Source organism: Streptomyces sp. NPDC104309 (assembly GCF_055584025.1).
This window is the reverse complement of record NZ_JBVJMV010000011.1, coordinates 1-57173: the sequence shown is the minus strand read 5'-3', so window position 1 is coordinate 57173 and position 57173 is coordinate 1. Positions and strand designations below refer to the sequence as shown.

Genomic DNA, 57173 nt, shown 5'->3' with positions numbered 1-57173 from the left:
CCTTCCCGGGAAGCGACGGGAGGGTCCGGGGCCTGCGGGGAACACCCCGGTACAGGCGCCGAAGGATGGACAACGGCCTGCCGGTCGGACACCGTGCAGGTGAGGACGCGACGCAGGACCCGCCGGGCCCGAGCAGCCGGGCCCACTCAAGACACGCAGGAGCACGTGGTGATCGAAGAAACCCTCCTTGAGGCCGAGGAGAAGATGGAGAAGGCCGTCGTCGTCGCGAAAGAGGACTTCGCCGCGATCCGTACCGGCCGTGCGCACCCGGCGATGTTCAACAAGATCGTCGCCGACTACTACGGCGCGCTGACCCCGATCAACCAGCTCGCCTCGTTCTCGGTGCCCGAGCCGCGCATGGCCGTCGTGACGCCGTTCGACAAGAGCGCGCTGCGCAACATCGAGCAGGCCATCCGCGACTCGGACCTGGGCGTCAACCCGAGCAACGACGGCAATATCATCCGGGTGACCTTCCCGGACCTCACCGAGGAGCGTCGGCGCGACTACATCAAGGTCGCGAAGACGAAGGCCGAGGACTCGAAGATCTCCATCCGGGCCGTGCGCCGCAAGGCCAAGGAGACGCTCGACAAGCTGGTCAAGGACAAGGAGTCCGGCGAGGACGAGGTGCGTCGCGCGGAGAAGGAGCTCGACGACACCACCGCGAAGTACGTCGCACAGGTCGACGAGCTGCTCAAGCACAAGGAAGCCGAGCTGCTCGAAGTCTGATGAACGACTCTTCCCGGGGCGCCCCACAGGGAGCCGGTCGCTGGGGTGCGCCCGAGATGCAGGCTGCTCCGGCGGGTCCTGCATACGATGTGCATGACGCCCAGCAGACTCGGCCCATGCCCATGGTGCCGGACGTTCCCGACGCAGGTAGAGACGCTGACGACCGTGATGACCGGGACCAAGGGGCCGCACGCCTGAGCGGCGGCCCCCTGTTCCGTGACGAGAAGCCGCAGGAGCCCATGTCCACCGCGCCACCGCCCCCGCAGAAGAAACGTGCGGGCCGTGATCTGCGAGCCGCCATAGGGGTCGGTGTGGGGCTCGGCGCCGTCATCGTCGCCTCGCTGTTCATCGTGAAGGCCGTCTTCGTCGGTGTGATCGCCGCGGCCGTCGTCGTGGGGCTCTGGGAGCTCACCTCGCGGCTGGAGGAGCGCAAGGGCATCAGGGCGCCGCTCGTTCCGCTCGCGGTCGGTGGCGCGGCGATGGTGGTGGCCGGATACGTCCGGGGCGCCGAGGGCGCCTGGGTGGCGATGGCACTGACCGCGCTCGCGGTGCTCGTCTGGCGGATGACGGAGCCGCCGGAGGGATACCTCAAGGACGTCACGGCCGGTGTGTTCGCCGCGTTCTACGTGCCGTTCCTGGCGACCTTCGTCGCGATGCTCCTGACCGCGGACGACGGGCCGCAGCGGGTGCTCACCTTCCTGCTGCTGACCGTGGTCAGCGACACAGGTGCGTACGCCGTCGGCTGGCGCTTCGGGAAGCACAAGCTCGCACCGCGCATCAGCCCCGGAAAGACCCGCGAGGGGCTGTTCGGGGCCATCGCCTTCGCGATGGTCGCCGGTGCGCTGTGCATGCAGTTCCTGATCGACGGCGGTTCCTGGTGGCAGGGGCTGCTGCTGGGGCTCGCGGTCGCGGTCAGCGCCACCCTCGGCGACCTGGGCGAGTCGATGATCAAGCGGGACCTCGGCATCAAGGACATGGGCACGTTGCTGCCGGGGCATGGCGGCATCATGGACCGGCTGGACTCGCTGCTGCCGACCGCCCCGGTGGTCTGGCTGCTGCTGGTGCTGTTCGTGGGTTCCGGCTGATCCGCGATTTCCACGTCCTGACCTGGGCATTCACGAGTGAGGGTCCGTCGTCCACAGGGCGGCGGGCCCTCATCGTTCTGTCTGCGACACTGGATGGACCATGCCTAAGCCAGGAGAACTCACTTTCGTCGCGCCCCGCGGAGCCAAGAAGCCGCCGCGGCATCTCGCCGACCTCACGCCCGCCGAGCGCAAGGAAGCGGTCGCCGCGATCGGCGAGAAGCCGTTCCGTGCCCAGCAGCTCTCGCAGCACTACTTCGCGCGGTACGCGCACGACCCGGCCGAGTGGACCAACATCCCGGCCGGCTCGCGGGACAAGCTCGCCGAGGCGATGTTCCCCGACCTGATGTCCGTGGTCCGCCATATCAGCTGTGACGACGACACCACCCGTAAGACGCTGTGGAAGCTGCACGACGGGACGCTCGTCGAGTCCGTCCTGATGCGCTACCCGGAGCGGGTGACGATGTGCATCTCGTCCCAGGCGGGATGCGGGATGAACTGCCCGTTCTGCGCGACGGGACAGGCCGGTCTCGACCGCAATCTGTCGACCGCCGAGATCGTCCACCAGATCGTGGACGGCATGCGGGCCCTGCGCGACGGGGAGGTCCCCGGAGGCCCGGCCCGGCTCTCCAACATCGTCTTCATGGGCATGGGCGAGCCGCTCGCCAACTACAACCGGGTGGTCGGCGCGATCCGTCGGCTGACCGACCCGGAGCCGGACGGCCTCGGGCTCTCGCAGCGCGGGATCACCGTCTCCACCGTGGGCCTGGTGCCCGCGATGCTGCGCTTCGCCGACGAGGGTTTCAAGTGCCGCCTCGCCGTGTCCCTGCACGCGCCGGACGACGAACTGCGCGACACGCTCGTCCCCGTGAACACGCGGTGGAAGGTGCGCGAGGTGCTGGACGCGGCGTGGGAGTACGCGGAGAAGTCCGGCCGCCGCGTTTCCATCGAGTACGCGCTGATCCGGGACATCAACGACCAGGCCTGGCGCGGTGACCTGCTCGGCCGGCTCCTCAAGGGCAAGCGGGTGCACGTCAATCTGATCCCGTTGAACCCGACGCCCGGTTCCCAGTGGACCGCCTCGCGGCCCGAGGACGAGAAGGCCTTCGTCGAGGCGATCGCGGCCCATGGGGTGCCGGTGACGGTGCGGGACACCCGCGGTCAGGAGATCGACGGAGCCTGCGGACAGCTGGCGGCAGCCGAGCGCTGAGGCCGGGACGGCCCGTGTAACCTGGGCCTGAAATCAACTTCATATTCCGACAGGGGAGCGCCACAGCGCTGAGAGTGCGGCACCGAGGACAGGTCGGCCGCAGACCCTCTGAACCTCGCCCGGGTCATTCCGGGTAGGAAGTTCGGTCATCAACTCATGCTGTTGCGCCCTGCCCGCATTGCGCGGGCGGGGCCGCGTCTCTTCCTGGCCAAAACCCAGGAGGAATCAACAATGCGCATCACGCGCAGAACCAAGCAGCTCGCGGCGACCGCTGCCGCCGCCGCGTTCGGCGTCACGGCACTGGCCGGATGCGGGAGTTCCGACAAGTCGGCCTCCGGTTCCGGGGGCACGAAGGGCTCCGGCTCGAAGACCGTGACCCTCGTCAGCCATGACTCCTTCAACGCCTCTCCGGACGTGCTCAAGGAGTTCACCGAGAAGACCGGCTACACCGTCAAGGTGCTGAAGAGCGGCGACGCGGGTGTCGCGCTCAACCAGGAGATCCTGACCAAGGGTTCCCCGCGCGGCGACGTGTTCTTCGGCGTCGACAACACCCTGCTCTCCCGTGCCCTGGACAGCGGGCTCTTCACGCCGTACGAGGCGAAGGGCATCGACCAGGTGGCGGCCGACACCCAGCTGGACGGCGCCAAGCACCGGGTCACCCCGATCGACACCGGCGACATCTGCGTCAACTACGACAAGAAGTACTTCGCCGACAAGAAGCTGGCGCCGCCGCGGTCCTTCGACGACCTGGCGAAGCCCGCGTACAAGAACCTCCTCGTCACCGAGAACGCCGCGACCTCCTCGCCCGGCCTCGGCTTCCTCCTCGGCACCGTCGCCACCTACGGCGACAAGGGGTACCAGGACTACTGGAAGAAGCTGAAGAACAACGGAGTCAAGGTCGTCGACGGCTGGGAGCAGGCCTACAACGAGGAGTTCTCCGGCTCGGCGGGCGGCCGGAAGGCCAAGGCCGACCGGCCGCTGGTCGTCTCGTACGCCTCCAGCCCGCCCGTCGAGGTGCTCTACGCGAAGCCGCAGCCGGCCGAGGCCCCCACCGGCGTCGCCACCGGAACCTGTTTCCGCCAGATCGAGTTCGCCGGTCTGCTGAACGGTGCGAAGAACGAGGCGGGCGGCAAGGCCCTGCTGGACTTCCTGATCAGCAAGAGGTTCCAGGAGGACATGCCGCTCAACATGTTCGTGAACCCGGTCACCAAGGGCGCGAAACTGCCGGAGCTCTTCACGAAGTTCGGCGCGACGGTCGACAGGCCGACGACGGTCGCCCCCGATCGGATCTCCAAGAACCGTGATCAGTGGGTCCAGTCGTGGTCCTCGCTCGTAGTGAAGTAGCGAAGACTCCCGTACGCGGATCGGACGCGGGCGGGAAGGGCGTGCCCGAGGGGGAGGTTCGGCGGCCGCGAGGCGAGGAGCCGCGCGGCTCCTCGGGGCGCGTGGACTCGGTGCGCGCGACGGCGTGGCGCGGGAGCGCGGTGCGGCTCGGCCTGATGGCCGTGCCCGTCGCGTTCTTCGCGTTGTTCTTCGCCTACCCCGTCACCGCCATCGTCGGCCGCGGGCTGAAGGTGGACGGCGTCTGGCAGTTCGGCCGGATCGGCGAGGTGCTGACCCGGCCGGACATCCGTGACGTTCTCTGGTTCACCACCTGGCAGGCGCTCGCCTCGACCGCGCTGACACTGCTGATCGCGCTGCCCGGCGCCTATGTCTTCGCCCGTTTCGACTTCCCCGGCAAACAACTGCTGCGGGCGGTCGTCACCGTTCCGTTCGTCCTGCCCACCGTCGTCGTCGGGACGGCCTTCCTGGCGCTGCTGGGACGCGGCGGGTTCCTCGACCAGCTCTGGGGCGTACGGCTCGACACCACCGTCTGGGCGATTCTGCTCGCCCATGTCTTCTTCAACTACGCGGTGGTCGTACGGACCGTGGGCGGGCTGTGGTCACAGCTCGACCCGCGGCAGGAGGAGGCTGCCCGGGTACTGGGCGCCGGACGGTTCGCCGCCTGGCGGCGGGTCACCCTGCCCGCCCTGGCACCCGCCGTGGCAGCCGCCGCGCTGATGGTCTTCCTCTTCACCTTCACCTCCTTCGGGGTCGTGCAGATCCTCGGCGGTCCGGGGTACGCCACGCTGGAGGTGGAGATCTACCGGCAGACAGCCCAGTTGCTGGCCCTGCCGACGGCCGCCGTACTGACGCTGGTGCAGTTCGCCGCCGTCGGCGCGATCCTCGCCGTGCACGCGTGGACCGTACGGCGCAGGGAGACCGCGCTGAAGCTGGTCGACCCGGTACAGACCGCCCGCAGGCCGAGCGGCGCCGGGCAGTGGGCGCTCCTCGGCGGGGTGCTGCTGACCGTGCTGCTGCTGGTACTGCTGCCGCTCGGGGTACTCGTGGAACGCTCGCTGGACACTCCCGGGGGTCATGGCCTGGACTACTACCGTGCCCTGCGGTCCGCGGACGCGGGCGGCGGTACGTTCCTGGTCGCACCGCTGGAAGCGATCGGGAACTCACTGCAGTACGCACTGGTCGCGACGGTCATCGCGCTGGTCGTCGGCGGGCTCGCCGCCGCGGCGCTGACCCGGCGGGCCGGGCGGCTCGTCCGCGGCTTCGACGCGTTGCTGATGCTGCCGCTCGGGGTCTCCGCGGTCACCGTGGGCTTCGGCTTTCTGATCACGCTGGACAAGCCGCCGCTGGATCTGCGGACTTCATGGATCCTGGTGCCGCTGGCCCAGGCACTGGTCGGTGTGCCCTTCGTCGTACGGACGATGCTGCCGGTCCTGCGAGCGGTGGACGGCCGGCTGCGGGAGGCGGCGGCGGTGCTCGGGGCGTCCCCGCTGCGGGTCTGGCGGGAGATCGATCTGCCGTTGGTGCGGCGGGCGTTGCTGGTCGCGGCCGGCTTCGCGTTCGCCGTGTCGCTCGGTGAGTTCGGCGCGACGGTGTTCATCGCGCGGCCCGACCGCCCGACGCTGCCGGTCGCGGTGGCCCGGCTGCTGGGGCGCGCCGGGGAGCTCAACTACGGCCAGGCGATGGCCCTGAGCACCATTCTGATGGTGGTCTGTGCCGCCTCGCTGCTGCTGCTCGAACGTATTCGTACCGACCGATCCGGGGAGTTCTAGGGATGCTGACACTGGAATCGGCCACGGTTCGCTTCGGTGAGCGGGCGGCACTCGACAGGGTGGACCTCGATGTCGCCGAGCACGAGATCGTGTGCGTGCTGGGGCCGAGCGGCAGCGGCAAGTCGACCCTGCTGCGGGTGGTCGCCGGACTGTGTCCGCCGGACGGCGGCCGGGTGCTGCTGGACGGCGCGGACCAGGCCGGGGTGCCGGTGCACCGCCGCGGTCTCGGCCTGATGTTCCAGGACCACCAGCTGTTCCCGCACCGGGATGTCGGTGCCAATGTCGCCTTCGGGCTGCGGATGCGCGGGGCCTCGCGGCGGGACCAGGAGCTCAGGGTCGGCGAACTCCTCGGTCTGGTGGGCCTGCCCGGCGCGGAACGCCGGGCCGTCGCCGCGCTGTCCGGCGGTGAGCAGCAGCGAGTGGCCCTCGCGCGGGCCCTCGCCCCGCGACCGAAACTGCTGATGCTGGACGAGCCGCTCGGCCAACTCGACCGCGGCCTGCGCGAACGGCTCGTCGTCGAACTGCGCACGCTTTTCGGGCGGTTGGGCACGACGGTGCTCGCCGTCACCCATGACCAGGGCGAGGCGTTCGCCCTGGCCGACCGGGTGGTGGTGATGCGCGAAGGGCGGATCGCGCAGGTGGGTACCCCGCTGGAGGTCTGGCAGCGGCCGGCGTCCGCCTTCGTCGCCCGGTTCCTCGGTTTCGACAACGTGGTGGAGGCTACGGTGTCCGGTACGACCGCCGACACGGTGTGGGGGAGGGTCCCGGTGACCGAGGGCTCGCCGCAGGGGGCCTGCGACCTGCTGGTGCGCCCCGCCGGGGTCCGGATCGGCGCCCCGGACGAAGGGCTGCGCTGCACGGTCGGGACGCGTACGTTCCGGGGCAACCACGTCGCCGTGCGGCTGACGCCGCCCGGGGGTCCGGTCCTGGAGGCGGAGTGCGCGCTGAGGGACGCACCCGAGGAGGGCGCGACGGTGGGGGTCGGCTTCGACGCGGCGGAGACCGTCGTCCTGCCCGCCGTACTCTGACCGGTCGCGCGACCGAGTCGGGCCGTGGCCGCGTTCACTGGACCGGCCGAGCCGCATCCGGCGGTCCGGCCCGTCCTTTCCCGGCGTCCGGAACTGCCGGAGCGCGCCGGAGGGACGGCGCGTGCCGGGTCGGCACAGTGGTGTGCGTGCAAGCCTGGGGGAGGACACGCGCAAGGTCCGGAAGGACTCCGGGGAGGACTCCGGGAAGGACGGGAACAATGACTGAGTCAGCACGCGAGGGCATCGACATCACCCGCGTCCTCGACGCCCCGCGGGAACTGGTCTTCGAGGCATGGACGACGCCCGAGCACTTCGCCGCCTGGTACGGCGGGGACGCCGAGGTCCCGCTCGACCGGGTGTCGATGGACGTCCGGCCGGGCGGGACGTGGAGCCTGGTCATCGTGGTGCCGGGTACCGAGATGCCCTTCCACGGGTTCTACCGGGAGGTGGTCGCCCCCGAGCGGCTGGTTTTCACGCTGAAGGACGCCACCGCGCGCGCCGATGTCGAGGGCGAGACCGTCACCGTCACCTTCACCGACCGCGGCGACAAGTCCACCGAAATGGTCTTCACGCAGCGCGGCGGCAATCTCACGGCCGAGCAGTACGCGGCGGCCGAGGACGGCTGGGACGCCTTCTTCGACGCGCTCGTGACCCGGCTGGCCTCTCTCTGAACCGCCCCCGGTCGCCGGTCACCGAGTGGCCGAAGGGCCTGGCGGACGCCGCCCACTCGGTGACCGGCGGGGGTCCGAGGGACTGACGGCCCGGCCTTCCGCCGGACGACGGCGGTTCGACGACGCGGCCTCGCCGAACGCGGCGAGCGACTCGGTCCCCGGGCAGGGCAGGGGGGTGTCGCCGTCCACGGTCTCCCGGCCGGCGTGCCGGGAGACGGGTGGCCTCAGGCCGTCAGCGGCAGTGCCGCCAGCTCGGCGATCAGCCAGGTCAGCGGGGCGAAGACGACCAACAGGGCGACGGCGCGCAGCACCGTCGCGAACCGCAGGGCCGAGACCGGGGCGCCGAGCCGCAGCACCGCCTGTGTCGTCCGGGTGCGGTCCTGCCTCGCCTCCAGCGCCGAGGTCAGCAGCGTCGCCGTCGTACAGCCGAGGACGAGCACCGCGCCGAGCGCGGTGAGCGGGCCGATGGGGCGCGGCCCCGCTCCGTACAGCGCGTAGGCGGCGATCACCGCGGAGAGAACCGCGCAGACCACCCCGAGCGGCCCACCGATCCGGCGCGCCTCGTCCATCAGCACCCGCCCGGCCAGCAGGCGCACGGCGCCCGGGCGCATGGCCTGCAGCAGCCGCCCGCAGTGATACGCCAGGCCGGGGCCGGCCATGGCCAGACCGATCGCCGTCAGCGTCCACCCCGCCAGCACTCCGGCCGGGGTGGCGTCCAGCCTGCCGGGGAGCGGGAGCAGGCTCCGTCCCGCGCCGCCGCTCATGTACGCCTCGACGGCGAGACCGACCGCGGTCAGCGCCACCCCCCACGGCAGCCCGGTCGGGGGCGCCGCCGGGGCGGCCGGCTCGGCCTGGGGCGGGGTCTGTGCGGAGGCGTCCTCGTCCCCGGCCGCCGTCGCGACCGGCCGGGTGCGCAGCGCCAGCCCGCTGGCAGTCGCCGCGGCCACCGGGAGCAGGGCCAGCAGTACGAGCACGGCCGCGAGCGGCAGCGGGGCGTCCGCGTCGAGCATCCCGGCCGCCGCGCCGTCGAACGGCAGCCCGGACAGATCACCGCGCAGATGCAGGAAGAGCAGCAGCGCCACCATGGACCCGAGAGTGCAGGAGACGGCGGTGGAGACCGCGGCGAGCACGGTGAGCCGCACCGGTCCGAGGCCCACGGCGGACAGTCCGGTGCGCGGCCGGGTACTCGGGTCCGTACGGGCCACCACGACCGCGAACTGCACGGAGGCGGCCAGCGGGACGAAGCACCACAGCAGCCGCAGCACGGCCCCGGTGGAGTGCGCGGGATGCGCCGACGCGTAGGCCAGGGCGCACAGCAGCAGGAAGCCGACTCCGGCGGAGGCGGCCGCGACCAGCAGCCGCCGCATCAGGACCAGTGGGTGGGAACCCCGGGCTAGACGGAGAGCGAGCACGCCGCGCGGCCCTCCGCATCGGATACGGAGGGCAGGGCGACGGTGGCGACGCGGCGGCCGTCCAGCAGCGGGACCGTGCGGTCGGCGAGGGCGGCGACCTCCGCGTCATGGGTGGCGAGCACGATGGTGATGCCGTGCGAACGGGCCGCGCTGGTGAGGGTGCGCAGCACATGGGTCCGGTCGGTGCGGTGCAGCGTCGCGGTCGGCTCGTCGGCGAAGATCACCGCGGGTGAGGTGGCCAGCGCGCGGGCCACGGCGATCCGCTGGCGTTGTCCCTGGGGCAGTGTGTGCGGTCGCTTCTTGGCGCACCCGCCGATGTCCAGCCGCTCCAGCCACTCCAGGCCCGTCCGCTTCGCCTCCCGGTGCGAGGCGCCGCGCAGCAGCAGCGGAAGAGCCACGTTCTCCCAGGTGTTCAGCTCCGGTACCAGCTGGGGCTCGGGGGCGATCCAGCCGAACTTGTCGCGGCGCAGTCGCTCGCGCAGCCGGGGGCCCATGGTGTGGACGGGGACGCTGTTGAACCACACCTCGCCCTGCTGGGGCACCAGTTGACCGGAGAGGCAGTGCAGCAGGGTGGTCTTGCCGCTGCCCCGAGGGCCGGTCACGGCGAGGATCTCGCCGTCCCGGACACCCACGGAGACTCCGCCGAGCGCGGGTGAGCCGTTGTGGGAGTGCTGCAGGGAACGTGCCCAGATCACGTCGTTGTCCGGCGGGGCCACCATGGCGTACACCTCGGTTCAGATCGTAATTCCCGTCCCCCGTACGGGGGAACGAAGAGGGGGCCGATCGGTCACTCGGCACCGTAGGGATTCGAACCGCGGTGTGGGCACAGCACACGGCCCGGATGCGCCCCTTCCCACTCGAATGGGCTCATCCGGGCCGTGTGGACCGTATGAAACGACCGGCGGAGGCCGGTCATGTGGTGGTCAAGCGAGGGTCAAGCCCCGGGGGCCGTCCGATCGATCACGGCCGGACGGCCCCCGGTCCGCCGACAGGCGGCCGGGCCGTCGACCGGATACCCGATCCGTGGTCGGACAGCCGGTCGAAGCGTCGGTCAGAGCTTGGTCCACGCCTCGGTGAGGACGGTCCGCAGAATGCCCTCGATCTCGTCGAACGTCGACTGGTCCGAGACCAGCGGCGGCGCGAGCTGGACGACCGGGTCGCCGCGGTCGTCGGCCCGGCAGTACAGGCCGTTGTCGTAGAGCGCCTTGGAGAGGAAGCCGTACAGGACGCGCTCGGTCTCCTCGTCGGTGAAGGTCTCCTTGGTGACCTTGTCCTTCACCAGCTCGATGCCGTAGAAGAAGCCGTTGCCGCGGACGTCGCCGACGATGGGCAGGTCGAGCAGCTTCTGCAGCGTCGTGAAGAAGGCGTTCTCGTTGTCCAGGACGTGCTGGTTGAGGCCCTCGCGCTCGAAGATGTCGAGGTTGGCGAGGCCCACCGCCGCGGAGACCGGGTGGCCACCGAAGGTGTAGCCGTGCAGGAAGGTGTTGTCACCCTCGTAGAACGGCGCGGCGATGCGGTCCGAGACGATGCAGGCACCGATCGGGGAGTAGCCCGAGGTCATGCCCTTGGCGCAGGTGATCATGTCCGGCACGTAGCCGAACTTGTCACAGGCGAACATCGTGCCCAGACGGCCGAAGGCGCAGATGACCTCGTCGGAGACGAGCAGCACGTCGTACTTGTCGCAGATCTCGCGCACGCGCTGGAAGTATCCGGGCGGCGGCGGGAAGCAGCCACCGGCGTTCTGCACCGGCTCCAGGAAGACCGCGGCGACGGTTTCCGGGCCCTCGAAGAGGATCTCCTGCTCGATCTGGTCGGCGGCCCAGCGGCCGAAGGCCTCGGGGTCGTCGCCGTGGATCGGGGCGCGGTAGATGTTGGTGTTCGGCACCTTGTGCGCGCCGGGGACCAGCGGCTCGAAGGGGGCCTTCAGGGCCGGCAGGCCGGTGATCGACAGGGCGCCCTGCGGGGTGCCGTGGTAGGCGACCGCACGCGAGATGACCTTGTACTTGGTGGGCTTGCCCTGGAGCTTGAAGTACTGCTTGGCCAGCTTCCAGGCGGTCTCCACGGCCTCGCCGCCACCGGTGGTGAAGAAGACCTTGTTGAGGTCGCCCGGCGCATAGTCGGCGAGGCGCTCGGCCAGCTCGACGGCCTTCGGGTGGGCGTAGGACCAGACCGGGAAGAAGCCCAGCTCCTGGCCCTGCTTGTACGCCGCCTCGGCGAGCTCGTGACGGCCGTGACCGGCGTTGACCACGAACAGGCCCGACAGGCCGTCGAGGTAGCGCTTGCCTGCGTCGTCGTAGATGTAGGTGCCCTCGCCACGCACGATGGTGGGAACGGGCGCGTTCTCGTAGTCCGACATGCGGGTGAAATGCATCCACAGGTGGTCGTACGCGGTTCGGCTGAGGTCCTTGCTCACGGCTATCGGGTTCCCCACATATAGGTCTGCTTCTTGAGCTTCAGGTACACGAAGCTCTCGGTGGAGCGCACGCCGGGGATGGCCCGGATGCGTTTGTTGATCGTTTCCAGCAGGTGGTCGTCGTCCTCGCAGACGATCTCCACCATCAGGTCGAAGGAGCCCGCGGTCATCACCACGTACTCGCATTCGGCCATGGCCGACAGCGCCTCGGCGACGGGATCGAGGTCGCCTTCGACATTGATGCCCACCATCGCCTGCCGCCGGAATCCCACGGTGAGCGGGTCCGTGACGGCGACGATCTGCATCACGCCCTGGTCGAGCAGCTTCTGAACGCGCTGCCGCACGGCCGCCTCGGAGAGGCCGACGGCCTTGCCGATCGCGGCGTACGGACGGCGCCCGTCCTCCTGGAGCTGCTCGATGATTGCGAGGGACACGGCATCGACCGTTGGGGACGATCCGTTCCCTGTCCTGGAGTCTGCGCTGCGACTGGCCACGCATCCACTCTGCACTGGGACTCGTCTGTCTGGCAACCCTAAATCGATGAAATTCGTTGTCTGGGGGTCTTGATCTCACTGAATCCGAAGTTCTCGGCGGGTGGGCATGTCGAAAGCGACACCTGAGCGACTACGCTGGTCATCTCATCCACTGGACGTGTCGACAGGAGGGGTGGTTGTGACCACCGAGGTGCGCCGTCTGCGCAACTACATCAACGGAGAATTCCGGGACGCCGCTGACGGGCGGACCATCGACGTGGTCAACCCGGTGACGGAGGAGGTCTACGCGACCTCGCCGCTCTCCGGCCAGGCCGATGTCGATGCCGCGATGGACGCCGCCGCGGCCGCTTTCCCCGCCTGGCGGGACGCCACGCCCGCCGAGCGCCAGAAGGCCCTGCTGAAGATCGCGGACGCGTTCGAGGAGCGCGCCGAGGACCTCATCGCCGCAGAGTCGGAGAACACGGGCAAGCCGATCGAGCTGACCCGTACCGAAGAGGTCCCGCCGATGGTGGACCAGATCCGCTTCTTCGCGGGCGCCGCGCGAATGCTCGAAGGCCGTTCGGCCGGCGAGTACATGGAGGGCCTCACCTCCATCATCCGCCGCGAGCCGGTCGGCGTCTGCGCGCAGGTCGCGCCGTGGAACTACCCGATGATGATGGCCGTCTGGAAGTTTGCCCCGGCGCTCGCCGCGGGCAACACCGTCGTCATCAAGCCGTCCGACACCACCCCGGCGTCGACCGTGCTGATCGCCGAGATCATCGGCCAGATCCTCCCCAAGGGCGTCTTCAACGTCATCTGCGGCGACCGCGACACCGGCCGCGCGATGGTCGAGCACCCGACCCCGGCGATGGCCTCCATCACCGGTTCGGTACGGGCCGGCATGCAGGTCGCCGAGTCCGCCGCCAAGGACGTCAAGCGGGTCCACCTGGAGCTCGGCGGCAAGGCCCCGGTCGTCGTCTTCGAGGACACCGACATCGCCAAGGCCGTCGAGGGCATCTCCGTCGCGGGCTTCTTCAACGCGGGCCAGGACTGCACGGCCGCGACCCGGGTCATGGTCCACGAGTCCATCCACGACGAGTTCGTCACCGCCCTCGCCAAGGCCGCCGCCGACACGAAGACGGGGCAGCCGGACGACGAGGACGTGCTGTACGGCCCCCTCAACAACGCCAACCAGCTGAAGCAGGTCAGCGGCTTCATCGAGCGGCTGCCCGCCCACGCCAAGGTCGAGGCGGGCGGCCACCGGGTCGGCGAGAAGGGCTACTTCTACGCCCCGACGGTCGTGTCCGGTCTCCAGCAGGACGACGAGATCATCCAGAACGAGGTCTTCGGCCCGGTCATCACCGTCCAGAAGTTCACGGACGAGGCCCAGGCGCTGGAGTACGCCAACGGCGTCGAGTACGCCCTGGCCTCCTCGGTGTGGACCAAGGACCACGCACGGGCGATGCGGATGTCCAAGAACCTCGACTTCGGCTGCGTGTGGATCAACACCCACATTCCGCTCGTCGCCGAGATGCCGCACGGCGGATTCAAGAAGTCCGGCTACGGCAAGGACCTCTCCGCGTACGGCTTCGAGGACTACACCCGCGTCAAGCACGTCATGACCTCGATCGAGGACTGACCCTCGGTCCGCTGTCGCGTACGGCCCCGGGCGCGTTCCCGGGGCCGTTCCCGTACCCGGGAACCGGCGCCGGCATCGACAGGGTGTGCGGACGGAGCGGCTGCCGCTGGACGGTTGGTCCATTGCCCGCACCGCCGTCCGACAGGCATCCTGCGCAGGTGCGAGCAACCCCGAAGAACCCCATGTCCCGCCGGTCCCTGCTGCGCGCCTTCGGGGCCACGGCAGGCGGTGTCACGCTGGCCGGCTGCGGAGTGCCCGCCGCCTATGTGGCGCCCGGTGACCGCGCCGGACGCGACACCTCCGCGAGCGACCACTCCCTGCACTTCGCGAACTGGCCCCTCTACATCGACACCGATGACAAGAACGGGTCGAAGCGGCCCACCCTCGACGCCTTCAGCAAACGCACCGGGATCTCCGTCACCTATACCGAGGAGATCAATGACAACGACGAGTTCTTCGGGAAGATCAGCCCGGCGCTGATGAACCACCAGGAGACCGGCCGGGACCTGATCGTCATCAGCGACTGGATGGCCGCCCGGTTCGTGCGGCTCGGCTGGGTGCAGGAGATGGACCGGGCCAAGCAGCCCAACGTCGCCAAATACCTGGATCCGCAGCTGCGTTCTCCCGCCTTCGACAAGGGCCGCACGCACAGCGTGCCCTGGCAGTCCGGGATCACCGGCATCGCGTACAACCGCAAGAAGCTCGGTCGCGAGATCAAGCACCTGAGCGACCTGTGGGCGAACGACCTGCGCGGCAAGGTGACGCTGCTGTCCGGGCTCGACGAGTCCTTCGCCCTCCTGATGCAGGGCAACGGCGTCGACATCACCCGCTGGAAGCGGGACGACTTCTACCAGATATGCGACCAGGTGGAGAAGCTGGTGAAGACCAAGCACATCCGCCGCTTCACCGGCAACGACTACATCAAGGACCTGTCGACCGGCGATGTGCTCGCCTGCCAGGCCTACTCCGGCGACGTCATCCAGCTCCAGGCCGACAATCCGGAGATCGAGTTCGTGGTGCCCGAGGAGGGCGCCGAGCTCTGGGCGGAATCGCTCATGATCCCCAACCTCGCCCGCCACAAGCGCAATGCCGAGAAGCTCGTCGACTACTACTACGAGCCGGAGGTGGCCGCGAAGCTGGCGACCTGGGTCAACTACGTCTGCCCCGTCCCGGCCGCCCGCGAGGTGCTGGCCTCCTCCAAGGACGAGGAGACCGCCGCGCTCGCCGAGGACCCGCTGATCTTCCCCGACGACGCGATGCGCCGACGGCTGGCGATCGCCCGCGACATCACGTCCGACGAGCGCACCGAGTTCGCCAAGAAATGGAACGCCGTCGTCGGACTGTGAGCCGGACCAGGGGTGGCGTAAAGAGCCGGTAAACACGGGCGTACGCTGCGGACATGAGCGAGCGAAGAGCCCTGCTGAGCCGCATACGCGTGTGGCTGGCCGTCTTTGTCGTGTGTCTGGTGCTGAGCGGGCTGACCGCCTTCCCGCTCGTCCATGAACTCCACTGGGCCGAGGACCTGTTGAGGTCCTCGGCCTCTCCGCTTCCCGAGCACTTCCCGGCCTTGATGGAGTGGATCACCCGGGTCCGCGCCGGTCTCGACGAGGCCGACGCGACGTACCCCTTCGTGCTGTACGGCACCGACTGGCTGGCCTTCGCGCACCTCGTCATCGCGGTCGCCTTCTACGGCCCCTACCGTGACCCGGTCCGCAACATCTGGGTCATCGAGTTCGGCATGATCGCCTGCGCCGGGATCATCCCGCTCGCCCTGATCTGCGGGCCGATTCGCGGCATCCCCTTCTGGTGGTCCGTCATCGACATGTCGTTCGGGTTCTTCGGGGTGATCCCGCTGCTCCTCGTGCGCCGCATGATCAAGCGGCTGGAGGCGCTGCCACAGGAACAGCCGCCGCGACCGGTGCCCGACGCGGCGGCCGTCTGAGCCGCGCCCCGGGCGCCCGCTACGGCTTCCGCGCCACCGCGCCGAACTGGGCGACCTCCGCCGCGCCGGGCTCCGCGCGCCAGCGCGCGCAGGACACGATGCCCGGCTCCACGAGTTCGAGCCCGGTCAGGAACGAGGCGAACTCCGACCGGCTGCGCGCGGTGATCGGCGGGGTGGCGTTCTCGTTCCAGAACCGCATCGCCGCCTCGTTGCCCTCGCCGCCCAGTTCCAGCGTGGGATGGGTCAGCACCAGATGGCTGCCGGACGGCATCGCGTCCATCAGCGTCCGCACGATGTCCCGCGCCTCGCCGGTGTCGAGGACGAAGTTGAGGATGCCGAGCAGCATGACCGCGACCGGCTTCTTCAGGTCCAGCGTCGGCTCGACGGCCCGCAGGATCTCCTCCGGGTGGTGGGCGTCCGCGTCGATGTACTCGGTCGCGCCCTCGGGCGAGCTGGTGAGCAGCGCGCGGGCGTGCGCCAGCACGATCGGGTCGTTGTCGACGTAGACGACACGGGAGTCGGGCGCGGTGTGCTGGGCGACCTCGTGCGTGTTGTCGGCGGTCGGCAGGCCGGTGCCGATGTCCAGGAACTGGCCGATCCCGGCCTCCCCCGCCAGATAGCGGACGGCCCGCCCCAGGAACGCCCGGTCGGCGCACGCCACTTCGCCGATGCTCGGATACATGCCGGTGACCTGGTCGCCGACCGCACGGTCCACGGGGTAGTTGTCCTTGCCGCCGAGCCAGTGGTTCCAGACCCGCGCGTTGTGGGCGATGTCGGAACGGATGCGGTCGGGGACGGGGGTGGTGTGCTCTTCGGTCACGTCTCTGCTCCTCTGGCTCCGGGCGCCTGGCATCACGGAGGATGCGGCGCGGTCCATGATGCCGGACCGATCAAGCGGGGCCGGTGGCCGAGGAGTTGCCGAGGACGGCGCGCAGGGCGTCGATCCGGTTGGTGGTGATCGAGTCGACCCCCTGGCGGACGAGGCGGCGCATGGTGCGCCTGGTGTCGACGGTCCAGACCGAGACCAGCAGCCCGTCCGCGTGGAGACGGTCCGTCAGCTCTTGGTCCACCAGGCCGAACCGGTAGTTCAGCCACCGGGGCCTCACCGCGTCGAGCAGCGCGGCGCGCGGCGGCGCGAGCGTTGTCCAGGTCAGGGCGATCTCGGCGGAAGGATCGGCGGCCCGCACCCGCAGCATGGCATCGGCGCCCGCGCAGTAGTACGCCCGCTCGCCGGCCCCGCACTCGCGCACCACACCGACGGCCTTGCGCACGGAGTCGTCGGTGGAGCCGGGCAGATCGACCATGACGCGGTGCGCCCCGGCGGTAAGCAACGCCTCGCGCAGAGTGGGCACACCGCCCCCGGTGAGCTCGTCGAGCTCGTGGTGGGTCAGCCCGTCGAGCCGCAGGTCGTGGCCCCACAGCCGCTTCAGCGTGGCGTCGTGCAACAGCACCGGCACGCCGTCGCGGGTGACCCGCACATCGACCTCGACCGCGTCCGCCCCCCGTTCGAGGGCGGAGCGGATCGAGAGGAGCGTGTTCTCGCGGACACGGTAGGGATCCCCGCGATGGGCTACGGCGGTGACAGTGGTGGCCATGGGGCCATTGTCACCACCGGGGTCAGCGGCCCGCGCGTTCCAGCCAGTTCGCCGTGTACGTGTCGATCTCGGCGGCCAGCGTCCGCTTGCCGGCCGGGTCGAGGTACGACGCCTCGACCGCGTTCTTCGCCAGCGCCGCGAGACCCCGCTCGTCCAGACCGAGGAGGCGGGCGGCCACGCCGTACTCGTTGTTGAGGTCCGTGCCGAACATCGGCGGGTCGTCGCTGTTGATGGTGACCAGGACCCCGGCTTCCACCATCTCCTTGACGGGGTGCCGCTCGATGTCGGCCACCGCGCGGGTCGCGATGTTCGAGGTCGGGCAGACCTCCAGCGGGATGCGGTGCTCGGCGAGGTGGGCCAACAGCTTCGGGTCCTGGACGGAGTTGGTGCCGTGGCCGATGCGCTCGGCGCGCAGATGGGTCAGCGCGTCCCAGACGGTCTGCGGTCCGGTCGTCTCCCCGGCGTGCGGCACGGAGTGCAGGCCCTCGGCGATGGCCCGGTCGAAGTAGGGCTTGAACTGAGGGCGCTCCACGCCGACCTCCGGACCACCGAGCCCGAACGAGACGAGCCCCTCGGGCCGCAGGTTCACGGCGAGCCGGGTGGTCTCCTCGGCCGCTTCGAGCCCGGCCTCGCCGGGAATGTCGAAGCACCAGCGCAGGACGACCCCGAGCTCGGCCTCGGCGGCCTTGCGGGCGTCCTCTATCGCCTCCATGAACCCCTGCTCCGGGATGCCGCGCCGCGTCGAGCTGAACGGGGTGACGGTCAGCTCCGCGTAACGGATGTTCTGCCGCGCCATGTCACGGGCGACCTCGAAGGTCAGCAGCCGGACGTCCTCCGGGGTGCGGATCAGGTCCACGACGGAGAGGTACACGTCGATGAAGTGACCGAAGTCGGTGAAGGTGAAGTAGTCGGCCAGCGCCTCGGGGTCGGTGGGCACCTTGGAGTCGGGGTGGTGCGCGGCCAGCTCGGCGACGATACGGGGCGAGGCCGAGCCGACGTGGTGGACGTGCAGTTCGGCCTTGGGCAGCCCCGCGATGAAGGGGTGCAGATCGGGCATCGGATTCTCCGGGGCGTGGGCGGTGCGGGTGCCGGCACCATCGGCCGGGCAGGGGACGGGGATCATCGTAGGCCGGGGCCTGCGGTGCGCGGACGGGCCGTAGCATGACGGGACCACGATGGGGGAGGCACATGTCAGACAACACAGAGCAGCCCGCGGGCGGGGCCGCGCCGCGCGATCCGTGGGCTCCGCCGGACAGCAGGGTGCCACTGGAGAAGCCGGCCGGCGATCCCCGGCCGCCCGCTGTGCACGATCAGCGGACGGTGACGTCGATGCCGGGCGTCGGGGACGGCCCCGCGCCGGCCGCGGCACCAGGATTCGGCGCACCGGAGCAGACCGGGCCGGTGCCCGGACCGGGCCCCGCGTTCGGCCCCGGGGAGGTACCGCCACCGCCCGTCGCACCGAACGGGCCGGGCCAGTCGGTCCCGCCGGCCGCGGGGCAGTACGGCTACCCGGCCGCACCGGCCCCGCAGTACGGCGGCTACCCGGGATACCCCGGCTACGGCCAGATGCCATGGGCCGGCCCGGCGCCCGCGAACGGCCTCGGTATCGCCGCGATGGTGCTCGGCATCATCGCTGTCGCGGGGTTCTGCATGTGGGGCCTGGGGGTCGTTCTCGGTGTCCTCGCGCTGATCTTCGGCATCATCGGCCGCGGCCGGGTCAGGCGGAACGAGGCGACCAACGGCGGCATGGCGCTCGCCGGAATCATCCTCGGATCGATCGGCATCGTCATCAGCGGGGCGTTCCTCGCACTCATGATCTGGGGCATAGCCAGCGGCGACTTCGAGGAGGGCGGTACGACCGTGTACGAGGAGCCCTACGCGTCGTAGCCCGTCGGTGCCCCGTGCCGAACCTTCGTAGCGACGACAGCAGTCTCCACCCGATGGCCGGGCGGTCCGCACTCCGGACCGCCCGGCCATCGGGCGTCCGGGCCGCCTCAGGCGGCGCGCAGCTCCGCCCGCGCGTCCATCAGCGCGAAGCCCAGCAGATTCAGACCCCGCCAGGTCGCCGGATTCTCCGCACGCGGGTCGTCCGCCGCCAGCCCTATGCCCCAGATCCGGTCCATGGGGCTCGCCTCGACCAGGACCCGGTCCCCGGTGTTCAGCAGGAACTCCCGCAGCTCCGGGCGGTGGCCGAACTTGTGGACGCTGCCGGCCACCACCAGGGCGTACCGCTCGCGCACCCACACCGCCTCGTCGAAACCCCGGACCAGCCGCCCCACCTTCTTCGCCTGGGCCGGGCTCTTCGCCGACACCGCCCGCTCCAGAGACTCCGCGTCGCCGAAGAGCCGTGCCTTGGCGGCCATCATCCAGTGCTCGGCCGAGGCGTACGTCACGCCGTCGACCGTGAAGGCAGCCGGCCACCACTGACTGAGGCAGCTCGCACCGATGCGGCCGTCGGGCCGCGGACGGTGCCCCCAGAAGCGCAGATACTTCACCTTCTCGCCGCGCCCGGTCCGCGCCCGGAGATCGTCCATGTGTTCCATGACACGCGAGTCTGGCATCCGCCACGGACACTCCGTACGGGGAATTCCGCGCCGACGCGACACATGGTCGAAGGATTCCGTCGCGTAACCAAAAGGCAACAACGGAATCACTTGTTGGGGTCGATCCCCTCTGTCAGGATCGGCACTCAAATCGAGCAAAGACTACGCCGCCCCGCACTCCGGGGAATGCGGCGGAGGAGAACGTCATGGGCAACGGCATCCAGGTGCGGGACCGCTTCGCGGACGGCGCACAGTACATCGGCGGAAAGCTGCGGTCCGGTACATCGGGACGCCACCACGACGTGGTGAACCCGGCAACGGGCGAGACCGTCTACACCTACGAACTGGCGGGCACCGCCGACGTCGACGCGGCCGTCGCCGCCGCACGCGAGGCGTTCCCCGGCTGGTCGGGCGCGACTCCGGCCGAGCGGGCCGAGGCGATGCACCGCTTCGCCGCCGTCCTCGCCGAGCAGGCCGACGACTTCGCGTACGTCGAGTCCCTCCAGTGCGGCAAGCCGATCAAGCTCTCCACCGAGTTCGACGTGCCCGGCACCGTCGACAACACCTCCTTCTTCGCGGGCGCCGCCCGCCATCTGGAGGGCAAGTCGGCCGCCGAGTACGACGGCGACCACACCTCGTACGTACGCCGTGAGGCGATCGGCGTCATCGGCTCCATCGCGCCCTGGAACTACCCGCTCCAGATGGCCGCCTGGAAGGTCCTCCCGGCCATCGCCGCGGGCAACACGATCGTGCTGAAGCCCGCCGAGATCACCCCGCTCACCTCGCTGATGTTCGCCCAGGCGGCCACCGCGGCAGGCATCCCGGACGGTGTGATCAACATCGTCACCGGCGCGGGCAAGGACGCCGGCGAGCACCTCGTCGGCCACCCGGATGTCGTCATGACCTCGTTCACCGGCTCCACCGCCGTCGGCAAGCGGGTCGCGGAGATCGCCACCTCCACCGTCAAGCGCCTCCACCTCGAACTGGGTGGCAAGGCCCCCTTCGTGGTCTTCGACGACGCCGACCTCGAAGCCGCCGTCAACGGCGCGGTCGCCGGAGCGCTCATCAACACCGGCCAGGACTGCACCGCAGCCACCCGCGCCTACGTCCAGCGCCCGCTGTACGACGCCTTCGTGCAGGGCGTCGCCGCGCTGATGGAGACCGTCCGGCTCGGCGACCCCTTCGACCCGTCGACCGACCTCGGCCCGCTGATCAGCCACGCCCAGCGGGACCGGGTCGCAGGATTCGTCGAGCGCGCCCGCGCGTACGCCACCGTCGTGACCGGCGGGGAGGCCCCCGGCGGCGCGCTGGCGGACGGTGCCTACTACCGGCCGACCTTGGTCGCGGGAGCCGCCCAGGACAGCGAGATCGTCCAGTCGGAGATCTTCGGCCCGGTCCTGGTCGTGCTGCCCTTCGACTCGGACGACGAGGGCATCCGCCTCGCCAACGACACTCCCTACGGACTCGCCGCGTCCGCCTGGAGCCGCGATCTGTACCGGGCGAACCGCGCCACGCGCGAGATCAAGGCCGGCTGCGTCTGGGTCAACGACCACATTCCGATCATCAGCGAGATGCCGCACGGCGGATACAAGGCCAGCGGCTTCGGCAAGGACATGTCGTCGTACTCCTTCGAGGAGTACACGCAGATCAAGCACGTCATGTACGACAACACCGCGGTCGCCCGCAAGGACTGGCACCGCACGATCTTCGGGGACCGATAACCCGGCCGACCCTCGGCCACACCCACCCGAAAGGGCAACGCGCATGGAGCAGTACGAGCCCGAGCGCCTCTCCGCGGCCCAGCTGGCCGCGATGCGGCGCAGCCTGACCAGTGGCCGGGGCGCCCTGACCCGCCGATCGCTGCTTCGCGCCTCCGGCCTGGGGGCGCTCGCGATCGGCGGGCTGGGCACGCTGAGCGCCTGCGGCATCCCGCCCGCGAAGCGGGAGGGGGATGCCGCGGCGGCCTCGGACGACCACTCGGCCCAGGAGAAGCAGATCAACTTCTCCAACTGGACCGAGTACATGGACGTCACCGACGACGGCAAGCACCGGCCCACCCTGGAGGCGTTCACCGAGCGCACCGGGATCGAGGTCAAGTACACCGAGGACATCAACGACAACGTCGAGTTCTTCGGCAAGATCAAGCCGCAGCTCGCGGCCGGCCAGGACACCGGCCGCGACCTCATCTGCGTCACCGACTGGCTGGCCGCCCGCATCGTCCGCCTCGGCTGGGCGCAGAAGCTCGACCCCTCGAACCTGCCGCACGCCTACGCCAACCTCTCGGGCCAGTTCCGCTCCCCGGACTGGGACCCCGGCCGCGCCCACTCGTACCCCTGGGCGGGCATCCCCACCGTCATCGCCTACAACTCCAAGGCGACCGGGGGCCGCAAGGTCGACTCCGTCAGCCAGCTGCTCGACGACCCGAAGCTCAAGGGGCGGGTCAGCTTCCTCTCGGAGATGCGCGACTCCATCGGGATGACCCTGCTCGACATGGGCAAGGACCCCGGCAGTTTCACCGACGCCGACTACGACGCCGCGATCGGCCGGCTCCAGAAGGGCGTCGACAAGAACCAGATCCGGCGCTTCACCGGCAACGACTACACGGCCGACCTCGACAAGGGCGACATCGCCGCCTGTGTCGCCTGGGCGGGCGACATCATCCAGCTCCAGGCCGGCAACCCGGACATCAAGTACGCCATCCCGGCCGCCGGTTACGTCATATCCAGCGACAACCTGCTCGTCCCGGTGAAGGCCCGGCACAAGACCAACGCCGAGAAGCTCATCGACTACTACTACGAACCGCCGGTCGCCGCCAAGCTCGCCGCGTACATCAACTTCGTCTGTCCGGTCGACGGGGTCCGCGATGAACTGGCCAGGATCGACCAGGCGATGGCCGACAACGTCCTGATCCTTCCGGACAAGAAGATGGCGGCCAAGTCGCGAGCCTTCCGGTCCCTGACCGCCGAGGAGGAGACGGCGTACGAAGAGAAGTTCGCCAAGCTCATCGGCGCCTGACCACCTCGCCCTTCCTCCACGACCTCCCCTGACACCACTGGAACTGCGACCCATGACACAGCAGCAGACAGGCGGCGACGTCCGCCTCACCGGGATCAGCAAGACGTACGGCTCCTTCGCCGCCGTCCAGCCGCTCGATCTGACCGTTCCGCAGGGCTCCTTCTTCGCGCTGCTCGGCGCGTCGGGCTGCGGCAAGACCACCACCCTGCGGATGATCGCGGGCCTGGAGGAGGCGACCACCGGCACCGTCTCGCTCGGCGGCCAGGACATCACCGACCTGCCCCCGTACAAGCGGCCCGTCAACACGGTCTTCCAGAGTTATGCGCTCTTCCCGCACCTCGACATCACCGAGAACGTCGCCTTCGGCCTGCGCCGACGCGGCATCAAGTCGGTGAAGAAGCAGGTCGACGACATGCTGGAGCTCGTCCAGCTCGGTGACTTCGCCAAGCGCAAACCGCACCAGCTCTCCGGCGGCCAGCAGCAGCGCGTCGCCGTCGCCCGCGCCCTGATCAACCACCCGCAGGTGCTCCTGCTCGACGAGCCGCTCGGTGCCCTCGACCTCAAGCTGCGCCGCCAGATGCAGTTGGAGCTCAAGCGCATCCAGACCGAGGTCGGCATCACGTTCATCCATGTCACCCACGACCAGGAGGAGGCCATGACCATGGCCGACACCGTCGCGGTGATGAACGGGGGCCGGGTCGAGCAGCTGGGCGCCCCCGCCGATCTGTACGAGAACCCGAGGACGACCTTCGTCGCCAACTTCCTCGGCACGTCGAACCTGATCGAGGGCGAGATCGTCTCCGCGGACACGGATGTCGTCGTGGCGGCCGGTGAGGGAAAGCTGCGGCTGCCCGCCGAGCGATGTACGGCCCCCACCGCGAACGGCGGCAGGCTGCTGCTCGGCGTACGCCCCGAGAAGATCTCGCTCGCGCACGCCGACGACGCGGAGTCCATAGCCGACGGCCGCAACCGGGTCACCGGCCGGATCGTGGATTCCAGCTTCATCGGAGTGTCCACGCAGTACGTGGTGGAGAGCCCGGCCGGCAAGGCGCTCCAGGTCTATGAGCAGAACATCGAGCGGGATGCCCGGCTCGCCCCCGGTGCCGAGGTCGTCCTGCACTGGAACCCGGCGCACACGTTCGGCCTGGACGCCGCTCAGGACATCGACGCCGGTGTGGAGACGGTGGAGGACGCGGCGTGACCGTCACCGAGGCGCCCCCCGCCGCGCCCCCCGCCGAGCCGAAGGTACGCAAAGCCTCCACCCGTAAGCGCCTCGTTCCTTACTGGCTGCTGCTCCCCGGCATTCTGTGGCTCGTCGTCTTCTTCGCGCTGCCGCTGGTCTACCAGGCGTCGACCTCCGTGCAGACCGGATCCCTGGAGAAGGGGTTCGAGGTCACCTGGCACTTCCAGACGTACTGGGACGCGCTGAAGGACTACTACCCGCAGTTCATCCGGTCCCTGCTGTACGCGGGCACCGCCACGATCCTGTGCCTGCTGCTGGGTTACCCGCTCGCGTACCTCATCGCCTTCAAGGCAGGCCGCTGGCGCAATGTCGTCCTCGTGCTGGTCATCGCGCCGTTCTTCACCAGCTTCCTGATCCGTACGCTCGCCTGGAAGACGATCCTCGCGGACGGCGGCGCGGTCGTCGACGTCCTGAACACCCTGCACATCCTGGACGTCACCAGTTGGCTCGGCTGGACCGAGTCGCACCGGGTCCTGGCCACGCCGATGGCAGTGGTCTGCGGTCTCACGTACAACTTCCTGCCGTTCATGATCCTGCCGCTCTACACCTCGCTGGAGCGGATCGACGGCAGACTGCACGAGGCGGCCGGCGATCTGTACGCCACGCCCGCCACCACCTTCCGCAAGGTGACCTTCCCGCTCTCCATGCCGGGCGTCGTCTCCGGAACGCTGCTGACGTTCATCCCAGCCAGCGGCGACTACGTCAACGCGGAACTGCTGGGCTCGACCGACACCAAGATGGTCGGCAGCGTCATCCAGACCCAGTTCCTTCGCGTCCTCGACTATCCGACGGCGGCCGCGCTCTCCTTCATCCTCATGGCGGCCGTCCTGATCATGGTCACCGTCTACATCCGCCGCTCCGGGACGGAGGACCTGGTCTGATGCCCGTACTGCGCTGGATCCGTCGGAATCTGATCGTCATCGCGGGTCTGCTGACCCTCGCCTACATGATCCTTCCGAACGTCGTCGTGATGGTGTTCTCGTTCAACAAGCCGAAGGGGCGCTTCAACTACGCCTGGCAGCACTTCTCGCTGGACGCCTGGAAGGACCCCTGCGGCGTCGCCGACATGTGCGGCTCGCTCTCCCTGTCCCTGCAGATCGCCACCTGGGCCACCATCGGCGCGACCGTCCTCGGCACGATGATCTCCTTCGCGCTGGTCCGCTACCGCTTCCGGGCGCGCGGCGCGATCAACTCGCTGATCTTCCTGCCGATGGCGATGCCCGAGGTCGTCATGGCGGCCTCGCTGCTCACGCTCTTCCTCAACATGGGCGCGCAGCTGGGCTTCTGGACGATCCTGATCGCGCACATCATGTTCTGCCTGAGCTTCGTAGTGACGGCCGTCAAGGCACGCGTGATGTCGATGGACCCGCGCCTGGAGGAGGCCGCCCGCGATCTGTACGCGGGCCCCGTGCAGACCTTCCTGCGGGTGACGCTGCCGATCGCCGCCCCCGGAATCGCGGCGGGAGCGCTGCTGGCCTTCGCGCTCTCCTTCGACGATTTCATCATCACCAATTTCAACGCGGGCTCCACCGTGACCTTCCCCATGTTCGTCTGGGGATCGGCACAGCGCGGCACGCCCGTGCAGATCAACGTCATCGGTACGGCGATGTTCATCATTGCGGTACTGGTGGTTGTCGTCGGTCAGCTCATCGCGAACCGGCGGAAGAACACCGCACGATAGAAAGCCCTGAAGGAGTTGGAAACCATGGCCCCAGCTGCCATGCGTACTGCTGCACAATCACTCTCCGACGCCAAGCCGGTCTCGTTCTGGCTGGACGACCCCGACAAGCCCGACGCCCTCCCTGCGCTCACCGGCGACGAGCACTGCGATCTGCTCGTCATCGGCGGCGGCTACAGCGGGCTGTGGACCGCGCTGATCGCCAAGGAACGCGACCCGGAGCGGGACGTCGTACTGATCGAGGGGCACGAGGTGGGCTGGGCAGCCTCGGGCCGCAACGGCGGATTCTGTGCCGCTTCCCTCACCCACGGCCTGCCCAACGGTCTGGAGCGCTGGCCGGACGAGATCGCGAAGCTGGAGGAGCTGGGCGAGCGGAACCTCGACGCCATCGAGGCCGCCGTCGCCCGCTATGCCATCGACTGCGAATTCGAGCGGACCGGCGAAATCGATGTCGCCACCGAACCGCATCAGCTCGAAGAGCTTCAGGAATGGCATCAGGAGGCCGAAAAGCTGGGCTTCACCGGGGTGGAATTCCTGGACCGGGACGCGCTGCGTGCCGAGGTCGACTCGCCCACCTTCCTGGGTGGTCTCTGGGACCGGCGCGGGGTCGCCATGCTGCATCCCGCCAAGCTGGCCTGGGGCCTCAAGCGCGCCTGCCTCGACCTCGGTGTGCGGATGTATGAGCACACCCGGGGGCTCGAACTGGCCAGGTCCACCACGGGAATGGCGGTCCGCACGCCGTACGGGAGGATCTTCGCGCGCCGCGTCGCCCTCGGTACGAACATCTTTCCGTCCCTGGTCAAGCGGGTACGCCCGTACACGGTGCCGGTCTACGACTACGCGCTGATGACCGAACCGCTCACCGCCGACCAGCTCGCCTCGATCGGCTGGAAGAACCGGCAGGGGCTGGGTGACAGCGCCAATCAGTTCCACTACTTCCGCTTGTCGGCCGACAACCGGATCCTGTGGGGCGGCTATGACGCGATCTATCCGTACGGGGGCCGGCTGAGCGCCGATCTCGATCAGCGTCCGGAGACCTTCCTCAAGCTCGCGGGCCAGTTCTTCGACTGTTTCCCGCAGCTCGCCGGGGTCCGTTTCAGTCACGCCTGGGGCGGGGCGATCGACACCTGTTCCCGCTTCTCCGCATTCTTCGGTACGGCCCATCAGGGCCGGGTCGCCTATGCCGCCGGATACACCGGGCTCGGCGTCGGAGCCACCCGTTTCGGGGCCGATGTGATGCTCGATCTGCTGGCGGGCGAGCAGAATGAGCGGACCACTCTGGAAATGGTCCGCAGCAAGCCGATGCCCTTCCCGCCGGAGCCCTTCGCCTGGGCCGGGATCGAACTCACCAAGAGGTCCCTGGCCAGGGCGGACGACAACGGCGGGCACCGCAACCTGTGGCTGCGGACGATGGACCGGCTGGGGCTCGGCTTCGACAGCTGAGCACGGACCGGCGCGACGTGACCCGGGTCACTGCCAACTGGTGGCCCGAAGTCGCGTAATGGATCAACGCCACCCCTCTCTCCCGTGTGAACGCACCGGCAACGCATGTCCGGTGCACACGGGAATGGAGGCCGGTCATGGCTGGCGCGGGGGCCAAAGCAGCAGTCGAGTGGCTCGCATCGGTGGCACCGGATCCGGACGTCTGCCGGTGGGAGTGGGAGCGCGATCCCCAGGGGATCGCGCTCCTTCCCGCCGGCCGGCGCTGGGACGTACTGATTCTCCCGGGGGAGCTGGGCCATCCCACGCTCGATGTACTCACCCGGCTCGTCGACCGGCCCGGACCGGTCCTCTCCGATCCGGGCGAAGCCCGCATGGGCTTCTTCGTGCCCCCGGGCACCGCCGCCCTTTGGGTCGGTACCGGTGTACGGGGAGCGGGGCAGGGGACCTGGATCGTGGTGCCGCACCCAGGGCGGGAGGCCGCCGGCGCGGTGCGCTGGCTGATCCCGCCGGACGGCTCGGGCACGCTCAACGACGCGGCGCTTCTGGAGCTCGCGATGCACGAGGCGGCGGCCGCACGGGCCGGGATCCGCGAGGACTGACGGGGACGGGCGGGGCCCGGGAACGAGGGACACCGAGGGCGAGGGCGGCCGGGGCCGGCGGTCGGCGTCCGTCGACGGCCGGACCCACCGCGGCCGGGGAGCGGCGGCGCAGACGGGGACCCCGGTGCGGCCGGGCCACTGACAGAGGTCTTGACAACCTGATTGGTCTGGACCATGTTATGGCCGCCGCGCTCAATTCCCCCATGCACGGAGGCCGTTGTGGAACGCACGGGACCCCCCGCCCGATTTATCGGAATTCTGGCCGCCTTCTCGGCCACCCTGCTCGCCGCCGGCGGGCTCGCCGCCACCGCGCCGTCCGCCGCCGCCGCGGACTCCGATCTGGCGCGCAACGGCGGCTTCGAGGCGGGCCTGGACGGCTGGAGCTGTACCGGCGGCAGCGGAGCCGTCGTCAGCACGCCCGCCCACAGCGGCACTTCGGCGCTGAAAGCGACCCCCGCCGGCAGTGACAACGCCAAGTGCTCCCAGTCCGTGACGGTCAAGCCGGACTCCACGTACACGCTGAGCGCCTGGGTGCAGGGCAGTTACGTCTACCTCGGTGCCGACGGCACCGGCACGACCGACGTGTCCACCTGGACGCAGTCGGCGTCCGACTGGAAGCAACTGACCACCACGTTCAGGACCGGGCCGGCCACCACCTCCGTGACCGTCTACACCCACGGCTGGTACGGCACCTCCGCCTACTACGCCGACGACCTCACCCTGGTCGGACCGGGCAGCGACCCGGTCGCGCTCCCGGCCGTCCCCGCCGGGCTCAAGGCCGGCACGGCCACCGCCTCCTCGGTCGACCTCTCATGGACCGGTTCCTCGGGGGCCACCGGCTACAACGTCTACCGGGGCGGCACGAAGGTCCTCTCGGTCACCGGCACCTCCGCGACCGTCACGGGGCTGGCCGCCTCGACCGCGTACAGCTTCCAGGTCGCCGCGACCAACTCCGCCGGTGAGTCCGCCAGGTCCGCCGCCGTCTCCGCCACCACCACGGCGGGCGGGGGCGGTGGCACCGGCGGCGGCCTGCCCGCGCACGCACTCGTCGGCTACCTGCACTCCAGCTTCGCCAACGGCTCCGGCTACACGCGTATGGCGGACGTGCCCGATTCCTGGGACGTCATCGACCTCGCCTTCGGCGAACCGACCTCGGTCACCTCGGGCGACATCCGCTTCTCGCTCTGCCCGGTCACGGAGTGCCCGAACGTCGAGTCCGTGGCCGAGTTCAAGGCGGCCATCAAGGCCAAGCAGGCCGCGGGCAAGAAGGTGCTGATCTCCATCGGCGGCCAGAACGGCCAGGTGCAGCTCTCCACGACCGCCGCCCGCGACACCTTCGTCTCCTCGGTCAGCAAGATCATCGACGAGTACGGTCTCGACGGCCTCGACATCGACTTCGAGGGTCACTCGCTCTCGCTGAACACCGGCGACACCGACTTCCGGAACCCCACCACCCCGGTCATCGTCAACCTGATCTCCGCGGTGAAGACCCTCAAGGCCAAGTACGGCGACACGTTCGTCCTCACCATGGCCCCCGAGACCTTCTTCGTACAACTCGGCCACCAGTACTACGGGTCGGGCCCCTGGGGCGGGCAGGACCCCCGCGCCGGCGCCTACCTCCCGGTCATCCACGCGCTGCGCGACGACCTGACCCTGCTGCACGTCCAGGACTACAACTCGGGCTCCATCATGGGTCTGGACGACCAGTACCACTCGATGGGCGGCGCGGACTTCCACATCGCCATGACCGACATGCTGCTCGCCGGATTCCCGGTGGCCGGGGACCAGGCCAGGATCTTCCCGGGGCTCCGTCCCGACCAGGTCTCCATCGGCCTGCCGGCCTCCACCCAGGCGGGCAACGGCTACACCACGCCCGCCGAGGTGACCAAGGCGCTGAACTGCCTGACGAAGAAGACCGACTGCGGTTCGTACGCCACCCACGGGACATGGCCGGGGCTGCGGGGACTCATGACGTGGTCGATCAACTGGGACCGCTTCAACAACGGGGAGTTCTCGAAGAACTTCGACGCCTACTTCGGCGGCTGAGGACCCACGGCAGAAGCAGCGGGCCGCACAGGAACCAGCTGCCCAGCACGTCCAGCGGCCAGTGGTAGCCGCGCAGCACCAGACCGATGCCCGTCGCCGCCGTCAGCGAGACGGCGGCGACGGGCATCATCCACGACCGGCGCACATACGGCGCGACCAGCAGCGCCGCCGCCCCGTACGCCACCGCGGCCGTCGCCGCGTGGCCGGACGGGTAGTAGCCGGTGGCATCGGTCAGCGGTCCCGGACGGGCGACCCAGTCCTTCAGCGGGACGACCAGCACAGGCACCGCCGCCATGGCGGACACCGCGTACAGGGGCGCACGGCGCGCGCCGCGCGCCAGGGCCCAGACGAGGGCGCAGCCCAGTACCGGGAGTGCGACCTGCATGTTGCCGAGATCGGCCAGGAACTCGGCCACCCGGGCGGGGCCGTGGCCGACGGCGGCCCGGCCGGTCCGCTCGTCCAGACCGCGCAGCGGACCGCCGGCCGTGACCTGCCAGGTGGTGAGCGCGAAGAGTGCGAGAAAGGACGACACCAGAGAAACGAGAAGAGCCGGCCGCCCGGGAACAGGGGGGGTGGTTCCGGGGCGGCCGGTCGGATCGGTTTGCCGCGCGCCCCGGGGGGTTTGGGGCGAGCGGCCATCCGATCGGTGAGGAGTTCCGGAGCCGGAGGCCCCAGTGGTGTGCGCGAAGGCACGGCCAGGAAGGTGCTGGGGAAGCTCCGACCCGGCGTCGCCGGCAGTCCCCTGCGGGCGGGGTGTTTCTCTCATCTGCGGAAACCGTACGTCAGCCGAGGGGGGACCGACAGACGGAAACGGATCCCGCCATCGGCCCCCCACACCTTCTTCACAGGCCCACACGCGGCCCCCTGCATCCCCGCCGGGAACGGCCTCCGTCACCGCCGGGGGTTCGTACAGATCAGAGCTGGCCGAAAGCCTGCTCGATGACGTCGAGGGCCTCGATCAGCAGGTCCTCGCCGATCACCAGCGGCGGGAGGAAGCGCAGGACGTTGCCGTACGTGCCGCAGGTGAGGACCAGCACGCCCTCCGCGTGGCAGGCCTTGGCGAGCTTGGCGGCGGCCTCCGGGTTCGGGTCCTTCGTGCCGGACTTCACCAGCTCGATCGCGATCATCGCGCCGCGGCCGCGGATGTCACCGATGACAGCGCCGTTCGGCAGCTTCGCCTGCATCTCGACGAGGCGGCCCTTCATGACCTCCTCGATGCGCTTCGCCTTCCCGTTCAGGTCCAGCTCGCGCATCGTCTCGATGGCACCGAGCGCGCCCGCGCAGGCCACCGGGTTGCCGCCGTAGGTGCCACCGAGGCCACCGGAGTGCGCGGCGTCCATGATCTCGGCGCGGCCGGTCACGGCGGAGAGCGGGAGACCGCCCGCGATGCCCTTGGCGGTGGTGATCAGGTCCGGGACGATGCCCTCGTCCTCACAGGCGAACCACTGGCCGGTACGGCAGAAGCCGGACTGGATCTCGTCGGCGACGAAGACGATGCCGTTGTCCTTGGCGAACTGGGCGATCGCCGGGAGGAAGCCCTTGGCCGGCTCGATGAAACCGCCCTCGCCGAGCACCGGCTCGATGATGATCGCGGCGACGTTGTCCGCGCCGATCTGCTTGGTGATCTGGTCGATGGCCTGGGCGGACGCCTCCGCGCCGGCGTTCTCGGCACCGGTCGGCCAGCGGTAGCCGTACGCCACCGGCACCCGGTAGACCTCGGGCGCGAACGGCCCGAAGCCCTGCTTGTACGGCATGTTCTTGGCGGTCAGCGCCATCGTGAGGTTGGTGCGGCCGTGGTAGCCGTGGTCGAAGACGACGACCGCGGTGCGCTTGGTGTAGATGCGGGCGATCTTCACCGCGTTCTCGACGGCCTCGGCGCCCGAGTTGAACAGCGCGGACTTCTTGGCGTGGTCGCCCGGCGTCAGCTCGGCGAGCTGCTCACAGACCTCGACGTACCCCTCGTACGGCGTGACCATGAAACAGGTGTGGGTGAAGTCGGCGAGCTGAGCGGACGCGCGGCGCACGACGGCCTCGGCGGAGGCGCCGACCGAGGTCACGGCGATGCCGGAACCGAGGTCGATCAGACGGTTGCCGTCCACGTCCTCGATGATCCCGCCACCGGCGCGGGCGGTGAACACCGGCAGGGTGGAGCCCACACCTGCGGCAACCGTCGAGAGGCGGCGGGCCTGCAGCTCCACCGACTTCGGGCCGGGAATGGCAGTGACGACGCGGCGCTCCTGCGGAATTGCGGTCATGAGGGGCTCCTGTGGGGTGTTTCGGACGCTTCTCTGTCTGCAGGCTATGGGCGGGGCCCGGGGTCCGGCATGTTCCGTTCGGGAGTGGTGGCCGGACGCGGTTGTCCGTCACGGACATAGCGAGGGGGTACGGGGCCGGGCCGCGGCGGTGCGCGGACGGGACGACGACTCCCCGGGCACGGCCGAAGACATCCCGCCGGACCGCGTCCGACGGGGTGGTACGGGGCACTAGATTGATGACTTCGGGCGCATGCGCCCGGAGTTACCGGTCGGCGCTGGTCAGGGGACGAGGGACAGCACATGGACACCGAGGGCACGTACGACTCGCGCGGCACGCGCTCCGGTCCACCGGTGCCGCGCCCGGCCGGCCCGCCACCGCCGGAACTGCCCCCGAGGCCGGGATACGCCCCCGCCTCCGGCCCCTCCCTGGGGGACTGGCTCCGCACCCCGAGGCCCGTCTCGGAACCCGGTGTCTGGCGGCTCGGTCACGCCCCCCGGCCCGCCGAGGAGAAGGAGCGCCCACCGGACCGCGCGCTGGTGAGCGGAGCGGTGATCTCGCTGCTGGCCTGCATCCTCGTCTGGTCGCTCTTCCGCAACAACTACATCCCGTACTGGCGGGTTCCGCTGAAGCTCTTCACCCCCGGCGACTGGTGGGGGCCGTTCGACGGCCGGCCGCAGACCCGTGGAGCGGTCCGCGCGCTCGACCTCTACCGTCTGCTGATCATCGGGGGCCTCGTCTACGGATTCGGCCGCCTGGGCAACTGGCCGACCGCCTTCGAGCGGTGCGTGGCGGCCAGAGGAGCCGCGGCGCGGGCGGGCGGCGCGGCGATCGGCGCGCTGCTGGTCTGGGCCCTCGTCTGGAACGGGACCGTGCCGGGGATGGGACTGGTCTTCGGCCTGGTGCCGGACGGCTGGCTGGGTCACGACCGCACGCAGTCCACACTGATCAGCTACGGGCTGTACGCCCTGCTCACCCTGGTGATCGTGTGGCCCTTCGCCAGGCTCGGGCGCTGGGCCGAGGCATGGCGCGCCCGCAGGCCCGCGCGGCCGGCCCCGGGCCGGGAACAGCGTGACCCGTCGAAGCCGACCGCGCCGGGTGGTGCGGACGTCATCGAGGAGGGCGGCGAGAACGATCCGGCCGAATGGCCCGACCTGCGCGCCGCCGGACAGCAGCGGGTCGCCGCCGAGCTCGCCAAGGAGACCCGGTCCGGGCGGATGAACGACGTCGACTACGTCCGCATCCGCCGCGCCTGGACCTCCGTGCGCGCCGACCACTCCCGGCTCTCCGCCTTCACCGACACCGTGCTGCACAACGGCTCCGCCGCCTGCGCCCACCCTTCCGGCGCACGCGACCTCCCGGTCCGCGCCGCCCGGCACGATCTGCTGGTCCAGCAGGTCAGGCTCGGCGCCGTCGAGGACGGCGCACGCAACCCCTACGCCCGCCGCGGCAGCGGCATCGCCCTGGACCCCGGGCTGCTGGGCACCTCCCTGCTCGCCGTCGGCCCGCCCGGAGCGGGCAAGAGCCGGGCACTGGTCCGGCCCGTCGTCGAGGCCCTCGCACTGCAGGCGCTCGCCGGACAGGCCGCCGTCGTCGCCGTGTGCGCGGCCGGTACCCAGCTCGGCGGCGACCAGGGCTTCGACGTCGTCATCAAGGTCGGCGACCCGTCCTCGGTCCACGACCTCGACCTGTACGGCGGCACCACCGACCCCGACGAGGCCGCGACCGTCCTCGCCGACGGCCTGGTCGGCGACCTCCCCGAGGTGGACAGCAGGCGTGCCGCCACGGCCCTCGCCCAGCTCCTCGGCCCGTTCCGGGCGGCCCACGGCCGCTTCCCCTCCGTACCGGAACTGCGAGAACTCCTGGACGGGGTGCCCGAGGTCCTCGCCGCTCTGCGGGAGGCACTCGACGTGACGGGAGACCCCGGCATGCGGCGCGAACTCGACGCCCGCGCCCGCCAGTCCGGTGCGCCCGGCGACCCGGGCCCCGCTCTCGCCGACCGGGTGGCGCTGCTCGACCGGCCCGTGTTCGCGGAGTTCTTCGACACCACGGGCAAGTCCCGCCCCTTCTCGCCGCGGGCCCTGGAACACCCGCTCCGGGTCCGTATCGATCTGCCCGAACGCGGCCACGCCGAGGCGTCCCGGGTGCTGGCGCGCCTCGTCCTCGCCCAGTTCACCGCGAGCGCCGCGACCCGTACCGACCGATCCCTGTTCGCCTGTCTGGTACTCGACGACGCGACCCACACCCTGACGCCCGACACCGTCCGCGGAATCCAGCGGCTGCGCTCCGCCCACGCCGGGGCCGTACTCACCCTGCGCACCCTCGACGACGTGCCGGAACACCTGCACACGGCGCTGCTCGGCGCGGTCGGCTGCCGAATGGCGTTCTCCGGGATCACGACGTGGGACGGGAAGAAGTTCGCCGAGGCCTGGGGGACGGAGTGGGTCGAGACGCGCGACGTCACCCAGCGCACCGTCTTCGCCGACCAGCCCATGACCCGGGCCATCCACGCCTTCCGCAAACTGGTCACCGGCAAGGCGGTCACCACCGACGCGGTGACCGTGCGCCAGGTCGAACGGGAACGCTGGTCGGCCTCCGAACTGGCCCACCGGGTACCGGCCGGACACGCGGTGCTGTCCCTGACGACCGTACGGGGGGAGCACGCGCCGCCCCTGCTGGTGGACCTGAACGGCTGAGCGGCCCGGGGTCCGCGCGCCGGGAGCGGTTACGACGGACCCTGCCGACCTGGCAGAATCGATAGGAGCCGTTCGTACGGGACGGCGAAAATCGATTCCTGAGGTCCCACGGTCCCCATGCCCCCTACTCTCGCCTCGCTCGTCCAGCATTCGGCGCTCAAACTCACGGTGCGTGCGGGGGCGGACCGGCTCGACGCGCCCGTCCGCTGGGCACACGCCAGCGAGCTGCCCGACCCCGTCCCGTACATGGAGGGCGGTGAGTTCCTGCTGGTCACCGCCACCAACCTCGACGCCGAGAACCCCGAGGCGATGCGGCGGTACGTGCGGCGGCTGGCCGGGGCCGGAGTCGTCGGGCTGGGGTTCGCCGTGGGCGTCAACTACGACGACGTGCCGCAGGCGCTGATCGACGCCGCCGAGGAAGAGGGACTGCCGCTCCTCGAAGTGCCGCGCCGCACACCGTTCCTCGCCATCGCCAAGGCCGTGTCGTCGGCGATCGCCGCCGATCAGTACCGGGCGGTGACAGCGGGGTTCGAGGCCCAGCGGGAGCTGACGAAGGCCGCGCTCGCGGGCGACGGCCCCGGCGAACTGCTCTGCCGGCTCGCCACGCACGTCGACGGCTGGGCCGCGCTGTACGACGCCTCCGGCGCCGTCGTCGCCGTGGCCCCGGAGTGGGCCGCGCGCCGGGCCGCCCGGCTCACCCCCGACGTGGAGCGGCTGCGGGATCGTCCCGCCCCGGCCAGCGTGGTCGTCGGCGACACCGACGACCGGGTCGAGCTCCAGTCCCTGGGCACCGGCCGCCGCGTCCGGGGCGCGCTGGCCGTCGGCACCGGCGCGGCGCTGGGCACCGCCGAGCGGTACGCCGTGCACTCGGCGGTCGCCCTGCTGACCCTGACCACCGCCCGTTCCCGGTCCCTCCAGGGCGCGGAGCAGCGCCTCGGCGCGGCGGTGCTGCGCATGCTGCTCGCCGGCCAGCCCGACCATGCGCGGGCCGTCGCCGGGGATCTGTACGGGGGGCTGCTCGACGCCCCGTTCCGGCTGCTCATCGCGGAGGCGTCGGCCCCCTCGGCGACCGCTTCGCTGAGCGAGGCGATGGAGGCGGCGGCCTTCCGGACCGGCGAGGCCCTGCTCAGCGTGCCCGAGGGCGAGCGGCTCGTCGTCCTGGCCGCGGACGGCGGAGCGGCGGTCGCGGCGTGCGCGGCATATGCGGAGGCCCAGGAGGCCCGCGAGGCACGGCCCCCGCGCGAACCGGCGACGGCGGAGGAGGAGGCACAGGTGGTCGTGGGCCTGTCCGCACCGGCGGGACCCATCGCCGTCTCCGCCGCGTACAAGCAGGCCGAGCAGGCCCTGTCGGTGGCCCGCCGCAGGGGCAGGGCACTGGTCGAGCACGAGGAGCTGGCGGCGGGCTCGGTGCTCCCGCTGCTCGCGGACGACGCCGTGCGGGCCTTCGCCGACGGAATGCTCCGCGCCCTGCACGAACACGACGCCAAGGGCCGCGGTGACCTGGTGGCCTCGCTACGGGCCTGGCTCGCCCACCACGGCCAGTGGGACGCGGCCGCGGCGGACCTGGGCGTGCACCGCCACACCCTGCGCTACCGGATGCGTCGCGTGGAGGAGATCCTGGGCCGCTCACTGGACGATCCGGACGTCCGGATGGAGCTGTGGCTGGCCCTGAAGGCCACGGCCTCCCCGGCGACGCCCGAGCCGTAGCGGCGCCCTGAGAGGGCCGGGCCCCCGTCGGCACCGGAGCCGTACCCGGGGGGGCCGGGCACCACGCGTCGGCTCCGGAGCCGTACCCGCTGCCGCGGTGCCCCGCCCCCGCGATCCCGCCGGCGCATCCGACAAAGCGGCGTGTCCCCGCCGTACTCTGCTCCACCTCGGACAAACGCCATGTCGGCCGCACGGCCCTACGGTGGGGGGCAGCACACCCCACGACTTCGAAGGGCCGGACCCGCCATGACTTCCACCCACGCCTTCTGGCTCGCCGGCCGCCAGGCCACCGGCGAGGACAGCTTCGACGTCACCAACCCCTGGGACGGCCGTCTCGTCGGCACCGTCAGCGTGCCGACCGACGCGCAGATCGAGGAGGCCGTCGCGGCCGCGCACGCCGTGCGCGAGGAGTTCGCCGCGACCCCGGCGCACGTCCGGGCCGCCGCACTCGACCACGTCGTACGGCGTCTGGTGGAGCGCACCGAGGAGATCGCCCAGCTGATCTCCGCGGAGAACGGCAAGCCCATCAAGTGGGCCCGCGGCGAGGTCGGCCGTGCCGTCTCCGTGTTCCGGTTCGCCTCCGAGGAGGCCCGCCGCTTCAACGGCGGCGACGCCCAGCGCCTCGACACCGACGCCGGCGGCACCGGCCGTCTCGGTCTGACCCGGCGTTTCCCGCGCGGCACGGTCCTCGGCATCGCGCCGTTCAACTTCCCGCTGAACCTGAGCGCCCACAAGGTGGCCCCGGCCATCGCCGTCGGTGCCCCGATCATCCTGAAGCCCGCCCCGGCCACTCCGATCTCGTCGCTGATCCTGGGTGAGCTGCTGGCCGAGACCGACCTGCCGGCCGGTTCGTGGTCCGTGCTGACCGTCCCGAACGACCGGATGCCCGCCCTGGTCCAGGACGAGCGCCTGCCGGTCATCTCCTTCACCGGTTCCGGTCCGGTCGGCTACTCGATCATGGAGTCGGTGCCGCGCAAGCACTGCACCCTGGAGCTCGGGGGCAACGGCGCCGCGGTCGTCCTCGGCGACTACGCCTCCGACGAGGACCTGGACTGGGCCGCGAACCGCATCGCGACCTTCTCCAACTACCAGGGCGGCCAGTCCTGCATCTCCGTGCAGCGCGTCATCGCGGACGCCTCGGTGTACGACCGGCTCGTCCCGAAGATCGTCGCGGCCGTCGAGGCCCAGGTCACCGGCGACCCGTCCGACGCCGCCACCGACGTCGGCCCGCTGGTCAGCGAGGACGCCGCCAAGCGCGTCGAGTCCTGGGTCGACGAGGCCGTACAGGCCGGCGCCCAGCTGCTCACCGGCGGCAAGCGGGACGGTGCCACGTACGCCCCGACCGTGCTGGCCGAGCTCCCGGACGGTGTCACCCTCTCCGGCGAGGAGGTCTTCGGACCGGTGCTCTCCGTGCAGAAGGTGGCGGGCGAGGCCGAGGCGTTCGCAGCGGTCAATTCCTCCAAGTACGGCCTGCAGGCAGGTGTGTTCACGCACGACCTGCAGACCGCCTTCCGCGCCCACCGCGCCCTTGAGGTCGGCGGCGTGATCATCGGCGATGTCCCCTCCTACCGCGCGGACCAGATGCCGTACGGCGGCGCCAAGCAGTCCGGCGTCGGCCGCGAGGGCGTCCGCTACGCCATGGACGACTACACCTACGAGCGCGTGCTGGTCCTCACCGGCCTCGCCCTGTAGGACCGCGAACCGGATCGATCCGATCGATCCGACAGGCGTCGCCTGCAATCCGCCTTGGACAGCACGACAGCAGGCGGCAGGGAGACGGCCGGTGCCCACTGTGCGGGGGCACCGGCCTGTCTGCTGAGGGTCAGCTCCAGCCGTGTTCCTTCAGTGCGCTGCCGTCGCCGTCCAGGTATCCGAGGAGCCCTTCCCTGGGGTACTCGATGATGTCCTCGGGCAGGTCGTGCACGGCGTGCCACTCCAGGGACAGACACTTGTCCGGCTCCCGGTTCACGGGCTCTCCCGTCCATTCGACGGCCAAAAAGAAGAACCCGACCCGTTCGACTGTGTCGCTCTGCTTGTGGTGCACGACGTGCACCAGGCGCAGGTGTGCGGGGTCGACCGATACCCCGGTCTCCTCCATCAGCTCACGGGCGGCCCCGACAGTCAGGGGCTCGCCCTGGTCGAGCTTGCCGGACGGCAGGTGCCAGCGGCCGTACCCGTATGGGCCGCCGCGCTGGGAGAGCAGCAGGCTGTCGTCGGCGCGGAGGATGACGTGGGTGTCGATGACGGGTTGTGCGAGTGGCGGTGTCATGGTTCCTGAGAGGTTGTGGACGGCGATGGGACGGTCGAGGGCGCCGGTGTTCGAGTCCGGGTCGGCGCTGCTGCGCCTCTTGGAGGCGACCGGCTCAAGCCACTGCACCGTTCCGGATTCGAGATGAGCAACTGCGCCGATCGCGATTGCCTGGAGACCGATGAGCGCTCGTGCCCGCGCATCTTCCGGGAGATCAGCGATGGCCTGAACGGTGGGCAGGGCGCGTAGAACGGCCCGCGGGTCGCGGTATCTGAGGAAGGCGATGTCCTCGCGGGTGATCGGGCGGGTCACCAGGATGTGCGTGGTGACCTTCCGGCGCCGCATCTGGACTTCGTCCACGGCGACCCGCCGCAGGATGGGGAGACCTCTCGGTGCGCTGACCAGTACCTGCTGAGCTGCCTGTTCCGGTGTCTCACCGTCCTCTACGGGGCCGACAGGGAGCAGGAAGTCACCGTGGCCGGTCATGTCGGCGAGGAGTAGTCCGTCGGCCCCCACGGGGACGAGCATGGACACTCCGCTCACTGGCGGCCGCCAGTTCTCGTACGGTGCGCGGGCCCGCAGTGCACTTTCTCGTGCGGCTGGTACAGCCGGGGAGGTCCGCATCAGGACCAGCCGCCGGCCGCTACGGCGCTCACGATCTCTTCGAGGTGCTGCGGTTGGCTTGTGCTGGGAATGGGCGCCACGATGTCGTCGAGTTGGAGAAGCCAGTTGAGGGCGGTAGAGACTCCGTGGGCTTTCGTCAGCGTGCCCGCGTCGAGCGGTCGGTAGGGCACGTAGGGGATGCCGAGGGCTCGGCAGAGTTCGAGCGCTGGATCGTGGCGGTCGGTCATGTTGAGTACGTTCTGGACTGCCGAGATGGTCACCTCCTTCCCGGCCTTGCGGATGTCTTCAGGCGTGACTTTTGAGAGGCCGATGTGGGCGATCTTGCCCTCGTCCCGCAGCGCGTGGAGCGTGCCGAGCTGGTCCGCGAGCGGTACTTCCGGGTCGATGCGGTGGAGGTAGCAGAGGTCCAGCCGCTCGGTTCCTAAACGGCGGAGGCTGGCTTCGACACAGGTCCGCAAGTAGATGGGGCGACCGTGTGGTGCCCACTGGTTGGGGGCCGGGCGCACCATACCGACCTTCGTCGCGATCAGCAGTTCCTCGGGGTACGGGTACAGCGCATCACGGATCAGGTGCTCGACGGTGTGAGGGCCATAGGCGTCTGCGGTGTCGATATGCGTGATGCCGTGGGTGTGGACGGCTTGGCGGAGGACGCGCACTGCTTGGTGGCGGTCGACGGGGTCGCCCCAGGTGCCGGGCCCGGTCAGCCGCATCGTTCCGAATCCGAGGCGGGAGACGGTCTTTCCAGCGAGTCCGATCACGCCCCCGGGCCGTGCAGCGCTCATACGGCGGCCCCCGTCAGGCAGATCTCAAGTGCCTGCGCGACGGCGTTCGCCTGGCTGTCGGGGTCGCTGGTGACGCGCAGGTGAGGGATCTCCTCGCTGGTGAGGAGTGCGTGGCTGTGCTGGTCGACCAGGACGCGGTACCGGGGGGCGTAGTCGTGCTTCGCCTGGACCGGCATCGTCTCGTCGAGCACCGTCGCCAGGAGCAAGTGGTACTTCGGCAACTGTGAAGAGGCCAGCAGCAGTAGCCGATCCCGCTCCAAGTCGTCGATCTGTTCACCGCGGAACTCCAGAGCGGCGTTGAGGTAGGCGAGGGCGTCGTGGGGAGCGCGGTCCGCGAGGATGACGTCCGCGCCCTGGGCTCCTGCGGCGATCTCGTCAGCGATGCCTTGCGTGATGATCCACTCGGTGGACGCCGCGGTGTGCTTCTGCATCTTGGGCAGCCTGTTGAGGGCGGCGCGTTTCCCGATGCTGCTGGTCCGGGCCGGGGCCATACCGTTGCCGCGCAGCTCCATCTCGATGCGCTTGAAGAGCATGGTCTTGCCGGTGGAGTGAGCGCCGAGCACGCCGATACGGATGGGCGGATTCGTAGTCACCACAGGGTGGGTTCCTCTTCTGGTTCGGGGGCTCCGGGCAGGCCGGGCGGCACTGCCGCGGCGACGAGTTGGTCCCAGGTGTCGTAGTGGGCGGCCATGGTGATCAGGAGCTCCGCCGTGGCGTAGGCGTCGAACGTGGCACGGTGCCGCTGTGCGGGGGCCGCGCTCAGGTCCGGTTGGAGGTGCTCGATCAGGGCATCGAGCGAGTATTTCGGCAGGCCGGAGTAGGTGGCCTTGGCCAGCCGGAGCGTGTCGAGCACTCCGGCCGGCTGCCATTGCGGAAGGTGCGCCGACAGCACCTTGTAATCCACATGCGCGTTGTGGGCGCAGATCCACGAGTCACCAAGGAGCGTGTGGACTTTGTCGGCGATCTCCTCCCAGCCCGGCTCGCGATCCAGTCGCAGATTGGTCAGGCCATGGACGCGGGCTGCGAAGGGCGTGACGGGGCGGCGCGGCTTGGTCAGCCACGCCGCTGCCGTGCTCGTGTCCGGCCGCCCGTCACGTACGGGAAGCGCGGCGACCTCGACCAGGTCGGGCGGGTTGGTGCCGTTGCCCTCGACATCGACAACGAGGAGTGAGGGCCAGGAGGAGAAGTTCATGCGGCTCCGGTTCCGTTCCCCGCCTTCCAGCCGATGGGAGCACGGCCGTGCTGGCGGTGGTGGTGAGGCTTGCTTCGGTCGTGGCACTGGTAGCCGAAGCCGTGCTGGAGGAAGTAGCGCGGCGGTTCGTCCAGTCCCTCCACGACGATGGCACGATCGTTGATCTCAATCTCACCCGTCGCGCCGAGGACCCGGGCTTCCTGGGTGACCGTCGCCAGATCCGGCTTGACCCATGCCGCCTGGCATCGCGCGATCTGGTCCTCGGGGCAGATGTCGCACAGCTCGCGTACGCCGTAGTGGCCGTTGTAGTCGGCCTCTCCGTGGGCGTAGGCGACACCGCAGCTCGTCTTGCGGAACAGAGCCCCCCAGGCGCTGTCTTGGAAGGCGGCGAGTATCCGCTCTTCGGCGGCTTCGGGCATGATCTTCCGCCGTGCTGTCTCGTCGTACGGCATCGGCAGGCCGTGCGACTCGTAGTAGGAGGCGATCTCCTCGCGGAAGAACAGGCCCGTGAAGACGGTGGCGTGCGCGTGCTGGGACAGTTCCCGGGCCCGCTCGATGTCAGCGTCGGAGTCGTTCAGGCCGGGCACGATCGGCCGCCAGTACAGGACGGTGCGGTACCGGTCGGCGTGCGCGTACAGGGTACGCAGGCTCTCTGCGGCGATGCGGGAGTCCACAGGCTCGATGGCGGGGTTGGCGATGTTGGAGTGCGTGACCAGCACGGTCAGGCGCAGGTGCTCGAAGCTGTTGAGGACGGCGCAGTCCTCGGGGGTCACCCGCCACCGCGTGATGATCAGGACGTGATTGGTCAGGCCCTGCTCGTCCAGCTTCCGCAGCACGTTGAACACGTGCGGCTTCACGATCGGCAGCATGGGGTCGGTGGCCCGGTTGAGGAGCTGGATGGGTGTCTTGTGCGCCCGGAAGTACGGGTGGCTGACGAGGCGGGTGACGGCCTCCTCATCGCTCATCAGGCGGCGGGGAACCTTCATCTCGAAGTTGTCGAAGAGGTGCCGGACGCAGTATCCGCACTCCAGCGGGCAGCCGACGATCCAGTTCAGCGACAGACCCGACTTGCGGTACTCGATCACGTCGGCGAGTTCCGGCTTCAGCTCGCCGATCTTGTCGGCGGAAAGGATCGTGAGGGGGCGGCGCTGGAACGTGGGAACGCTCATGAATGTGCCTCCAGTTGTGGGAACGGTGTCAGTTCTCGGCGGTGGCGCGCTGACGCGGAGCCCTCTGTGGGAAGAGCAGGCCTCGGCGGTTGGCGCCGAACCAGGTGCCGAAGTCGCGGCGCGCGGCGTCCGCGTCGTCGGACGTGTGGACGAGGTTGTTCACCAACCGCTTCTCGGCAAGGGCCTGGTCAAGGCTGTCGTCGCCGAGATCACCGCGGATCGTGCCGGCCTCCGCCTTCGATGGGTCGTAGTGGCCGAGGCGGCTGCGCAGGCGGCCTTGAATGCCCGGCGGGCCGTAGGCGAGGGCGACAGTGACGGTCCGCCCGACGAACAGGCTGTCCAGGCAGGCGGGTATGTCCCGGCCGCCGAACCAATCGGCGTCGACCAGCAGATCCCAGTAGTGCACGTGGATCTGCCAGGGCGCGACCGTTACGTCCTGCCGACCGAAGATCTTCACGTCCGGCGCGGCGAGCCGGTCCAGCACCTCATCGGTCAGGCCCCGCTCGACCGCGTCCGGCTTGCACAGGATGACCGACCAGCGGGCCCAGCCCACTCCGTTGACCACGGCACCGCTACGGGAAGGCTTCTGATTCATTCGGCGCTCCCGGGCGTGGGGCATGCTGCCCAGCGGTGTCCGACGAGCCAGCGCAGGCCCGGATGCAGCGCGTCCAGCACGTCCAGGCTCACGTCGTCCGCCTGCTCGTGCTCGATCTGCCGGTAGAGCTCGAACAGCAGGAGGGCCTGCTGCCAATACGCGTCCACATCGATGCCGGCAACGTCTTCCGCGCTGTACCGGACCTTGTTGGTGCGCAGGGCCTCTTCATGTATGAGTACCCTCGCCAGGGTGGCGGGGTTGGTCTCCTGCGGCATCGCCGGGAACGGGAAGTGCTGGGGACTCCGCCGAGTGTCCGCTTCGGTGAGCACCTTCTTGACGCGCTCGGTGTTCCGGTCGTTGACGTGCGCCGAACCGATGAAGTGGGTGTACGACCCCAGCTCAAGCCCGAGCTGCACGGCCGCGTACTCCTGGATCATCGTGAAGCTGAACACGTCGCTGAGCAGGCCACAGTCCAGGTCGTTGGCCCGCATGTTGCACACCATGTGCAGGCGCCCGCCGCGCACGAAGAGGTGAAGCCCGGCCAGGCAGGCCATGTCGGGGTTGTCCGCGACGGCCAGCTCTGCGGCGGAGAAGACGGGAAGGTACCCGCGCTTGCTGTCTGTCTCCGTGCGCAGCAGCTCCAGGACCCGGTCGAACGGGGAGACGGTGTCGCCCTCGGCGGGGTTGAAGAGGGTGTAGCCGTAGGCGGACCCGCCGAGGTTGATGCCGTCGGGGGAGCTGGAGCGCATGGACGGCGCGTAGTAGCCGACCATCTCCAGGTCGCGGCGGCCGGCCAGGTACCAAAGGGCTTCAGCGAACTGGAAGACCGGGTTGGCCCTGCGTGTGGCCAGGTAGGGGAGTCGCTGGCGTGGATCGGGCAGTCGGAAGCCGACACCGATCACCTCGCGGGCGTCGTTCCCCCGCGCTGCGATGCTGTGCTCGTGGTTGTGCGAGGCCAATTTCAGCAGGGCCAGGTAGGCGCCTTCGACGCTGCGGTAGGTGGGAGCTGTGAGCATGAAGCCTCCAGGTCGATGTGCGGCCACGGTTGCGGCTGTGAGACAGGGGCTACTGGCAGAGGTGTGAGCCCGCACCGCCGCGGAGGGGAGCGGCACGCGTCACCGCTTTATTGCGGCGTAGTTGATCAGGGTGATGGCGACCACAAAGGTGGACACCTGCCACGCGCGACGGGACATGGGATCTCCGGGTCGTTCAGGCACGCGAGGCGAGCGGCGTGAGGTCGTCCAGATCGACGACCGTGAAGTCCTGCAAGCAGCGGACGAGCTGTGACGCCAGGAACCACCGCAGCTCGGATGTTCGGTAGGGAATGGGTGCGTCGCTCCCGGGCAGTGCCTTGATCCCCTGGGCGGTCCACTGGTAGGGCGTGCCGATCACCCCGTGGAGGGGGGCGCTGCGCACCATCAGGGTGGCGTAGCCCTTCTGGAGCTTCGGACACTGCTCAACTGCGACGCGCAGGTGCGCGCGGCAGACCGGGGGCTGCGCGGTGCGGAGGATGTCCCCAGGGCGCGGAACGCCCTTGGCGGCGGGTGCCAGGAACGGGTAGCCCTCCGGTGTCTTGGTGGGGCCTGCGCAGATCTGACAGTGAAGCCGTGTCATCGTCTCGCGCTGCCTGGAGGGGTGGACAAGCCCCCATTGAGGCCGCCCGGACGGCAGCCCGTCCAGACCGATCAACTGCGAGCGTCTGCCCCACAGCACGCCTCGCGGATCGCGGTCCTCTGGACTCTCGTCCCAGTAGCCCAGCGCTGACCGGCCGGCGCCGTCGAAGGTGGCGCGCAGGGCCAGGTGCAACTCGGTTTCCTCGCCTTCGCGGGCCGTGATGTACGGGACGAGGCGGCGCGCCGTGCTCATGCGGCTGCTGCTCCTGCCAGTGCGGTGGGGCGGTGCGGGGGGATGATCTGGCCGTCGGGCAGCAATTCACCAGTGTCGTCAAAGGTCAATACGCCGTTGCAAAGCAGGGCCCAGCCCATCACGTGGTCTCCTCGGATGGTCCTGGCCGCCTCGCGGTCCGACGCGTCCGCGGTGGGGCAGGGGGGTTTGTGCTGGCACATGTGCGTCGCATTCCTCTCGGACGTGCTGCGGTTCGGACGTGCTGCGAAGTAGGCCCTCTCCGGCTGAACCTACGAACCGCGGGGGAGCGGAGTTGGATCGCCGGAGAGGGAGTTTCGGGGAGGGACTGTGGGGCAGGCCGGTCGCCCTCGATCGGAATGGGAGACGGCGACCGGGGCTCACACCCGTGATCGGCGGGGGAGTGTGAGCCGGTCCTCCACGCTGTCTGCCGTTCGGCGCCCGCCGGTGCGGGGCGGGGCGATCAAGGCGGAAGGGGAGGACCCCGTTGGAAGGTCGTCTCCGCGGAGCGTCATGGCAGCTCCGTGGAGACGACCAGTTCACGGCGTCATGTGGCGTCCTTGATGTACCGACCCTCGATCAGCCTTTCGACGAGGTCGGAGGTCACGAAAGCCAGGCGTCGAGCCATCCCGACGGCCTGCTGGTGATCGTCTGGCAGGCGCGCATCCTGCATGGAGCGACCCTGCTCGATGAGCTGCGCCACTTCATCGGTAGGCGGGAACTTGGTGTCGGCTACCGCGATTGCGCTGAGCCTTGTGAGGTGGGTACGCAGGCGTTCGACAAGCGCCAGGGTCGCGGCCTCGGGCGGCGGCTGGTTCCCGAGCGTCGTGTCCAGGTCGTCGAAGATCGCCCCGACGTCGAGCGGAGTCCACGCAGAGATCCGCTTCAGGACATGCCTCAGTCCGTCCGCGTCGAGCGGAGGCTTCCACTTCGGGACGTTGGCCATGGGCCGAACGGCGCGTTGCTCCAGAACCGGAGCGGTGAGGGAGATCGTCATGCCTGGCACCGGCCCTGGCGTCATACGCGCGCGTACCGTCTTGCCGACGCGCTCGTGGCACAGGAACCAGGACAGTTCACCGCCGAGCCGACGGAGCGTCCAGAGGCCGCGCCCCTCCTGGCCGGCTACGGCTTGCTCAAAGTCCCGGAACTGCGGAATCGGATCACGTACTTCGATCGTCAGCTCGTGGTCCTCAGTGATGGCGAGCCTGAGCCGCACCTGCCGGTTCTCTGCCGTCGAGCCCGGGTCGGCATGGGCCACGGCGTTGCCAACAAGGATTCCTGCGGCCTGTGTCGCGCCCTCACTGTTTCCCGACCACCTGAGCATCGTCAGTCGCGTCCGGGTGTGCAACCGCGCCAGTTGTGCGGCACCCGGCAAGAAATCAAAAGTTCTTGACCATTCCTCGGCGACCGGCGCAATCCCCGTGAGGGAAGTGACCGGTGTCGCCGGCTCGGCGTATCTCGGACGCACGACTCTCACTCCTGACGTCGGAATGTGTTCGGATCGGCACACTCAGCAGTGGCTGGCGATCAGAGTCCTCCCGGCGCGGGTGGCTTCACCATGGCTTCCGGGGTGGCTTCCACGACACTTCCGGACGACAGACGTGGCCTCGGGGTAGCTTCTAAATGCCTTTTGCGCAGGACCGTTGTCCTGTCGACTGCACGCGGTATTTCCTCATGAGGAGGGTTCCGCCGACGACTGGTCGACGATGACGCTCGGAGACTTGGGGGCCGAAGTGGGCAAGCCGAGGACGCTGCTCAAAGTCCTGATTGATCAGCGACAGTGGACGTGGGCGATCTTCGAGCGCGAGTTCGCGAAGGCCGCAGACAAGGTCATCGGCCGAGGGGCACAGAACCCCACGGTTGGTGAGACGCAGTACCGCCGGTGGACGAGCGGCCAGCTCAAAGGGTTGCCCAGCCCGGATGCTTGCCGGGTGCTGCAAGACATGTTCCACGTTGAGGCGTCGAAACTCTTCGCGCCCCCTCCGGAGTCGACGGATCCCGATGTATCGACGTTCGACTTGGAAGCCGAGATCGCAATGACCGCACGTGAAGCACAGGATGATGCCGGCGCCGCTGCCGCATCCTCCGTCTCTGACCTGACCGTCGACCAACTGCGTGACGACCTACACGTGCTGGCTCGAAATTACGGCAATCAGTCCGCTCGCGACGTCTGGCAGAGAGCAAAGGAACTGCGGGAGCAGGCGGAGAACGACCGCGACCGCACCGCCGTCCCAGCCCAGCAGCAGGTGCTCCTCATCCTCGCGGGACAGGCATCCGCCCTACTGTCGACCGCCGCGTTCGACCTAGGGTCATTCGACGGCGCCAAGCGCCTTGCCCGCACTGCCGCCCTCTACGGCGAGACCGCGCGGTACGAGCCGCTGCGCGCATATGCAGCAGGGAGCCTGGCCTACATCGCCTACTACTCCGGCGAGCAGTCGCAGGCGCCCGTCCACGTTCGGCACGCGCTCACGTATGGAGGCCTTGGAGACGTGGCGGTGCGGCGTCTCCACTCAATCGAGGCTCGGGCCTACGGGCACCTCGGGGATACAGAGTCAGCCCGACGCGCATTGAGCATGTCGGAGGAGGTGGGGACCGACGCAACGGACGAGCTGCACGACGCAGTCGGCGGTGAGTTCGGGTTCAGCGACGAACGGCTGGCCATGTCGAACGCCTCGACCGCGCTGCTCCTGGGCGACGGGCGCGCCGCAGAAACGTCAGCACGGCGCGCGCTTGAGCTTGTGGCTGCCAGGCCGGCCAAGGATCGATCCCCCGCCGTCTTCGGGAAGGCTGCGGCAGACGTCGCCATGGCCCGACTGCTGTCGAACGATCTGGAGGGTGCCGCAGAAGCGCTTGAGGCGATGCTGTCGATCACCAGCACGCATCGGGCAACCGGGCTCGTGGCGAGGGCCATGGACTTGCGACGCGCCCTCACCCAGCGGCACCTGCAGGGCACGGCGCTTGCCACCGATCTCGGCGAGCGGCTGGAGGAGTTCACCCGTCTTCCGGGCCAGCGTCAGCTGGTACCCCCGTACGGAGTACTGGCGCTGGATGCCTGATCAGAGGGAGGCGAGGATCTTTGCCTCCCGCTCAGGGCCGATCCCGTGTTCCGCCCACCGCGGGTGGTCCACGGGACGGCCGTCGTTCTGCAGCCAGTTCCAGGTGTCGCGAACGGTCTCACGCAGCGGCCTGCACCGGAGTCCTGCAGCAACGGCCCGGCTCGAATCCACGGACCAGACACCGCTGTGGGTGCGCCACAGGGGGAGTTCGGTCCACTGCTTCACACCGTTGCTGATGAGGACTGAGGGGTCGACCCATACGGGGCGTCCGGCTCCGCCCGTGGCTTCCAGGCAGGCACCCAGGAAGTCCTCGAACGTGATGCCGTCCGGGTGCGCGACGTTGTAGCTCCCGGACTCGTGTTTGCCGACGGCCCGGTCCAGCGCGAACGCAGCAACATCGCGAACGTCAACGGGCTGGATCCGCCGCTGGGCCGGTGCTGGTGCCACAAAGGGGCCTCCCTTGTACGCACGGCGCAGCCACCATGGCAGGCGGCCCACGTACTCGCCGGGGCCGAGGATCACGCCAGGGCGGAGGAGCACGGCCCGGCCGACGAAGGACTCGGTCACGGCACGCTCGCCGCCCGACTTCTGAAAGCCATAGATGGTGGGACTGCCGTCCTCGCCGGTATAGCCGTAGTTCTCATCCGCGTCTGCTGGACACTCCAGCAGTTCGGAGTCGTCTGACAGATGGCTGTGAGGCCAGCCCTTGTAGACAGACACTGTGGAGACGTGAATCCAGCGGGCAGCACAGTCCTTCAGCGCCGAGGTTGCCAACAGCACGTCGCGTGGTGGCAGATCGGAACTCGAAGTGTCGATGACTGCATCCCATGGGCCGTGCGCTGCAAGCGTCCGAACGTCGTCGATGACCGTTCGGTCCCCGCGAACAGGCTTGACCCCAGGAACGTCCTTCCCGGAGCGGCCCCGGTTGAAGGTGGTCACGTCCCACTCTCTAGCCAGGGCCGCTTCGGCAATGTGCTTGCCCAGGAACCAGGTGCCACCCATCACGAGGAGTCTCATAGCTACGGATCTTCCCTTAAAGACTGGCCCAGGACGAGCCACGTCGCGCGGGGTGGAGGAGTGGGACGGCCACCGATGGGTTCCTTCTGGCGTAGCCGACGACCACGCCGCGGCCGTGGAGGAGACCGGCCCCCAGGCCGCGGCAGAGCGTGTTCCCCTTCCGCGATTCAGCGCTCTGCCACCGGCTCCGGAGCCGGTGGCCCACTGAGGAGTTCTGGCGTCCCTGACCCGGTACGGCAGCGCGCCCGGCCTCCAGGGGAGTGGGAGGCCGGGCGCGCCACTGGTGATCTCCCCGTCCGTGGCTGCGCCGATCAGCTGCGGACCGGCACGCCTGTATCCGTGGCTTTCGGTCGATCTGGCGGCCGGGGCGGGCTCGTGAAGCCTTGAGGGCCGGTATCCGCAAGCCAGGGCGGCTTCGCAGTCACCGTTCCCATGCGGTTTTCCCGTGGGAAAACCACGGCGGGCTGAAGCGGCTTGAGACGCGTCAGGACGGGTCAGGACGGGCCGAAAGGCTAAGCATCCGCGCAGGTCAGAGGAAAACCGCAGGTCAGCGCGCTGTGGGGAGCCCACTGTGCGGGGGCTCCGGCCGTTCCTGCGTATCCGCCCCGGCCTGCGAGAACTGCCGGGCCACCCTTGCCCGTTGGCGGGGGCGAGGGGGTGGTGGTCGGCAGGCGGACGCCGCCATCGGCAACCTCCGGCACCCCAGCGACGGGGCCGGGTCGGCAACGGTTCCCCGATCGCGGCAGGCATCTCGGAAGCGACCGCGGTCCGGCTGTCGGCCACGAGGTCCCGCACCTGGATGCGGACCAGGACAGGGAACACCGCCCCCCCCGTAAGGTGCCGTTCTCCGGGTGGAGAAGATGGAGGAGACCCACGGGGGCCGAGCGGCTTCGAGGGGAAGTTCGGTGACGTCGTGTACAACGCAGGCCGAAGGGGAACACCATGGCCGCGGACGGTTGGCGGTACGGGTCCGACGGAGGACGGGATCGCCCGCACGCATCCGTGTCTCATTCCTGCGCCGTACTCGCGTCCGGTCAGTACCGGAAGGACGACCCTGCTCCAGGCCCCCGTGTCCGCGCTCAGTGACCAGGAGGTTTGAATGGCCACTCCCTTGACGGCCACCGCCGTCCTCACCGCCCTCCGCGCCGAAGGTGTGCGCGTGGTGGAGGTCGGCAACTGGAAGACCCACAACCGCAATTCGAAGGGGGCATGGGGTCCGGTCAACGGGTCGATCGTGCACCACACGGTCACCAAGGGCACCGCTGCCACGGTCGCGACCGTCCGGGACGGCTACGCATCTCTGCCGGGACCGCTGTGCCACGGGATGATCGCGAAGGACGGCCGTGTGCACATGGTCGGCTGGGGCCGCGCCAATCACGCGGGCGGTGGTGACCCGCGCGTGCTGGAGCAGGTCATATCCGAGTCCTACGGCACCCGTCCGACCCCACCGACCCGCGGCAACAGCAACGGTGTCGACGGCAACAGCCGGTTCTACGGGTGGGAGTGCGAGAACCTCGGCGACGGCAAGGACCCCTGGCCCAAGGCCCAGTACGACGCGATCGTCCGCGTCCAGGCCGCGCTCTGCCGGAAGCACGGCTGGTCCGCGAAGTCCGTGATCGGCCACCTGGAATGGTCCAGCGACAAGATCGACCCACGCGGCTTCACCATGGCCGGGCTCCGCGCCGATGTGGCTGAACGGCTGAAGCACCCCGCGAGCTGGAACCCCGGCTCCGACCACGAGGAGGACCCCATGGCAGGGATCACCAAGAAGGACATCTTCGACGCCGTGTGGAAGACCGATGCGATCGGCGGCCCGGCGGACGCCGCGGACCACAGCACGAACCCGACATGGCAGGCGCAGTCCATCCTGAAGGACGTTCAGGCCCGCATCCGCCGCATGGACAAGACCCTGGCCGCCCAGTCCGCCGCGATCACCGCACTCGCGGGGCAGGTCGGCACCGGCGCCGACACCGGGACCATCGTCGCCGCGGTCGAGACAGCCATCAAGAACGCCGTCATCGACGTCAACATCAACACCAAGGAGACCTGACGGCCTCGATGTTCGCGGCCGCGTTCGGGGCCGCTGCGGCGGAGCGCCCCGTACGGACGCCCCGCAGCCCCTGAACGTGAGGGCCCCGACCACCGGGCCAGGGCCGTCTCCGGTCCCGTGGTCGGGGAGTTGCGGGACGGGTCTCCGGCGCTCCTTGATCCGGCGCGGAACTCCCGACCCGGGTCACCGGGGCCCGACCGACCAGGAGCGTTGCCGGGAAGCGCGTGGACGGGCGGCACGGCGGGTGCCGTGATCACGCGGGCGTCCGGCGTGGGTCCGGCACGCAGGGAGGGACCATGATGCTCTACCTCGCCATGTTTGTTGCTTTCCTGGCGTTGCTCCTCGCCGCCTCCGGCGTAGCGGCGGTCACCCGCGGTTGGGTGCTCCCCGTGAACCGGCGACCGGTCCACCGCCCTCGCGTCCACGGCTGGGGCCAGTTGGCGGCTGCCTTCGCCCTGTGCTGGCAGACGCTCTTCCTGCTGGTGTTCGACGACCCCGACATCCTCGGCCCCGACATCCGGGGGTGGGGGAGCCTGCCGGGCAGCGCGCTTCTGCTGACCGGCATCATCCTGATGACGCTGAGCCGGCGCACGGGTGGCAGTCGACAGGGCAACGGCACGCCCTGAGCCCGTGGTGTTCCCGAGCTGCCGATCCGTTGATCACCCGTCCGCGGCCTGCGCCGCGCCCCCCCATGCGGGCCGAAGCGCTGCGCAATCGTGCAGGTCTGAGAAGAACCACAGGTCAGAGCGGGGTGAGCGGCCCACCGAGCGGGGGCTCCGGCCGTTTCCGCGTATCCGCCCCGACCACGGTCCGGCCGCCGTGTCACCGCGGGGCTGGCCAGTGGAGTGGCTGTCGACCCGATCGGCGTTCCGGGGATGGTGGGCGTGCCGTTAATCGGGTACATCAGGACAAGTAGCACCGGTTGGTACGGCTCGGCAGGCGCGCATGCCTCCGCGCGTTCCGGCCGTGTCCGCCCATCCCACGACGCGGCGAGGTGAGCTCCTCATGTCCGCACCATCCGCCCCGAAGAACACGCCCAAGGTCACCGAGCGTGAAGCGCGCCAAGTGGCCGAGGCCGCACGCGAACAGGACTGGCACAAGCCGAGTTTCGCCAAGGAACTCTTCCTCGGCCGCTTCCGGCTCGACCTGATCCATCCGCATCCGCTGCCGCCCGCGGACGACGTCCGGCGCGGCGAGGCCTTCCTCGCCCGGCTGCGCGCCTTCTGCGAGACCAGGATCGACAGCGCCCTGATCGAGCGTGAGGCCAGGATCCCCGACGAGGTGATCAACGGCCTCAAGGAGCTCGGCGCGCTCGGGATGAAGATCGAGCCGAAGTACGGCGGGCTGGGCCTGACCCAGGTCTACTACAACAAGGCCCTCGCCATGGTCGGCTCCGCCAGCCCCGCCATCGGCGCGCTGCTCTCCGCCCACCAGTCCATCGGCGTACCGCAGCCGCTGAAGCTCTTCGGCAGCCAGGAGCAGAAGGACGCCTTCCTGCCCCGGCTGGCCAGTACCGACATCTCGGCGTTCCTGCTCACCGAACCGGACGTCGGCTCCGACCCGGCCCGGCTCGCCACCTCGGCCGTTCCGGAGGGGTCGGACTACATCCTCGACGGTGTGAAGCTGTGGACGACCAACGGGGTCGTCGCCGATCTGCTCGTCGTGATGGCCCGTGTCCCGAAGTCGGACGGCCACAAGGGCGGCATCACCGCCTTCGTCGTCGAGGCGGACTCCCCGGGCATCACCGTCGAGAACCGCAACGCCTTCATGGGCCTGCGCGGCCTGGAGAACGGCGTCACCCGCTTTCACCGCGTCCGGGTCCCCGCCGCCAACCGCATCGGCCCCGAGGGCGCCGGGCTCAAGATCGCTCTCACCACGCTCAACACAGGACGGCTCTCGCTGCCCGCCATGTGCGTCGGCGCCGGGAAATGGTGCCTGAAGATCGCCCGTGAGTGGTCGGCGGTGCGCGAGCAGTGGGGCAGGCCGGTCGCCCGGCACGAGGCCGTCGGTGCCAAGATCTCCTTCATCGCCGCGACCACCTTCGCGCTGGAAGCGGTGGTCGACCTCTCCTCCCAGATGGCGGACGAGAACCGCAACGACATCCGTATCGAAGCAGCTCTCGCCAAGCTGTACGGCTCCGAGATGGGCTGTCTGATGGCCGACGAGCTGGTCCAGATCCGCGGTGGCCGGGGCTTCGAGACCGCCGCGTCCCTCGCCGCCCGCGGTGAACGGGCCGTACCCGCCGAACAACTCCTGCGCGATCTGCGGATCAACCGGATCTTCGAGGGCTCCACCGAGATCATGCACCTGCTGATCGCGCGTGAGGCCGTCGACGCCCATCTGAAGGTCGCCGGAGACATCATCGACCCCGACAAGCCCCTCTCCGCCAAGGCGAGAGCGGGCGCGAACGCGGCCGGCTTCTACGCCCGCTGGCTGCCCAAGCTCGTTACGGGACCGGGACAACTCCCGCGTACCTACGGGGAGTTCAACCCGGCCGGACACCCGGACCTGTCCACCCATCTGCGTTACGTCGAACGTTCCGCCCGCAAGCTCGCGCGCTCCACCTTCTACGCCATGTCGCGCTGGCAGGGCCGGATGGAGACCAAGCAGGGCTTCCTCGGCAGGATCGTCGACATCGGCGCGGAACTCTTCGCGATGAGCGCCGCCTGTGTCCGCGCCGAACTGCTGCGCTCCTCCGGCGACCACGGACGCGAGGCGTACCGGCTCGCCGACGCCTTCTGCCGCCAGTCCCGGGTCCGGGTCGAGGAGCTCTTCACCCGGCTGTGGTCCAACACCGACGACCTGGACCGGCGCGTGGTCGACGGCGTGCTGTCCGGTGCGTACACCTGGCTGGAGGACGGCATCGTCGACCCGAGCGGCGAAGGACCATGGATCGCCGACGCCACCCCGGGGCCGTCCGCCCGGGACAACGTCCACCGGCCCATTCGCTGACCCGTTCTCCACCGGGCGGACACGCGCCCACTCGTCGGCCGTACTCCGCCCCACCGCGGCGGGGTACGGCCGACGAGCGTCCGGGCGGGCCGCGTCGGCCCGGCGTGGGGACGCACTGTCCACACCCACAGCCGATGCGGCAACAATGGGGGGCATGAGCGACAGCCCTGCCCCCCTCGCCGACCCGCACCTTGTCTTCGACGCCGCGGAAGGCCGCCGGGATCTCGTCATCCTCGGCTCCACCGGTTCCATCGGCACCCAGGCGATCGACCTGGTGCTGCGCAACCCCGACCGCTTCCGCGTCACCGGACTCTCCGCCGCGGGCGGACGGGTCGCCCTCCTCGCCGAGCAGGCGCGGCAACTGCGGGTGCGCACCGTGGCCGTCGCCGCACCGGACGCCGTACCCGCGCTCCGGGAGGCGCTGCGCGAGCAGTACGGGACGGGCGAGCCGCTCCCCGAGATCCTGGCCGGGCCGGAGGCCGCCACCCGGCTCGCCGAGAGCGACTGCCACACGGTGCTCAACGGAATCACCGGCTCGATCGGTCTCGCCCCCACGCTCGCCGCGCTCGCAGCGGGCCGCACGCTCGCCCTGGCCAACAAGGAGTCGCTGATCGTCGGCGGCCCGCTGGTGAAGGCGCTGGCCCAGCCCGGCCAGATCATCCCGGTCGACTCCGAGCACGCCGCACTCTTCCAGGCGCTCGGCGCGGGCACCCGCGCCGACGTGCGCAAGCTCGTCGTCACCGCGTCCGGCGGCCCCTTCCGCGGACGCAGCAGGAGCGACCTCCTGAACGTCACCCGCGAGGACGCCCTCGCGCACCCGACCTGGGCCATGGGGCCGGTCATCACGATCAACTCCGCCACCCTGGTCAACAAGGGACTGGAGGTCATCGAGGCACATCTGCTCTACGACATCCCGTTCGACCGGATCGAGGTCGTGGTCCACCCCCAGTCGTACGTCCACTCCATGGTGGAGTTCACCGACGGCTCCACCCTCGCTCAGGCCACGCCCCCCGACATGCGGGGCCCGATCGCCATCGGCCTCGGCTGGCCCCAGCGCGTCCCGGATGCCGCACCCGCCTTCGACTGGTCGAAGGCGTCCAGCTGGGAGTTCTTCCCCCTGGACGACGAGGCGTTTCCGTCCGTGGGGCTCGCCAGGCACGTGGGCACGCTCGGTGCCACCGCCCCGGCCGTGTTCAACGCCGCGAACGAGGAATGTGTCGACGCATTCCTCGCAGGACGGCTGCCGTTCAACGGAATCATGGATACGGTCACGGCGGTGGTCGCCGAACACGGCACCCCCGCCACGGGAACTTCGCTCACGGTCGCAGACGTCCTCGAAGCGGAGACCTGGGCACGCGCCCGGGCCCGTGAACTCTCGGCGAAAGCGACAGCGGAGGCGCGCGCATGAGTATTACGACGGTCCTGTTGACGATTCTGGGCATCGTCGTCTTCGTCATCGGCCTGCTGTTCTCCATCGCCTGGCACGAGCTCGGACACCTGTCGACCGCGAAGCTCTTCGGTATCCGCGTCCCCCAGTACATGGTCGGCTTCGGGCCGACGATCTGGTCACGGAAGAAGGGCGACACCGAGTACGGGATCAAGGCCATTCCGGCCGGCGGCTACATCCGCATGATCGGCATGTTCCCGCCGGGACCGGACGGGCGCCTGGAGGCGCGGTCCACCTCCCCGTGGCGCGGCATGATCGAGGACGCCAGATCAGCCGCTTTCGAAGAGCTCGAACCCGGTGACGAGAAGCGGCTCTTCTACACGCGCAAGCCGTGGAAGCGCGTCATCGTGATGTTCGCCGGACCGTTCATGAACCTGGTCCTCGCCGTCGCGATCTTCCTCGGGGTGGCGATGACCTTCGGGTTCCAGACCCAGACCACCGAGGTGGCGGGTGTCCAGAAGTGCGTGATCGCCCAGAGCGAGAACCGCGACGCCTGCAAGAAGTCCGACCCGATCTCGCCCGCCCAGGCCGCGGGTCTCAAGAAGGGCGACAGGATCGTCGCCTTCGACGGCCAGAAGGTCGACGACTGGGCCACGCTCTCCGACAGGATCCGCGGCACCATCGGCCCCGCCACCATCACCGTCCGGCGCGACGGCCAGGAGAAGACCCTCCACGCCGTGCTCCAGGAGAACTCGGTGGCCAAGAAGGACTCCAAGGGCGAGGTGATCCCCGGGAAGTTCGTCCCGGCCGGCTACCTCGGCTTCGCCGCCCAGACCGAGATCGTCCCGCTCTCCTTCGGCGACTCGGTCGTCCGCATGGGAGACATGATCGAGAACGGCGTCGACTCGATCATCGCCCTCCCGTCCAAGATCCCGGACCTGTGGAACGCCGCCTTCGGTGACGCGCCGCGAGCGGCCGATTCCCCGGTGGGCGTCGTCGGCGCGGCCCGGATCGGCGGCGAGGTGATGACGCTGGACGTACCGGCGCAGAACCAGATCGCGATGATGCTGTTCCTGCTGGCCGGCTTCAACCTCTCGCTGTTCCTCTTCAACATGCTGCCCCTGCTGCCGCTCGACGGCGGGCACATCGCCGGAGCGCTCTGGGAGGCCCTGCGCCGCAATGTGGCACGGGTCTTCAAGCGCCCCGACCCGGGCCCGTTCGACGTGGCCAAGCTGATGCCGGTCGCCTATGTCGTCGCGGGTGTCTTCATCTGCTTCACACTGCTCGTGCTGGTCGCCGACATCGTCAATCCGGTCAAGATCACCTGATCCGCCGACCGGGCCGGTGAACCAAGGGTGACGGCCCGGCACACAGCGTGTGTCCGGGCCCGTCCCTCTCCACGGCGCTCCCCGACGCGGTGTGCTCCGGGCCGCCGCCGGTGACGTAACCTCGAAACCCGGAGCCCGCCGATCTCGGGACCTCGATCCACACCTTGGGGATGCTCAGCGCATGACTGCGATTTCTCTCGGAATGCCGTCCGTTCCGACCAAGCTCGCCGACCGGAGGATCAGCCGCCAGATCCAGGTCGGGTCGGTTGCCGTGGGCGGGGACGCGCCGGTGTCGGTGCAGTCGATGACCACGACGCGTACGTCGGATGTGGGTGCGACGTTGCAGCAGATCGCGGAGTTGACGGCGTCGGGCTGTCAGATCG

General features: G+C 69.8%; 51 protein-coding genes. 30 read left to right on the top strand and 21 right to left on the bottom strand.

Annotation, left to right across the window (positions count from 1 at the left end; translation table 11 throughout):
• Positions 1-168 precede the first annotated feature (168 nt).
• The 7 genes from frr to ACZ68L_RS17855 all read left to right on the top strand — a co-directional run bounded on the left by frr (position 169) and on the right by ACZ68L_RS17855 (position 7830).
• Entirely contained in the window at positions 169-726 is a 558-nt protein-coding gene (gene frr, locus ACZ68L_RS17885; RefSeq protein WP_093899080.1) for a ribosome recycling factor, read from the top strand.
• The gene (locus ACZ68L_RS17880) at positions 726-1811 is read left to right on the top strand and encodes a phosphatidate cytidylyltransferase (RefSeq protein WP_469577786.1); all 1086 of its coding nucleotides are present in this window, start codon (positions 726-728) and stop codon (positions 1809-1811) included. The genes frr and ACZ68L_RS17880 overlap by 1 nt, the downstream gene beginning before the upstream one ends.
• A 100-nt stretch (positions 1812-1911) precedes the next feature.
• Entirely contained in the window at positions 1912-3018 is a 1107-nt protein-coding gene (gene rlmN / locus ACZ68L_RS17875) for a dual-specificity RNA methyltransferase RlmN (RefSeq protein WP_469577784.1), read from the top strand.
• Positions 3019-3249: 231 nt separating this feature from the next.
• Positions 3250-4362 (top strand): thiamine ABC transporter substrate-binding protein, encoded by a 1113-nt coding sequence (locus ACZ68L_RS17870; RefSeq protein WP_469577782.1) that lies wholly within the window; start codon positions 3250-3252, stop codon positions 4360-4362.
• Positions 4363-4517: 155 nt separating this feature from the next.
• Positions 4518-6131 (top strand): ABC transporter permease, encoded by a 1614-nt coding sequence (locus tag ACZ68L_RS17865; RefSeq protein WP_469578148.1) that lies wholly within the window; start codon positions 4518-4520, stop codon positions 6129-6131.
• A 2-nt stretch (positions 6132-6133) separates the two neighbouring features.
• Positions 6134-7159: an ABC transporter ATP-binding protein gene (locus tag ACZ68L_RS17860; RefSeq protein ID WP_469577780.1), complete on the top strand. Its 1026-nt coding sequence runs from the start codon at positions 6134-6136 to the stop codon at positions 7157-7159.
• A gap of 218 nt (positions 7160-7377) precedes the next feature.
• The gene (locus tag ACZ68L_RS17855; RefSeq protein ID WP_469577778.1) at positions 7378-7830 is read left to right on the top strand and encodes an SRPBCC family protein; all 453 of its coding nucleotides are present in this window, start codon (positions 7378-7380) and stop codon (positions 7828-7830) included.
• Between the two features lie 224 nt (positions 7831-8054).
• On the opposite strand, the gene ACZ68L_RS17850 is transcribed toward ACZ68L_RS17855, so the two are convergent.
• The 4 genes from ACZ68L_RS17850 to ACZ68L_RS17835 form a co-directional block, all read right to left on the bottom strand.
• Positions 8055-9242, bottom strand: coding sequence for a hypothetical protein (locus ACZ68L_RS17850; RefSeq protein ID WP_469577776.1), 1188 nt, complete (start codon positions 9240-9242; stop codon positions 8055-8057).
• Positions 9224-9961, bottom strand: coding sequence for an ABC transporter ATP-binding protein (locus ACZ68L_RS17845; RefSeq protein ID WP_469577774.1), 738 nt, complete (start codon positions 9959-9961; stop codon positions 9224-9226). The genes ACZ68L_RS17850 and ACZ68L_RS17845 overlap by 19 nt, the downstream gene beginning before the upstream one ends.
• 332 nt (positions 9962-10293) lie before the next feature.
• Positions 10294-11673, bottom strand: coding sequence for an aspartate aminotransferase family protein (locus ACZ68L_RS17840; protein WP_469577772.1), 1380 nt, complete (start codon positions 11671-11673; stop codon positions 10294-10296).
• Positions 11658-12149 carry an Lrp/AsnC family transcriptional regulator gene (locus ACZ68L_RS17835; RefSeq protein WP_352308301.1) on the bottom strand — a complete coding sequence of 164 codons (492 nt, stop codon included), beginning with the start codon at positions 12147-12149 and terminating at the stop codon, positions 11658-11660. The genes ACZ68L_RS17840 and ACZ68L_RS17835 overlap by 16 nt, the downstream gene beginning before the upstream one ends.
• A gap of 178 nt (positions 12150-12327) precedes the next feature.
• Between ACZ68L_RS17835 and ACZ68L_RS17830 the strand changes: the two genes are divergently transcribed.
• The 3 genes from ACZ68L_RS17830 to ACZ68L_RS17820 all read left to right on the top strand — a co-directional run bounded on the left by ACZ68L_RS17830 (position 12328) and on the right by ACZ68L_RS17820 (position 15709).
• On the top strand, positions 12328-13767 hold the full coding sequence (locus ACZ68L_RS17830; RefSeq protein WP_469577770.1) for a gamma-aminobutyraldehyde dehydrogenase: 1440 nt from the start codon (positions 12328-12330) through the stop codon (positions 13765-13767).
• 182 nt (positions 13768-13949) lie between these two features.
• Positions 13950-15113, top strand: a complete 1164-nt coding sequence (locus ACZ68L_RS17825) for an ABC transporter substrate-binding protein (RefSeq protein ID WP_469578145.1) — start codon at positions 13950-13952, stop codon at positions 15111-15113.
• A gap of 53 nt (positions 15114-15166) precedes the next feature.
• Positions 15167-15709, top strand: coding sequence for a hypothetical protein (locus ACZ68L_RS17820; protein WP_469577768.1), 543 nt, complete (start codon positions 15167-15169; stop codon positions 15707-15709).
• A gap of 19 nt (positions 15710-15728) precedes the next feature.
• Here the strand turns inward: ACZ68L_RS17820 and ACZ68L_RS17815 are convergent, their stop codons facing one another.
• The 3 genes from ACZ68L_RS17815 to ACZ68L_RS17805 are packed head-to-tail and all read right to left on the bottom strand — an operon-like array spanning position 15729 to position 18361.
• The gene (locus ACZ68L_RS17815) at positions 15729-16562 is read right to left on the bottom strand and encodes an SAM-dependent methyltransferase (protein ID WP_469578143.1); all 834 of its coding nucleotides are present in this window, start codon (positions 16560-16562) and stop codon (positions 15729-15731) included.
• Between the two features lie 37 nt (positions 16563-16599).
• Positions 16600-17304, bottom strand: coding sequence for a glycerophosphodiester phosphodiesterase (locus ACZ68L_RS17810; RefSeq protein ID WP_469577765.1), 705 nt, complete (start codon positions 17302-17304; stop codon positions 16600-16602).
• A 22-nt stretch (positions 17305-17326) separates the two neighbouring features.
• Positions 17327-18361, bottom strand: coding sequence for an adenosine deaminase (locus tag ACZ68L_RS17805; RefSeq protein ID WP_469577763.1), 1035 nt, complete (start codon positions 18359-18361; stop codon positions 17327-17329).
• Between the two features lie 131 nt (positions 18362-18492).
• Here ACZ68L_RS17805 and ACZ68L_RS17800 point away from each other — a divergent pair, with 131 nt between their 5' ends.
• A complete protein-coding gene (locus tag ACZ68L_RS17800) occupies positions 18493-19191 on the top strand; it encodes a DUF4190 domain-containing protein (RefSeq protein WP_469577762.1) in 699 nt (232 codons plus the stop codon).
• Positions 19192-19298: 107 nt separating this feature from the next.
• Here ACZ68L_RS17800 and ACZ68L_RS17795 read toward each other — a convergent pair whose 3' ends face one another.
• On the bottom strand, positions 19299-19838 hold the full coding sequence (locus tag ACZ68L_RS17795; RefSeq protein ID WP_469578141.1) for an NADAR family protein: 540 nt from the start codon (positions 19836-19838) through the stop codon (positions 19299-19301).
• A 215-nt stretch (positions 19839-20053) separates the two neighbouring features.
• Here ACZ68L_RS17795 and ACZ68L_RS17790 point away from each other — a divergent pair, with 215 nt between their 5' ends.
• From ACZ68L_RS17790 to ACZ68L_RS17755, 8 genes are all read left to right on the top strand, one after another.
• A complete protein-coding gene (locus tag ACZ68L_RS17790; RefSeq protein WP_469577761.1) occupies positions 20054-21568 on the top strand; it encodes a gamma-aminobutyraldehyde dehydrogenase in 1515 nt (504 codons plus the stop codon).
• Positions 21569-21611: 43 nt separating this feature from the next.
• Positions 21612-22862: a polyamine ABC transporter substrate-binding protein gene (locus ACZ68L_RS17785; RefSeq protein WP_469577760.1), complete on the top strand. Its 1251-nt coding sequence runs from the start codon at positions 21612-21614 to the stop codon at positions 22860-22862.
• A 52-nt stretch (positions 22863-22914) separates the two neighbouring features.
• Entirely contained in the window at positions 22915-24063 is a 1149-nt protein-coding gene (locus tag ACZ68L_RS17780) for an ABC transporter ATP-binding protein (RefSeq protein ID WP_469577759.1), read from the top strand.
• Complete coding sequence (locus ACZ68L_RS17775; RefSeq protein ID WP_469577758.1) at positions 24060-24986, top strand: ABC transporter permease; 927 nt, start codon at positions 24060-24062, stop codon at positions 24984-24986. Before ACZ68L_RS17780 ends, ACZ68L_RS17775 begins: the two co-directional genes overlap by 4 nt.
• A complete protein-coding gene (locus ACZ68L_RS17770; protein WP_469577757.1) occupies positions 24986-25786 on the top strand; it encodes an ABC transporter permease in 801 nt (266 codons plus the stop codon). Before ACZ68L_RS17775 ends, ACZ68L_RS17770 begins: the two co-directional genes overlap by 1 nt.
• Before the next feature lie 24 nt (positions 25787-25810).
• Positions 25811-27226 (top strand): NAD(P)/FAD-dependent oxidoreductase, encoded by a 1416-nt coding sequence (locus ACZ68L_RS17765; RefSeq protein ID WP_469577756.1) that lies wholly within the window; start codon positions 25811-25813, stop codon positions 27224-27226.
• Between the two features lie 137 nt (positions 27227-27363).
• Positions 27364-27825, top strand: coding sequence for a hypothetical protein (locus tag ACZ68L_RS17760; RefSeq protein ID WP_469577755.1), 462 nt, complete (start codon positions 27364-27366; stop codon positions 27823-27825).
• 219 nt (positions 27826-28044) lie between these two features.
• Positions 28045-29871 (top strand): chitinase, encoded by a 1827-nt coding sequence (locus ACZ68L_RS17755; RefSeq protein WP_469577754.1) that lies wholly within the window; start codon positions 28045-28047, stop codon positions 29869-29871.
• On the opposite strand, the gene ACZ68L_RS17750 is transcribed toward ACZ68L_RS17755, so the two are convergent.
• Complete coding sequence (locus ACZ68L_RS17750) at positions 29822-30637, bottom strand: phosphatase PAP2 family protein (protein ID WP_469577753.1); 816 nt, start codon at positions 30635-30637, stop codon at positions 29822-29824. The genes ACZ68L_RS17755 and ACZ68L_RS17750 overlap by 50 nt on opposite strands.
• Positions 30638-30785: 148 nt before the next feature.
• On the bottom strand, positions 30786-32126 hold the full coding sequence (gene gabT, locus ACZ68L_RS17745; RefSeq protein ID WP_469577752.1) for a 4-aminobutyrate--2-oxoglutarate transaminase: 1341 nt from the start codon (positions 32124-32126) through the stop codon (positions 30786-30788).
• 300 nt (positions 32127-32426) lie between these two features.
• Here gabT and ACZ68L_RS17740 point away from each other — a divergent pair, with 300 nt between their 5' ends.
• The 3 genes from ACZ68L_RS17740 to ACZ68L_RS17730 all read left to right on the top strand — a co-directional run bounded on the left by ACZ68L_RS17740 (position 32427) and on the right by ACZ68L_RS17730 (position 38219).
• Positions 32427-34820 carry a type IV secretory system conjugative DNA transfer family protein gene (locus tag ACZ68L_RS17740; protein WP_469577751.1) on the top strand — a complete coding sequence of 798 codons (2394 nt, stop codon included), beginning with the start codon at positions 32427-32429 and terminating at the stop codon, positions 34818-34820.
• A 117-nt stretch (positions 34821-34937) separates the two neighbouring features.
• Positions 34938-36527, top strand: a complete 1590-nt coding sequence (locus tag ACZ68L_RS17735; RefSeq protein ID WP_469577750.1) for a PucR family transcriptional regulator — start codon at positions 34938-34940, stop codon at positions 36525-36527.
• A 246-nt stretch (positions 36528-36773) separates the two neighbouring features.
• Positions 36774-38219 (top strand): aldehyde dehydrogenase family protein, encoded by a 1446-nt coding sequence (locus tag ACZ68L_RS17730; RefSeq protein ID WP_469577749.1) that lies wholly within the window; start codon positions 36774-36776, stop codon positions 38217-38219.
• A gap of 130 nt (positions 38220-38349) precedes the next feature.
• On the opposite strand, the gene ACZ68L_RS17725 is transcribed toward ACZ68L_RS17730, so the two are convergent.
• The 10 genes from ACZ68L_RS17725 to ACZ68L_RS17680 all read right to left on the bottom strand — a co-directional run bounded on the left by ACZ68L_RS17725 (position 38350) and on the right by ACZ68L_RS17680 (position 46468).
• Positions 38350-39303, bottom strand: a complete 954-nt coding sequence (locus ACZ68L_RS17725) for an NUDIX hydrolase (RefSeq protein WP_469577748.1) — start codon at positions 39301-39303, stop codon at positions 38350-38352.
• Between the two features lie 95 nt (positions 39304-39398).
• Complete coding sequence (locus ACZ68L_RS17720) at positions 39399-40181, bottom strand: aldo/keto reductase (RefSeq protein ID WP_469577747.1); 783 nt, start codon at positions 40179-40181, stop codon at positions 39399-39401.
• The gene (locus tag ACZ68L_RS17715) at positions 40178-40774 is read right to left on the bottom strand and encodes an AAA family ATPase (protein ID WP_469577746.1); all 597 of its coding nucleotides are present in this window, start codon (positions 40772-40774) and stop codon (positions 40178-40180) included. Before ACZ68L_RS17715 ends, ACZ68L_RS17720 begins: the two co-directional genes overlap by 4 nt.
• Positions 40771-41373, bottom strand: coding sequence for a 3'-5' exonuclease (locus ACZ68L_RS17710; RefSeq protein ID WP_469577745.1), 603 nt, complete (start codon positions 41371-41373; stop codon positions 40771-40773). The genes ACZ68L_RS17715 and ACZ68L_RS17710 overlap by 4 nt, the downstream gene beginning before the upstream one ends.
• Entirely contained in the window at positions 41370-42542 is a 1173-nt protein-coding gene (locus ACZ68L_RS17705) for a radical SAM protein (RefSeq protein ID WP_469577744.1), read from the bottom strand. Before ACZ68L_RS17705 ends, ACZ68L_RS17710 begins: the two co-directional genes overlap by 4 nt.
• Before the next feature lie 28 nt (positions 42543-42570).
• Positions 42571-43137: a nucleoside-diphosphate kinase gene (locus tag ACZ68L_RS17700; protein WP_469577743.1), complete on the bottom strand. Its 567-nt coding sequence runs from the start codon at positions 43135-43137 to the stop codon at positions 42571-42573.
• Positions 43134-44153: a thymidylate synthase gene (locus ACZ68L_RS17695; protein WP_469577742.1), complete on the bottom strand. Its 1020-nt coding sequence runs from the start codon at positions 44151-44153 to the stop codon at positions 43134-43136. Before ACZ68L_RS17695 ends, ACZ68L_RS17700 begins: the two co-directional genes overlap by 4 nt.
• Positions 44154-44346: 193 nt before the next feature.
• The gene (locus tag ACZ68L_RS17690) at positions 44347-45003 is read right to left on the bottom strand and encodes a hypothetical protein (protein ID WP_469577741.1); all 657 of its coding nucleotides are present in this window, start codon (positions 45001-45003) and stop codon (positions 44347-44349) included.
• Entirely contained in the window at positions 45000-45203 is a 204-nt protein-coding gene (locus ACZ68L_RS17685) for a DUF5999 family protein (RefSeq protein WP_469577740.1), read from the bottom strand. Before ACZ68L_RS17685 ends, ACZ68L_RS17690 begins: the two co-directional genes overlap by 4 nt.
• Before the next feature lie 344 nt (positions 45204-45547).
• Positions 45548-46468, bottom strand: coding sequence for a DUF6415 family natural product biosynthesis protein (locus tag ACZ68L_RS17680; protein WP_469577739.1), 921 nt, complete (start codon positions 46466-46468; stop codon positions 45548-45550).
• A 253-nt stretch (positions 46469-46721) separates the two neighbouring features.
• Here ACZ68L_RS17680 and ACZ68L_RS17675 point away from each other — a divergent pair, with 253 nt between their 5' ends.
• Complete coding sequence (locus tag ACZ68L_RS17675; RefSeq protein ID WP_469577738.1) at positions 46722-48056, top strand: DNA-binding protein; 1335 nt, start codon at positions 46722-46724, stop codon at positions 48054-48056.
• On the opposite strand, the gene ACZ68L_RS17670 is transcribed toward ACZ68L_RS17675, so the two are convergent.
• Positions 48057-49073: an NAD-dependent epimerase/dehydratase family protein gene (locus ACZ68L_RS17670; RefSeq protein WP_469577737.1), complete on the bottom strand. Its 1017-nt coding sequence runs from the start codon at positions 49071-49073 to the stop codon at positions 48057-48059.
• Here ACZ68L_RS17670 and ACZ68L_RS17665 point away from each other — a divergent pair.
• The 7 genes from ACZ68L_RS17665 to ACZ68L_RS17635 form a co-directional block, all read left to right on the top strand.
• On the top strand, positions 49027-49281 hold the full coding sequence (locus ACZ68L_RS17665) for a DUF6087 family protein (protein WP_469577736.1): 255 nt from the start codon (positions 49027-49029) through the stop codon (positions 49279-49281). The two genes, ACZ68L_RS17670 and ACZ68L_RS17665, sit on opposite strands and share 47 nt — an antisense overlap.
• A gap of 891 nt (positions 49282-50172) precedes the next feature.
• On the top strand, positions 50173-51123 hold the full coding sequence (locus ACZ68L_RS17660; RefSeq protein WP_469577735.1) for an N-acetylmuramoyl-L-alanine amidase: 951 nt from the start codon (positions 50173-50175) through the stop codon (positions 51121-51123).
• 296 nt (positions 51124-51419) lie between these two features.
• A complete protein-coding gene (locus ACZ68L_RS17655) occupies positions 51420-51749 on the top strand; it encodes a hypothetical protein (protein ID WP_469577734.1) in 330 nt (109 codons plus the stop codon).
• A gap of 379 nt (positions 51750-52128) precedes the next feature.
• A complete protein-coding gene (locus ACZ68L_RS17650) occupies positions 52129-54075 on the top strand; it encodes an acyl-CoA dehydrogenase family protein (protein ID WP_469577733.1) in 1947 nt (648 codons plus the stop codon).
• Positions 54076-54229: 154 nt separating this feature from the next.
• A complete protein-coding gene (gene dxr, locus ACZ68L_RS17645) occupies positions 54230-55483 on the top strand; it encodes a 1-deoxy-D-xylulose-5-phosphate reductoisomerase (protein WP_469577732.1) in 1254 nt (417 codons plus the stop codon).
• Positions 55480-56790, top strand: a complete 1311-nt coding sequence (locus tag ACZ68L_RS17640) for a M50 family metallopeptidase (protein WP_469577731.1) — start codon at positions 55480-55482, stop codon at positions 56788-56790. The genes dxr and ACZ68L_RS17640 overlap by 4 nt, the downstream gene beginning before the upstream one ends.
• Positions 56791-56971: 181 nt before the next feature.
• On the top strand, positions 56972-57173 hold a 202-nt coding region (locus ACZ68L_RS17635), incomplete at its 3' end, for a flavodoxin-dependent (E)-4-hydroxy-3-methylbut-2-enyl-diphosphate synthase (RefSeq protein ID WP_469577730.1).

Coding starts and splice junctions, on each gene's coding strand:
- ACZ68L_RS17815 (WP_469578143.1), bottom strand. CDS start 16,562: ATGCCAGGCGCCCGGAGCCAGAGGAGCAGAGACGTGACCGAAGAGCAC.
- ACZ68L_RS17855 (WP_469577778.1), top strand. CDS start 7,378: ATGACTGAGTCAGCACGCGAGGGCATCGACATCACCCGCGTCCTCGAC.
- ACZ68L_RS17810 (WP_469577765.1), bottom strand. CDS start 17,304: ATGGCCACCACTGTCACCGCCGTAGCCCATCGCGGGGATCCCTACCGT.
- ACZ68L_RS17650 (WP_469577733.1), top strand. CDS start 52,129: ATGTCCGCACCATCCGCCCCGAAGAACACGCCCAAGGTCACCGAGCGT.
- ACZ68L_RS17730 (WP_469577749.1), top strand. CDS start 36,774: ATGACTTCCACCCACGCCTTCTGGCTCGCCGGCCGCCAGGCCACCGGC.
- ACZ68L_RS17760 (WP_469577755.1), top strand. CDS start 27,364: ATGGCTGGCGCGGGGGCCAAAGCAGCAGTCGAGTGGCTCGCATCGGTG.
- rlmN (WP_469577784.1), top strand. CDS start 1,912: ATGCCTAAGCCAGGAGAACTCACTTTCGTCGCGCCCCGCGGAGCCAAG.
- ACZ68L_RS17710 (WP_469577745.1), bottom strand. CDS start 41,373: ATGAACTTCTCCTCCTGGCCCTCACTCCTCGTTGTCGATGTCGAGGGC.
- ACZ68L_RS17765 (WP_469577756.1), top strand. CDS start 25,811: ATGGCCCCAGCTGCCATGCGTACTGCTGCACAATCACTCTCCGACGCC.
- ACZ68L_RS17770 (WP_469577757.1), top strand. CDS start 24,986: ATGCCCGTACTGCGCTGGATCCGTCGGAATCTGATCGTCATCGCGGGT.
- ACZ68L_RS17800 (WP_469577762.1), top strand. CDS start 18,493: ATGTCAGACAACACAGAGCAGCCCGCGGGCGGGGCCGCGCCGCGCGAT.
- ACZ68L_RS17740 (WP_469577751.1), top strand. CDS start 32,427: ATGGACACCGAGGGCACGTACGACTCGCGCGGCACGCGCTCCGGTCCA.
- ACZ68L_RS17780 (WP_469577759.1), top strand. CDS start 22,915: ATGACACAGCAGCAGACAGGCGGCGACGTCCGCCTCACCGGGATCAGC.
- ACZ68L_RS17880 (WP_469577786.1), top strand. CDS start 726: ATGAACGACTCTTCCCGGGGCGCCCCACAGGGAGCCGGTCGCTGGGGT.
- ACZ68L_RS17805 (WP_469577763.1), bottom strand. CDS start 18,361: ATGCCCGATCTGCACCCCTTCATCGCGGGGCTGCCCAAGGCCGAACTG.
- ACZ68L_RS17785 (WP_469577760.1), top strand. CDS start 21,612: ATGGAGCAGTACGAGCCCGAGCGCCTCTCCGCGGCCCAGCTGGCCGCG.
- ACZ68L_RS17725 (WP_469577748.1), bottom strand. CDS start 39,303: ATGCTCGTCCCCGTGGGGGCCGACGGACTACTCCTCGCCGACATGACC.
- ACZ68L_RS17665 (WP_469577736.1), top strand. CDS start 49,027: ATGTGCTTGCCCAGGAACCAGGTGCCACCCATCACGAGGAGTCTCATA.
- ACZ68L_RS17685 (WP_469577740.1), bottom strand. CDS start 45,203: ATGTGCCAGCACAAACCCCCCTGCCCCACCGCGGACGCGTCGGACCGC.
- ACZ68L_RS17795 (WP_469578141.1), bottom strand. CDS start 19,838: ATGGACGATCTCCGGGCGCGGACCGGGCGCGGCGAGAAGGTGAAGTAT.
- ACZ68L_RS17860 (WP_469577780.1), top strand. CDS start 6,134: ATGCTGACACTGGAATCGGCCACGGTTCGCTTCGGTGAGCGGGCGGCA.
- dxr (WP_469577732.1), top strand. CDS start 54,230: ATGAGCGACAGCCCTGCCCCCCTCGCCGACCCGCACCTTGTCTTCGAC.
- ACZ68L_RS17825 (WP_469578145.1), top strand. CDS start 13,950: ATGTCCCGCCGGTCCCTGCTGCGCGCCTTCGGGGCCACGGCAGGCGGT.
- ACZ68L_RS17870 (WP_469577782.1), top strand. CDS start 3,250: ATGCGCATCACGCGCAGAACCAAGCAGCTCGCGGCGACCGCTGCCGCC.
- ACZ68L_RS17695 (WP_469577742.1), bottom strand. CDS start 44,153: ATGCTCACAGCTCCCACCTACCGCAGCGTCGAAGGCGCCTACCTGGCC.
- ACZ68L_RS17690 (WP_469577741.1), bottom strand. CDS start 45,003: ATGAGCACGGCGCGCCGCCTCGTCCCGTACATCACGGCCCGCGAAGGC.
- ACZ68L_RS17705 (WP_469577744.1), bottom strand. CDS start 42,542: ATGAGCGTTCCCACGTTCCAGCGCCGCCCCCTCACGATCCTTTCCGCC.
- ACZ68L_RS17660 (WP_469577735.1), top strand. CDS start 50,173: ATGGCCACTCCCTTGACGGCCACCGCCGTCCTCACCGCCCTCCGCGCC.
- gabT (WP_469577752.1), bottom strand. CDS start 32,126: ATGACCGCAATTCCGCAGGAGCGCCGCGTCGTCACTGCCATTCCCGGC.
- ACZ68L_RS17720 (WP_469577747.1), bottom strand. CDS start 40,181: ATGAGCGCTGCACGGCCCGGGGGCGTGATCGGACTCGCTGGAAAGACC.
- ACZ68L_RS17640 (WP_469577731.1), top strand. CDS start 55,480: ATGAGTATTACGACGGTCCTGTTGACGATTCTGGGCATCGTCGTCTTC.
- ACZ68L_RS17750 (WP_469577753.1), bottom strand. CDS start 30,637: ATGAGAGAAACACCCCGCCCGCAGGGGACTGCCGGCGACGCCGGGTCG.
- ACZ68L_RS17845 (WP_469577774.1), bottom strand. CDS start 9,961: ATGGTGGCCCCGCCGGACAACGACGTGATCTGGGCACGTTCCCTGCAG.
- ACZ68L_RS17655 (WP_469577734.1), top strand. CDS start 51,420: ATGATGCTCTACCTCGCCATGTTTGTTGCTTTCCTGGCGTTGCTCCTC.
- ACZ68L_RS17670 (WP_469577737.1), bottom strand. CDS start 49,073: ATGAGACTCCTCGTGATGGGTGGCACCTGGTTCCTGGGCAAGCACATT.
- ACZ68L_RS17820 (WP_469577768.1), top strand. CDS start 15,167: ATGAGCGAGCGAAGAGCCCTGCTGAGCCGCATACGCGTGTGGCTGGCC.
- ACZ68L_RS17735 (WP_469577750.1), top strand. CDS start 34,938: ATGCCCCCTACTCTCGCCTCGCTCGTCCAGCATTCGGCGCTCAAACTC.
- ACZ68L_RS17865 (WP_469578148.1), top strand. CDS start 4,518: ATGGCCGTGCCCGTCGCGTTCTTCGCGTTGTTCTTCGCCTACCCCGTC.
- ACZ68L_RS17700 (WP_469577743.1), bottom strand. CDS start 43,137: ATGAATCAGAAGCCTTCCCGTAGCGGTGCCGTGGTCAACGGAGTGGGC.
- ACZ68L_RS17790 (WP_469577761.1), top strand. CDS start 20,054: ATGGGCAACGGCATCCAGGTGCGGGACCGCTTCGCGGACGGCGCACAG.